Source organism: Mycobacterium sp. SMC-17, from assembly GCF_045310915.1.
GTDB lineage: Bacteria > Actinomycetota > Actinomycetes > Mycobacteriales > Mycobacteriaceae > Mycobacterium.
In genome coordinates this window covers 1-54,682 of record NZ_JBJIAK010000042.1, presented here as the reverse complement: position 1 = coordinate 54,682, position 54,682 = coordinate 1, and the positions used below count along the sequence as shown (strand labels likewise).

Genomic DNA, 54,682 nt, shown 5'->3' with positions numbered 1-54,682 from the left:
GGCACCGACACGGCCTGAACATCTCCGCCCACCTCAGCCCCGTCCCCGAATTCCCACCACCCCAGGGGACTTAGCCCCGCTGATGCCGAAACCGGTACACCGCAGGAGTCGTCGACGGGGCGATGGCGGCGGTTGCGCCGCCCAAAGTTGAAGACGGTATTGGCCACTGTCGCCGTCCTGGCAAGTGTCGCAGCACTGGCGGCGACCGGCTACATGCTCCACTACCACCGTCAGCTCGACAACGAGGTGCAGCGGAAGGCGGAATTCACTTCCGCCGCCTCGCAGGCGGTCGTCACGCTGATGTCGATCGACGGCACCAAGGCCGAGGACAACGTCCAGCAGATCCTCGCCAATTCCACCGGACAGTTTCGCGATGATTTCCAGGCCGATGCAAAGGATTTCGTCCAGGTCGCCCGCGAGTCAAAGGCGGCGACAAAGGCCACGGTGCGCAGCGCGGCCGTGGAATCGATGACGCCGAATTCTGCTGTGGTCCTCGTAACCGCCGCGACAACGGTGAGCAACACGGCGGGGACCAACCAACAACCACGCAACTGGCGCCTCAGTGTCACCATGTTCAGAGACGGAGCGCAGCTCAAGATGTCGAAAGTCGAGTTCGTGCCATGACCACAGAAGCGGCAGCACCCACCGCCGACGACACCACTCCCGAGGACGTCGAAAGTGATCAGCCCGACGAAGCATCCTCGGTCGCTGACGAGCAACACGTCGACGTATCGGGGGACCAAACCACGTCAAACCCGCGCCGTTCGAAGCCACTGACCCGCCGGCTTGCGGGCCGGTGGCGGTCCATCGCCGTCATGAGCCTCATGCTGGCGTGCGCCGGCACCGCGGGAGCGACGTACCTCACCACTTATCGCAATGACCGCGCCAGCGCCGAGGCCGAAACCCAGGTTGCCAAAGCCGCATCCGAAGGTGCCGTGGCGTTACTGTCCTATGCGCCGGCAAGTTTGGATCACGACCTGGCAGCCGCGCGCTCGCACCTCACCGGCGGGTTCCTGACGTACTACAGCCAGTTCGCCGACCAGTTCGTCGCGCCGGCCGCCAAACAGAAGGACATTCACGCTGTCGCGTCGGTCGTCCGTGCCGCCACAATCGACGCACACGCAGACAGCGCACACGTCCTGATCTTCCTGAACCAAACCACCACCAGTCGTGAAAATCCCGAACCGACGCAGTCGGCCAGCAGCGTGAAGGTCGGACTCACGAAAAACAATGGGGTCTGGCGTATTTCGTCATTTGATCCGATCTAGTCGTCATCGGCATGAGGGATAGCCGTTCAGAATGCGCACAGAACCGGGCGCACTGATCGAGAGTGCGCCCGGTTCGGTATCCAAACGCCACTAGCGACAAAGCAACTCGCCCAGCGCGCGGCTTGCCTGTCGACGGGCGGCATGCGCGATGTCGAACATGGGCATCGTCATGAAGCCATGTATGCCGCCCGCGAAGAACAACTGCTGAACGGTACCGCCGGCATCCCGCAGTGCATCTGCGTACGCCAGTCCCTCATCTTTGAGCGGATCGCAACCGGCGACCACCATGACGGCCGGAGGCAATCCTTCGAGACGACCGCACAGCGGGGATGCGTACGGATGGCCGCGATCACTTTGCTCGGGAACGTATTGATCCCAATACCATTGCAGCGCTTCACGCGGGTTGTAGTAGCCCGCTCCGAACCGACGGTAGGAGTCGGTGTCGAACTGCGCGGCGATCACCGGGTACAGCAGCATCTGCGCGGCGATGGACAGCTCGCCGCGATCACGCGCCATCAGTGCGACCACGGCAGCGAGATTTCCGCCCGCGCTGTCGCCTCCTATCGCAACTCGTTGGACATCGGCACCGAGGTCACCCGCGTGTTCGGACACCCAGCGGGTCACCGCATACACGTCCTCGGCAGCCGTAGGCCACCGGTGCTCTGGAGCCAATCGGTATGCGACCGAAACGATCACCGCCGGAATGAGATTCGCCAGATTCCTGCACAGTCCGTCGTGGCTGTCCAGATCGCAGAAGACGAAGCCGCCACCGTGCGCGTACACCAGAACCGGCAGCGGTCCGGACGCTTCCGGCCGGTAGATCCGGACATCCACATGACCACCGTCGACCGACACCCGGTCATCCCAGACGACGGCGACCGATTCGGGCTGCGGGTTCGGCACGAACCGCGCGCGAATCGCGGCCCTGGCCTCGGCGCCGGTCATCGTGGATACCTTGGGAAATCCCCCATCGAGAGCCTCGATCAGGTCCGCCACTTGTGGATCGAGGCTCATGCGGGCCGCATCGCAGACGCGCGCAGCTCCGCGTTGTGCGCGGTAAGACCGCCCCGCAGGGGGCGCACGAGCGTGGGCGTGGCATGCTCGCGGACGCTTTCGGCGTTGCGCCATACCGCCGTGGCGGTCATCCGCACGGGCGTCACCAACCGCCGGTCGAACGTCATCTTTGACATGGGGCCACACACGGACACCGCGGCCACGGCTTCGCCCACGGGTCCGATCGGTGCTGCGACGCAGCCGAACCCGCGAAGAGACTCTTCCCTCTCAGTGGCCACACCGTGGGCGCGGACCCTGTCCAGTTCGGCAGCGAGCTGGGCACTCGTGGCGACCGAGTACCGGGTTCGTCGTTTCGCGAGGTCAACGTCAGCAGAGTCGCGATAGGCCAGGATCGCCTTACCGACGGCGGTACATTGGGCGGGTTGGCGGCCGCCGACCCGTGTCGGGATCGCAGCTCGCACCTCGTCGCCGATCTTCTCCAGGTATACGACGTCAGAGCCGTCCAATATGGCGAGATGCACCACCAACCCGGTGGCCCGGTGCAGATCACGCAGGAGCGGAATGGCAGCCCGGTGGATTCGGTCCTGTTGCAGCGCAAGGTTTCCCAGCTCCACGAGACGCACGCCGAGCTCGTAATCGAACCCGTCACGACTCAGCCAGCGCAGGTTCACCAGGCGCTCGAGCATGCGGTGCGCGGACGAGCGGGGCAGCCCGGTGCGACGAACTATCTGCGCCAAGGTGAGACTTCCCGACCCATCGAACGCGTCCAACACCAGGGAAACCCGATCAATCACGTTGCTAGGCATCTCGGCAGCCATATCGACGGTCAGCGTCATCGAAACCCTCCAGGCTCATCGCTCGAATAGTCAAAATAGGAATAGCGAGTTTTTTACCATATGCTGTGGTCGCTGTCACATACCGATCTGTGGCCGCCGGCGACCTCGCCGCCGCGGCTGGTTCCGCTCACCGGTCGGCCACGTATCGCCGGATTCCCTGAACTCGGTAGAGCTGAATCGGAAGAACACATCAACGACCTCGGGAGCCCCATGCGCAAGCAACTGCTGCTGGCCATCGCCGCCGGCGCGCTCACCCTTGGCCCGCCGCCCGTGGCGACCGCTGACACCTCTGCCTCGTGCGAGGACGCCTACTGCACGCCCGGCATCTCCCCCGGGGTGGTGTTGGGAGCCCCCTGTGGCGACACGTCGCATTTCGTTTTCGGCACCACGTCATGGGGCCGACTCGTGTTCTGCGGCTCTCCGCGGCGATATGAACCGCGCTATTTTCGCTCGCCACCGATGCGGGGTATCAAGGTCGAGGGCTCACCCTGCCCTCAATTCGTCAACGACGTCGCCCAGGCGCCGGACGGGTTGTTCTTGAGCTGCGTTGCTGTCGACGGGGCCACCCGCTGGGTGCAAGGCGATCTTTGACCCGCGCAGGGCGACGCAACCTCCCGACACCGGAGCCGGTCTACCCCCGTTCGTGCGTCGGTGGCGACACGCCGTCCAGACCGGCTCCGAGCAGTGTGCGAACAAATAGGTCACCATCGAGGAGCCTGCTCGTCCGTGCGGTGATCTGCCACTTGCCCGCAATCCTGTTGAGTACGAAATGATTTGCGGTGGCACGCCAGACTCGGTAATGGTCGTCGCCGCTGGAGTCTGAACCGCTCTGGCGCAGCAGTACCAGCGATTCGCAGACGGCCACTGCGGCGTCGCCGTCCAAGGCGATCACAGCAGGTCCCAGGAAGTGACAACACCCCTGAGCGACGAGGTCCTGGTGTGACGGGGAGCTGACCATGTCATGTACCCCCTGACGGCCCGTCATCTGCCAGCCTTCTACGTCGTAGGTTCCGCCGACAGCCCACAGCCGCGCGGCTCGGTCGGCGTCGCCCGAATCGACTGAAGGACCGTACGTGGCAATGATTTTCGCGATCTCCAGCTGATCTTCGAGTTGCCGCAGACGTGACAAGACCTCGGCTTCGGTCATACTTCCTTCTCCAATTCATGCAAACGGACCAACTGATCGCAGTAGTGCGACGCACTGTTTGCCCGGACCACGCAGCTGATGGCCGTGGCCCCGGCGTCGCGCAGGACTTCCAATTGGGCGCGCGTGCCGGCCGGATCACCCTCTGGGTCAACCACAGTGGACAGCACCACCTCAAAACCCGGCTGACGTTCGACGATGGCCAACATGTCAGATACGTCATGCGGATCAAGCCCGAAAGGCATCCATCCGTCCGCATGACGTACTGCCCGTCGCAGTGACGCCGCACCGCGTCCGCCGACCCACAGTGGGACCTGCCGCTGTTCAGCGTGCGGCAGCACAGTCATGCCCTGGAAGTCATAAAACCGTCCATGGTATTGCGGTATCGCACTGGACAGCGATGCTCGAAGAGCGCAAATCGCGTCATCCGCGCGTGCGGCCCGCTGCGCCCACGACGCATCCAACAGCGCGAATTCCTCTTCCAGAGAGCCGATTCCGACTCCGAGTATCAGTCGCCCCGCGCTCACCCGATCGAGGGTGCCGTAGCGTTTCACGATCTCCAACGGATGGTGGTATCCGAGGACCAGCACCGCAGTGGCCATCCTGATTCGGCTGGTGTGCGCGGCAAGATAACCCAAGGTGGCCAGCGGATCCCAATACACCGCACCACGGTTGGCGACATCCGCAGACGGAACGGCAATGTGTTCCGAGCACGTCAGATACTCGAAACCCAATTCGTCAGCAGCGGAAGCAATCTGAACCAGATCCTCGATGCCGGCGGTGGATTCCCAGTCGCTGGCGATTCCGGGCTGCTGCACCACTACCGGCGTGGACAAACCCAACCGCACGTCAATGTGCCCCGGCAATCAGGGCTCTGATCGCCTCATGCGATTCCAGCACCACCCGCGATCTGTCCGGGGCACTGTTGGCTTCTGCGCGGCCCACGTTACCGCCCGCCACCCAGACCGGCCCATCGGCAAGGTGTGCGAGACCTTCTGCGGCGACGTCAGCGGGCTCGTTGACCAGGATGCCGGGCGCATCGAAATTGAGGCCGATTCGCTCCATCGCCGGCGTCCGCGTGACACCGAGCACCAATTCCAATACATCCACATTGTGTTCGCGCAGTTCCAGCCAGAGGCTCTCGGCGAAAATCCGGGAAAAAGCCTTGGCGCCAGCATAAATCGTGTGCCTCCACGCGCCCATGTAGCCGGCAAGCGATCCGACGAGCATGATGCCTCCGCGGCCACGAGCCGCCATCGGACGGCCGTAGTACTGGACCAATTCGAGCATGCGCGTGACATTGAGGTCGGTGACCTTTTGAAACTCGCGGAGGTCGGTCTCCAAGAACAGCTCGTTGCACGTGCTCGCGCCTGCGTTATAGATCAACAATCCCACTTCGAGGTCGGCGGTGCCCTCGCAAATCCGGGCAACCGATTGTGGATCGAGGAGGTCAGCGGACTCCACGCGAACCTCGACGCCGATTTCGCGGCAGCGTGCCGCGGTCTCCTCGAGCGGCCCCGGTTTGCGCGCGATCAGTACCAGGTTCAAACCCGCCCGCGCCAGCTGCACGGCGAATTCGGCTCCCACGCCCTCTGATCCACCGGCAATAACTGCCCACGGTCCGTACTTGGCAACATCGATCATCGTGAATCCTTTTGTCGGAGTTATCTTTGCGTGGCGCCCGCGTCAACGGGCAACGTGATCGCGGTGACGTAGCGAGCCTCGTCGGAGGCCAGGAACAGCGCCGCATTTGCGACGTCGATCGCTTCAACCCACGGGATGGACAGGAGGTTCATCCGTCGCGCGGCTTCGGCGAACTCGTCCCGCGTGGGAGGTCGGTCCAGGTCCGGACGGAAAGCAGTCCGGACGACGTCGTTCTGGATGAGCGGGGTATCGACGTTGGTGGGCAGAATGCAATTCACGCGGACGGCGTGCGGCGCCAGGTCGTGCGCGAAGCTGCGCATCAGTCCGATCACCCCGTGCTTGGCGGCGGTGTAGTGGCCTACCCCGATAAGGCCGCGCACGCCGGCGATTGAGCTCGTCAGCACCATGGCGCCGCCACCGCGTGCAATCAGGTGTTCGGCGCCGGCCCTGCAGGTGTGCCACACTCCGGTCAGATTGACGTCGAGCATGGTGCGCCAGGCGTTTTCACCGAGATCGATGGTCATCGCACGGGACGTGATTCCGGCCGTCGCGCAGACAATGTCGAGTCCACCGAACACATCGGCGCCCCGGTCGGTCGCGGCCTGCATCCCCTTGAGGTCGCGGACGTCGACGATCTCGGTGTGGATCCGGCCGCCGGCCCGTGCGACCAGCCTGGCCGTCTCCTCGAGGTCGGCCGGAGTGCTGAAGGGAACCGAGACGGTCTCGACAGGCCCGCACAGGTCGAGCCCGATGATGTCGGCGCCCTCCTGGGCGAACCGCACCGCTTGGGCGCGGCCGATTCCGCGCGCAGCACCCGTGATGACTGCGACTTTGCCTGCGAGCCGCAGCGCACTCATGCGCTTCTCCCCGTCACACTGCGTGCCCACAGGTCTCGGCGTCGTTTGAATCAGGCTTCGATCTCCTGCTCACACCTGCAACGGTAGGTACCGCCTCCAAGCCGAATCTTCGGCGATTCCCGGTGATCGGAAACCAATGCAGGGATCCCGCTCATCGGAGAGACCGGTTGGGTGCGTGCCTTTGTCGTCCCAGACTTTCAGCACATGAACGATGTCGAAGCCGGCACCGAAATCGTCAGCGCAGGCCGAGGTGTATTGCTAGCGGTAGCCGATGTCGTTGAGGAGACTCCCGACGCTCGGTCGTTGGTGTTCACGGTCCCCGAACAGCTGCGCGACCGCTTCACCTACCGTCCAGGGCAATTCCTGACCCTGCGCGTACCGAGCGATCAGACCGGCTCGGTGGCCCGGTGCTACTCGTTGGCGAGTTCCCCGCACACCGATTCCGAACTGAAGGTCACGATCAAGCGAACTGTGGGCGGATACGGGTCGAACTGGTTGTGCGACAACATTTCTGCTGGCGAAACCATCGAAGTGCTACCGCCGGCCGGAGTCTTCACACCGTCCTCGCTCGACACCGACTTTCTGTTGTGGGCCGCCGGAAGCGGTATCACCCCTGTGATGTCGATCCTCAAATCAGCGATGGCATCCGGTTCCGGACGAGTGGTGCTGTGCTACGCCAACCGTGACGAGCGTTCGGTGATCTTCGCGGCTGAGCTCCGCGAACTGGCTGCGCGTTACGCCGGTCGCTTGACGGTATTGCACTGGTTGGAGTCGGTGCAGGGGTTGCCGACTCGCGCGCAGCTGACCGGATTTGCGCGCACCGTCTTTTCCGGGTCCGCGACCTTCGAATCGTTCATCTGCGGTCCTGCCGCGTTCATGTCGGTCGTCAAGGAGGCCCTGAGCGAAGCCGGGGTGCCACGTGAGCGCATCCATCTCGAGGTGTTCCAGTCCCTCTCGAGCGACCCGTTTGCCAATGAGATGAGTTCCGCAGCAGATCATTCCGATAGCGGAGACGCTGCAACGGTACGGATCGACCTTGACGGCGCGAGCCACCGATTGCGATGGCCGCGTCGCGCAACACTGGTCGACACGATGATCGCGGCAGACCTCGACGTGCCCTACTCGTGCCGAGAAGGCCAGTGCGGATCGTGCGCGGCGACCGTGCTCGGTGGCCAAGTCGACATGGCAGCCTCCGAAGTACTGCAAGCAGAGGACCTCGCCGACGGTCTGATCTTGGCCTGCCAGGCCACACCAATATCAGACGAACTGCACATCAAGTTTTAGAAAAACCTCTGCTCCACAACATTTTCCGCTCACCGGGAACGGTTCTCACCAACGGAAATTCCACCGACGGACCATCAGTGGCAGCCATTGAAACGATAGGACGACAAGATGACCGACCGGGTAATCGACCGGGTGCGCGAGATCGCCGACCAACTGCGCGCCCAGGGCCCCGAGGCAGAACGGGCCGGGCAGCTCACCGACGAGACGGTCAAATTGATGAAGTTGGCGGGCAACATTCGACTGCTGCAGCCGAAGGCCCACGGCGGACTGCAAGTCCACCCGCGTGAATTCGCCGAGACCGTGATGGCCACCGCCGCACTGGATCCGTCCGCGGGTTGGATCAACGGCGTCGTCGGCGTCCATCCGTATCAGCTCGCTTACGCAGACCCACGAGTCGCGTCCGAAATCTGGGCTGACGATGTCGACACCTGGGTCGCCTCCCCTTACGCGCCACAGGGCGTCGCCACGCCAGTCGACGGTGGCTACATCTTCAACGGCCGCTGGCAGTTCAGCTCGGGCACCGACCATTGCGAGTGGATCATCCTGGGCGCCATGCTCGGTGACGCCGAGGGCAAGCCCGTCATGCCGCCGCAGATGCTGCACATGATCCTGCCCCGCAGCGACTACGAGATCGTCCAGGACTCCTGGAACGTGGTGGGCCTGCGCGGCACCGGCTCCAAGGACGTCATCGTCAAGGACGCCTTCGTCCCCACCTACCGCACCATGGACGCGATGAAGGTCATGGACGGCACCGCCCAACGCGAGGCCGGGATGACCGAGACGCTGTACCTGATGCCGTGGTCGACCATGTTCCCGCTGGGCATCTCGTCGGCCGTCATCGGCATCGCCGAAGGCGCCCTGGCCGCCGCACTCGATTACCAACGCGAGCGCGTGAACTCCAGCGGAGTCTCGATCAAAGATGACCCCTACGTCATGTATGCCATCGGTGAGGCCGCCGCCGACATCAACGCCGCCCGGCAGGAGCTGCTGGCCAATGTCGACCGGATGTACGACATGGTCGCCGCCGGCACGGAAGTGTCGTTCGAGGACCGCGCGGCCGGCAGGCGCACCCAGGTGCGAGCCGTATGGCGCGCCGTCTCGGCGGTCGATGAAGTATTCGCGCGATGCGGGGGCAACGCCGCGCGGATGGACAAGCCGCTGCAACGGTATTGGCGGGATGTGCACGTCGGCCAGGCGCACGCCATCCACGTACCGGGCACGGTCTACCACGCCTCGGCCCTGAGTTCCCTCGGCGTGGACCCGCAGGGCCCGCTGCGGGCGATGATCTGACAGGAGAACACCCGTGGGATTGATCAAGAGCCTCAGCTACTGGGGCTATCCGTGGGTCACCGATCTACCTAAGGCGATACGTCCGTAGCTTGTACGGTTTACTCGCGGGCCGCGCGCCGTAGCCACCGAGTAGCAGCTTCCGAATTACATCTGCACGAGGTCGAACGGATAGGTCAATGTGCCCGCGGGCGCTCCATCGCAGCCGGTGGCGAACGATGATGACAGTGTGCCGGACATGGTGTTCGGATCCCACGAATAGGTATCCCGGGTCGGTATCACAGGCCCGTAATAGACATCCCCGCAACGCAATCCATCCGGCACATCAACGGTGAGCGTCAGCCGTCCGTCGTGACGATGCGCGTCGCCCTGGTAGGGAAAGGCCTTCGCCACCGGTTGTGGAATCGCCTGAACGTGAACGCAGTCGCCCTGACAACTCGACAGCGCCCATAGCCAGGTGTGAAAGTCATGCCGGCCGGAGATTCTGACTTCGAAGTTCCCGTGGCGGATATCCGCGTGCGCCAGCGGCATCGCCGTCCATGCGGCGGCGACCAACGCCATGGCCGAGATGGTTGATTTCATACCTGCCCTTGCCGACGCGCCTGCCGGATCAGACGCCACCGGCAGCACCGGCCAGACGTGGCTGTGATCCCTTTACCAGCAAGAAGTTACGGGGCACCGGTCCCGGGATGGGACGAATATCCGCTGAGCGGGCACCCTTCGAACCCAAACCACAGTGTGTGACAGCGCGCACACCATATGGTAAAAATAGTCATAGTCCTTTTTTGACTATCGACCTCTGGGAGCGCCTCATGACAACGACCGTCGTGAACCGCGGCGAAACGCCGATCGCCGCCATTGACCGGATGTCCCTGGTGCTGGATGCCTTCGACGGCAAGACACCGCTGACGATGGTGCAGATCGTGCACCGCACCGGTCTTCCGCGTTCATCTGTGCACCGCATGCTCGAGCGACTCGTGCACCTGCGCTGGCTCCGACGGGAAGGTTTCGACTACGAACTCGGGACCCGCTTGGTCGAACTGGGGTCGCTGGCCCTGCATCAGGGCCGCATTCACCAGGCCGCGCTGCCCCTCCTGCGCAGTCTGCAGCGGGCCACGGGCTTGGTAGTACATCTGGCTGTCCTCGACGGCTCCGACGTCATCTGTCTCGAGAGAATCGGCGATCACCTGACTGATCTCGTCCACACCTCGGTCGGCAATCGCGTACCGGCGCACTGTACTGCGCTGGGAAAGGCCATCCTCGCCGAAAGCGACTGCACGGAAGTCGATTTCAGCAGCCGCCAAACTCGTTTCTCGATTACCGGCACCCAGCAAGTGGCGGTCGAACTGGCGAAGACCCGCGAACGTGGCGTGGCGTTCGACCGCGAGGAATCACTACTGGGGATCGGCTGCGTGGCGGCAGCCATCGGACTGCCCGGTCAGCCGCTCGCTGCGGTATCCGTGTGCGGGCCGATCGACCGGATCACGCTGGATCAGCGGCTGGCGGCGCCGGTTCGAATCACCGCGTCCCGCATCTGGCGCAACATGGAATTCGGCCCGCACCAAGGTGGTTCCCGGTCGCTGCAGGCAGTTCACCGCCGGTCGTCGGTGAGCCGCTGGGCGACTCCGTAGCGTTGTTCGGGGTCGAGGACGCAATGGGTGCGCCCGAACACGGTCACCATGCACTTGTTGTTGTGGGTGCAACGGCTGCGTGAATCCGGCTCCGTGACCATGGTGTTCACCCGGTCGGGTTCACGAAGCAGCGCCCGCCCCATGGCGAAGAAATCGAACCCTTCCCGCATGCCGGTCTCGATGTGTTCACGGTTGGTAATGCCACCCAACAGAACGAGTTTGGTGTTCTTCATCAGCGGGACGAATTGCCGAGCGGCGTCGAGCATGTACAAGTCCCGGTAGGGGTACCTGCCCATCGCTTGCTTGCCGAACAGTCGGATGGCGGGGCGCAGCGCGGCGGGCATCACTTTCGAAAACTCTTTGGCCGGCACATCGCCACGGAACAGATACATCGGTTTGTAGACCGAGGAACCTTGGGTCAGCTCGATGGCGTCAAGCGTGGCGTCGGCATCGAGGAGTTGTGCCGTGCGCAGTGCTTCGTCGATCCAGATGCTGCCGGGGAAACCGTCATCCATGTCCAGCTTGGCGATCACCGCGACCTGGCCGCCGATAACTGTCCGGACGTGTTCAGCGATCTCACGAACCAGTCGAGACCGGTTGTCGATCGACCCACCGTACCCATCTGTGCGGCGGTTGATGAGCGGACTCAGGAATGAGCTGGGCAGGTACAGGTGGCCGAAATGAAGCTCGACCGCGTCGAAACCGGCATCCACCGCGATGCGGGCGGCTGCCCCGAACTGCCGGATGACGGTCTGGATTTCCGCGACGCTGATCGCGCGGCAGTACGCGAAAGACGTCGGGTTGATGAACCTGCTCGGCGCCACCGCGGTAACACCGGTGAGCTTCTTGGGCGCCACCACCCCGGCGTGCCCCAGTTGAGCCGAAATTGCCGCTCCGCGAGTATGTACGGCGTCGGTCAACCGGCGCAGGCCCGGCAACGTAGCTGCACTCATGACGATCTGTCCCGGCGCGCTCGCGGCTTCGGCAGAGACGCAACAGTACGCGACGGTGGTCATCCCCACGCCGCCGTCGGCGAAGGCACGGTGAAAGGCGATCAAATCATCGGTGACCGCGCCGTCGGGCGAGCGCCCCTCCGAGGTCGCCGCCTTGATGATTCGGTTCCGCAGCACCACCGGTCCGAGCTGCGCAGGTTCAAAGGGATTGTCGCCCATGGGATCACCATTGCCGCCCATCACCGAGGAGCAAAGATCCGTTCCCGGTAACCGGGAAGAGGCGGACCGCGCAACGCCCTCTGCGCCTAGCCTCTACCCATGGACGAAGTGTTCGTCATCGACCGCGTGGTCACCGCACCCGGGTGTGCCCAGAAATTCATCGACGCCTATCTCGCCGGATACGCCCCCGGCGCCATCGAGCGCGGTATGACCATGTGGGACATTCTGGTCAGTCCACCGATCTGGTTCGACGACCGAACCAACGTCGTCACCATCACCTGGTCCCTGCCCAGCCCGCAGGCGTGGTGGCAGATGACATGGCAGGGTCGCGGCGATCCGACACTGGCACAGTGGTGGGACAGCGTGGCCGGCCTCATTGTCGAACGCAACCGCAGCGTGGCCGCGTCTCCCGAAAACGTGGCCCCCGCAGGTGATGTCGTTGCGCGGCAACCACAACCGGCAGCAGAGGGTGCCACCGTCGGCGTGACGCGCCTGATCGACGTCGACGAATCCGATCGGGTACGAATCCTGGAGAACTTGCGCGCGGCAGCCCACGACAGCGGCGCACTCGCGTATGTGGTGGAACCGACGCTGTCGGGCTCACGCAATGGTGGCGACATCCTGGTCCATCTACGCTTCGCAGACCAGGCTTCCTGGCGGCAAAGCACTTTCGACAACATTCTGGCCGATCCGGCGATCATGCACGTCAACGGCGCGACTTATCGCGGAACCCCGACACGCAGCGGTAGCGGCACCGTGTACCGCGCACTACTGCTGCGTGTCGACCCCGGCGTCGACGCCGACACCATTGCCGACTTCGAACGCGAATTGGCTTCGATGCCAAGATATGTTTCGACCATCGCGGCGTGGCAGCTCAGTCGTGTCGACACCGCTATCGGTACCAGCCCGTGGACGCACGTGTTCGAGCAGGAATTCACCGACGTCGACGGGCTGATGGGGCCGTACCTGATGCACCCTATCCATTGGGCGGTCGTCGACCGCTGGTTCGACCCGGAAACCACCGACGTGATCATCCGAGATCGTCTGTGCCACAGCTTCTGTGAGCTGACCACGCCGGTGCTGCGCTGACGGGGCCGCTAAACCCCGGCGGGCAGGATGTTCGGATTGGCCGATGCCGGCGGTTGCAGCGGCGGCAGAACCGCGCCGCCGTCCAGCGAGTGCACCGGCAATTGTTGGGACCATGGGTAGTGCAAGCTGAACGCCACCAGACCCGTCCGCTCCGCGGCGGGCGCGTGGCACATGGCCAGCACCGTCTCTGCCAGATATTCGACCGGCTCGGTGGGAAACGATTCGGGAATGAGCGCGGCGGCGCCAGGGGTACGCACCGCAGTGGACGGACCCACACAGTTGACGGCGATGTTCGCATCGACCAACTCGGCTGCCACCCCTTGGGTGAACCGGTGCAGAGCCGCCTTGCACGATGCGTAGATGACATCGCCGGCGGTCTTGTTGTAGTCCCGATACGGCCGCGCCGGGGCCACCCCGGTAACCGAGCCGATGTTGACGATCCAGCCCGCACCCTGGCTTCTCATGTGCGGCACAACGGCTTTCGTCAGGGCGAACGGGATGCGCAGGTAGTGGTCGATTGTCCGGTCGAAGGTTGCCATCGGCATGTCCTCGACCACGGCATAGTCGGCGAAACCGGCGTTGTTGACCAAGATGTCGATGCGCCCGGTCCGTTCCAGGACCGCCTCGACAAGGCCGCCACGCGCGTCGGGGTCTTCGAGATCCGCCGGCACGCCGAAGGCCGAACCGCCGGCGTCTTCGACGAGCCGCACGGTTTCCTGGATGCTGCCCGGGATCATCTCACTCACGCCGGCGCGCACCGACGCTGACGGACCATGCCCGCGCGCGGTGACCGCGACCGTGGCCCCTTCGGCCGCCAGCCGCTGTGCGATTGCCCGTCCGATCCCCCGGCTACTGCCCGTCACGAGTGCGGTCTTACCGGCCAAGAGCCTTGTCATTGCAGGATGAAGTCTTCCTCGATGGGTGCCCGGTGCTGACGCCACAAGTCGACCAGTCGATATGGTGTGGCCACCACGACGCGCCCTGAACCGGACCGGTAGTAGGTGTGGGCGTTGGGCGTATGGCACCACACGGTGCCGCGCATCGTCTCGTCGATGCCCTCGACGTACTCGTCGTACGCATTGCGCGTGACCTCCATGGTCGGCACGCCGCGCAGCGCCATCAGCTGCAGACACTCGATGATGTAGTGCGCCAGCACCTCCATCGAGAAGTTGGCGCCCGCGCCGTGGCCTGGGCTGTAATTCGGTGCTGACGTGATGAACAGGTTGGGGAAGCCCGGGACCGTGCCACCTCGGTAGGCACGCGGACTGTCGCCCCACTCAGCGGACAACGCCCGGCCGTCGCGACCGCGGATGTCGATCGTCGACAGGAAGTCCAGGTGGTAGCCGGTGGCGTAGATGATGACGTCGAGGTCGATCTGTCGGCCGTCGTGCGTGACAATCCCATCGGCGTTCACCGCGGCCGGCTCGCTGGCTTCGACGTCGACGTGATCACGGGTCAACGCGGCATAGTAGCCGCCGGGGTCGCGGATGATCCGCTTGCCGTACGGGGCGAAATCGGGCGTGACTTTGCGGGCCAATTCTGTTCCGGCGCCGAACATCTGGTTGATGTAGTCCGTGCACATCTGCAACAGCACGTCGTTGGCGGGCGAGATCGACAAATGGTTCTTGGACCACTCCGGGTCCTGCAGGATGACCGGGTAGTTGTTGTCGGCGGTGGCCCAGTACGACTTGACCCGGTTCCACATGGCGTAGAACGGCAGCACCCGCCCCAGGTAGCGGCGATGTTCCGGGACGTCGTCGGACAACCGCTTGCGGGGAGCGACCCAATGAGGCTGCCGCTGGAACACGGTGAGGTGTTCGACCTGGTCGACGCAGGCATCGACAATCTGCACCGCGGTGCAGCCGGCACCGATGATCGCCACCTTCTTGCCCGTCAGGTCCAGCGCGGGATCCCACTGCGCCGAGTGAATGCTGATGCCGCCGAAGCTCTCCCGGCCCTCGAGATCGGGAAAGCGGGGACGATTCAGGTAGCCGGCCGCGGTTACGACGAAACTGGCATGGTCAACCGTCGTGCTTCCGTCGGCGCCGCGCGAATGAATCTGCCACTGCTGACGACTTTCATCCCACCGCAACGCCTCCACCTCGGTGCCGAACCGGATGTGCTTGCGCAGCTCGTGCTTGTCCGCGAGCGCGACGAGATAAGCCTGGTACTCGGCGCCCTGCGGGTAATAGCTGGACCATTCCGGGTTCACTTCACGCGACAGCGAGTAGTAGGCCGACGGGGTGTCAACGCCGATGCCCGGGTACGTGGTGGTCAGCCACGTACCCCCGACTTCGCTGTTGCGGTCGAAAATCTGAAACTGGACGCCCTCCTCGGCAGCCGCCAGTGCTACCGCGATGCCGGCCAACCCGGCCCCGATGATGGCCATGGAAGTGGTCTGGGGAATCGGCACCGTGCGCGGCAGCGTAGGTTGCGACGGGCGGAAACCACCCTGCTCGATCAGCAGGTCGACGAATTCGTCATCTACCGGACCGCCCACCGCCAGCGGCAGCACCCGGGTGAACAGGTCGCGGTCTGCGCCGGCCGCGTCCTCGGGCCGGAAGTCGACGAGCGCAGTGCTGATCTCGCCGACCAGCGCGTGCATGGTTTCGGGATCGGTGGTCCCCGCCCGCTCAGGCGGGTCCTGCACGTGATCGATCTTGGGGGCGTACCGATCGACGACCGATGCATCGCCGGTCATCTGTGCGAGCACAGCGACGAGGACACCGGGATCTGCCTGCATCAGGTGTGCACGCAGGGCGTCAGGGTCAGCAGCGCTGGCTACAGGTGAGGACGATTCGGTCGCGGCGGTCATGCAATCGAGTATCGAAGGGACCGCCCTTTCGCCGCCGCTGCTTTGACCTCTGAGCGGGATACGATCCTGCGAGCAACTCGGTGCGCTACATACGTTTCACCGCATGGATTCTGATGACCTGGACACCGTTATCGCCCGGGCCCGCAGCCACAGCCTCGCCGACATTCCACGCCGGGCGGCGCGCAGACAGCCGAACAAGACAGCGATCGTCGACGGCGAGGTGTCGCTGAGTTTCGCCGAGTTCGACCACCTGGTCGACCGTGCCGCTGCGGCGTTGCGCGACAACGGTCTTCGGGTCGGAGACCGGCTTGCGTTGTTGTCACGGAACTGCTGGCAGTACGCGGTACTGACATTCGCCTCGGCCCGTGCCGGCGTGGTTCTGGTCCCGATCAATTTCATGCTCACCGCCGAAGAGATCACCTACATCCTGGCGCACAGCAATGCTGCCGGGCTCATCGTCGAAGCGGACCTGGCGCCGGTGGCGGCGGACGCGCTGCGCCGCGGCACCGCAGTGCACGTCACCGCAGCGCTGGCTCCGGCCGGGCAGCAGTGTCCCTCTGGATGGCCAGATTTCGCCGATTGGCTCGCCGCCACGAGCACTGCCCCGGACCATCTTCTCGGCGACGAACAGCTCGTCCGGGTGATGTACACGAGTGGCACCGAGTCGCGGCCGAAGGGGGTGATGCACAGCAGCCGCAGCTTGATGTGGCAGTACATCAGCACCATCGTCGCCGGCTCGATGTCTGGCGACGACGTCGTCATCCATTCCCTGCCGCTGTACCACTGCGCACAGCTCGACAACTTCCTGGCCACCGCAATCTATCTCGGCGCGACAAGCATCATCCTGCCCCGCCCCGAACCCGAACTGGTCCTGCGCACCATCGAGCGCCACCACGCCACCAGTTACTTCGCGCCGCCCACTGTGTGGATCAGCCTGCTGCGCAGCTCCGTCTTCGACCAGGTCGACCTGTCCAGCCTGTGCAAGGGGTACTACGGCGCCTCACCGATGCCCACCGAAATCCTGCACGAGTTGCGTCGCCGGTTGCCGGGTCTGCGCTTGTGGAACTTCTACGGCCAGACCGAGATGGCGCCCCTGGCCTCGGCGCTCGGACCGGAGGAACAGGACGCTCACGCCGGATCGGCAGGCCGACCGGTGGTCAATGTCGAAACCACCATCCTCGACGAGACGAACACTCCCGTACCACCGGGAACCGTCGGCGAGATCGCCCACCGCAGTGCACATTTGATGCTGGGCTACCTCGACGACGCGGACAAGACCGCGGAGGCGTTCGCCGGTGGTTGGTTCCATTCCGGTGATCTCGGCTTCTACGACGAGCACGGCCTCTTGCACGTGGTGGACCGCAAGAAGGACATGATCAAGACCGGCGGGGAGAATGTCGCCAGCCGCGAAGTGGAAGAAATCCTGTACCTGCACAACGGTATCGAGGAAGCCGCCGTCTTCGGGTTGACGCACCCGCTGTGGGTCGAAGCTGTCGTCGCCACCGTGGTCCCCCGCGCCGGGATGACGCTGACCGAAGACGAAGTCCTCACCCACTGCCGTGGTCATCTCGCAGGCTTCAAAACTCCCAAACGGGTTTTCTTCGTCGATTCCCTCCCGAAGAACCCCAGCGGCAAATTGCTCAAACGCCGACTGCGTGAAGAATTCAGCCCCGAATTCGCGCAAAACTGAAGGAACACAACATATGTACAAAGGCCGCATCGCGCGATTCGATGAGCCCGGCAAGCCATTTCAGATCGAGACCGTCACGCTGCCAGAGGTCGGACCGGGTGAAATCCTGGTCCGCGTGACCCGCGCCAACATCTGCGGGTCGGACGTACACGCCTGGCACGGCACGTTCGCAACCCGAGGTCTCGGTGGGCAACTGCCAACGGTGCTCGGGCACGAAATGGTTGGGGCTGTCGAGGCGCTGGGTGACGGTGTTTCGACCGACTCGAACGGCAAGCCGTTGCAGACCGGCACCCGAGTGGTGTTCCCCTACTTCTACAGCTGCCACAGCTGCCGCAATTGCCTTGCCGGGCGACGAAACGGCTGCCTGAAGCTGAAGATGGCCATGCTGGGCCGGGCCGACGAGCCACCATATTTCGTCGGCGGCTACGGCGATTACTACCTGCTGCCGGCCGGCGCCGTCGTCTACACGGTTCCGGACAGCGTCGCTGACGACATCGCGGCAGGCGCCAATTGTGCTCTGTCCCAGGTGATGTACGGGTTCGAACGCGTCGACCTGCAACTCGGTGAACACGTTGTCGTGCAAGGGGCCGGAGCTCTGGGCCTCTATGCGATCGCGGTCGCCAAAGCGCGCGGCGCCGCGAACGTGATCGCGATCGACGGCATCGCCGAACGGCTGGAGTTGGCGGCCGCCTTCGGTGCCGACACCGTGCTGGATCTGAACCAGGTCGCGACGCCCAGGGACCGAGCCAAAGCCGTTCGTGCGCTGACCGACGGACACGGTGCCGACGTCGTCGTCGAAGTCGTCGGGCACCCCTCGGCGATCGAAGAGGGCCTGCAGATGCTGGGACAGTTCGGCCGCTACGTCGAGATCGGCAACATCAACGCCGGCCAGACGTTCGCCTTCGACCCCTCGCGATTCGTCTTCAGCAACAAGACCATGGTCGGCGTTTCGCTGTACGACCCGGCAGTGCTGTCTCGCGCCCTGACCTTCCTGGACCGTCACCAACATGAACTGCCCTTCGACCGGCTCGCCGCAACGACGTACTCGCTCGACGACATCAATGACGCCTTCGCCGCGGCGGACGGCAAGCGCGACATCCGTGCCAGCATCACCCCGTAGTTCGCAAAGGACGAATATGCACACTCACCAACGTTCCGAGCTTTTCATCGACGGCCGCTGGGTGGCCCCGTCGGGCAGCGGTGTCATCGACGTCGTCGACCCGGCCACCGAAGTGGTGATCGGCCATGTCCCGGCCGGCGACGAAGCCGATGTCGACGCGGCGGTCGCCGCAGCACGCCGCGCCTTCGATCCGGCGATCACCGTCCCAGAGCGGCGGCAGCGGCTGCGCCGGGTGATCGATGCGATGGAGAAGCGCCTGCCGGACATCGCCAACCTCATCACCGCCGAGATGGGCGCCCCGGTACGAATCGCGCAGACGGTGCAAACGCAGGTACCGCTCGCCGTCGCCAACGGCTTTGCCGACGTCTTGGACACGTTCGATTTCGAAGAGCGCGTGGGCAATTCGCTGGTGCTGCGCGAGCCCTACGGGGTTGTCGGCGCCATCACCCCGTGGAACTATCCGCTGTACCAGGTGGTCGCCAAGGTGCTTCCGGCCATCGCCGCGGGCTGCACCGTCGTGCTCAAACCGAGCAACGAGGCACCGCTGTCGGTGTTCGCGTTCATCGAAGCCTGCGAGGAAGCGGGACTGCCGCCCGGGGTGGTCAACATCGTTTCCGGCCCTGGACGGGTGATCGGTGAGCGCCTCGCCAGTCACCCAGACGTCGACTTCGTGTCCTTCACCGGGTCCACCGGGGTGGGATCCCGTGTCGGCGAGCTGGCGGGCCAGTCAGTCAAGAAGGTGGCCCTCGAGCTCGGCGGAAAATCGGCAAACGTCATCCTCGATGGCGCCGACCTGGCCACCGCGGTCAAAGTCGGCGTCGGCAACGCGTTCCTCAACGGCGGCCAGACCTGCATGGCGTGGACGAGAATGCTTGTGCCGCAGAGGCGCTACCGTGAGGCACTAGAACTGATCGAATCGGCGGTGGGCCGCTACACCGTCGGCGATCCCTGGGACCCGGCCACCCGGATCGGCCCGTCCGCCTCACAATCCCAGTTCGACACGGTGCGCGGATTCATCGACCGCGCGCAGCGTGATGGCGCGCGTCTGCTCACCGGGGGCTCCGAGCGGATCCGTGACATCGGGTTCTTCCTGGCACCAACGGTATTCGCCGATGTCGACCCGGAATCTGAACTCGGACAGGAAGAAGTGTTCGGACCCGTACTTGCCGTCATCCCCTATACCGACGACGACGATGCCCTGCGCATCGCCAACGGCACACCCTACGGCCTGTCGGGGGCGGTGTGGGCCGCCGACGACGACACCGCGATCGCGTTCGCACGTCAGATTCAGACCGGACAGCTGGACATCAACGGCGGTCCTTACAACCCCACCGCGCCGTTCGGCGGCTACAAGAAATCGGGAATCGGCCGGGAGCTCGGGCGATTCGGCTTCGAGGAGTATCTGCAGACGAAGTCCCTTCAACTCAGGGCACGGCCGTGAAGGCACCCGTCGATGTCAGCACCAGCGGCTCGATCCAGCTCTGGACGATCGATCTCCCAGAGGCAGGCAACGCCATATCTTCCCCGGATGTGATCGCGGCGATCGAGGCCAACATCGATGCAGCCAACCGCGACAACGCAGTTCGGGCGATCATCCTCACGGGTCGCGGGAAGATCTTTTCGGCCGGCGGCAATGTCAAGGAGATGGCCGACCGCCGCGGCATGTTCGGCCTCGCCCCCATCGACCAGCGTCGTGCGTACATCGATGGCATCCAACGCATCCCACGTGCGATGAGCCGGCTCGAAGTCCCCATCATCGCCGCGGTCAACGGCGCCGCGATCGGCGCCGGCTGCGATCTGGCGATGATGTGTGACATCCGCATCGCCTCGGAGCGCGCGTCATTCGCGGAGAGCTTCGTGCAGCTCGGCTTGATTCCCGGCGACGGCGGATCCTGGTTTCTGCCGCGGGCCATCGGATACTCCCGCGCCGCCGAGCTCACCTTCACCGGTGACCGCATCGATGCCGCAACGGCGCTCGACTGGGGTTTGGTGAGCCGCGTTGTGGCCCATGAGGATCTGCTTGCGGAAGCGCACACCCTGGCCGAGCGCATCGCCGCCAATCCCCCGCACGCGCTGCGGATGGCCAAACGACTGCTTCAGGAATCCATCACCGGCACACTGGAATCGACCCTCAGCATGGCCGCAGCCATGCAACCGCTGGCCCACCATGACACAGCGCACCACGAGCGCATCGCGAAGTGGAAGACCTCATGACGCCGACCCTGAGACGTCTGGTGCCGCCGGCGAGCAGCTCGAACCCAGCTGCTGACGCGTTGCGCGGCCAGGTCCGGACGTTCCTCGCCGAACAACTGGCTGTGGGCGCCTTCACGCCGTCGGTCGACGCCTGGTTGTGCGGCTGGGACGAGACCTTCACCCGTTCGCTGGCACGACAAGGCTGGTTGGGTATGACGGTCCCCGAACACTATGGCGGGCACGGCCGTTCGTTTCACGACCGCTTCGTCGTCACCGAGGAACTACTGGCCGCCGGGGCGCCGGTGGCCGCCCATTGGATCGCCGACCGCCAGATCGTGCCGTCGCTTCTCAAGTACGGCACCGAAGAACAGAAGCACGAGTACCTGCCCCGCATCGTCCGCGGTGAGTGCTTCTTCGGCATCGGAATGAGCGAGCCCGACTCAGGATCGGATCTCGCGAGCGTGCGCACGCGAGCAGTCCGTGCCGACGGGGGCTGGGCGATCACCGGGACCAAGGTATGGACCTCGGGGGCGCACCGGGCCCACGCGTTCATCGTCTTGGCCCGCACCGCACCGGCGGACTCGGCACATCGGCACGCGGGGCTCAGCCAGTTCATCGTCGACTTCGCCACCGAGGGCGTAGACGTTCGGCCCATCATCTCCATGAACGGTGGGCACCACTTCAATGAGGTGATTCTCGATGAGGTGTTCGTGCCCGACTCCCGGGTCTTCGGAGAAATCGGGCAGGGTTGGAGCCAGGTGACCTCCGAGTTGAGCTTCGAGAGAAGTGGCCCGGAACGGTTCCTCTCGACGTTTCCACTCCTGGGCTTTGCACTCGAACAGGCTGCTCCACAAGATGTTTCGTGCGACGTCGAGATGGGCCGATTGGTGGCACGTATCGCCGGGCTGCATCACACATCGATGGCTGTGGCAGATGCCCTGCAACGCGGCGAGGCCGCCGATGTCTCCGCAGCCGTGGTCAAGGTCCTCGGCACCACCGTCGAGGGCGATATCGCCGACTACGCCGATCTGCGCACCGGTGATGAGAGCAGGGTCGACTCGTCGTGGGCCGATCTGGTGTTCCACGCGGTCGACCAGCGCCCCGGATTCACCCTGCGCGGCGGAACCAACGAGGTACTGCGCGGCGTCATCGCGCGGGGATTGGGGTTGCGATGAACGCAATCGGATCGATGACAAGCGCGCCGACAGTCGATCGCGATCTGGTCGACATGATGGACGCCGTCTTCGCCGACCACCGGCTGTCCCACGATCCTGGGCCGGCCGAGGCACGAGTCGACTTTGACCGCACATTGTGGCAACGGCTCGATGAGCTCGGGCTGGTGCGGCTGACCGGTTCGGAACAATCCGGCGGTAGCGGCGCGAGCTGGCGCGAATCGGCTGAATTACTCACCGCCGCAGTGCGGCACGGGGTACGGCTGCCGTTGGCCGAGCATGATCTCTTGGCGTGCTGGCTGCTGGAGGCCGTCGGCCACGAAGTCGACGACGCGCTCCGCACGATCCACGTGGTGCCGCAACCCGATGCACCTCGGGCGCCGACGCCCTGGGCCGGCTCCGCCGACCGGATCGTCACCGTGTGGCGGACCGGCGACGGCTATCGTGTCGCCGATGTCGACACCACGGAAATCACGATCGCCCCGGGACGCAACCTGATCGGCGAACCGCGCGACACCGTGAGAGTCGATGCGGCCGGGTGGCCCGGACAGGCGGTAGCGCCCGAGTTGGTCACCGAACTCGAGCGCAAGGCCGCGTTGGTGAGAGCCATTCAGGTTTGTGCCGCACTGGATTGCGCGATCGCGGCCTCGGTTGAGCACGTGATGTCGCGCATCCAGTTCGGCCGTCCCCTCGCCAAGTTCCAGGCGATCCAGAACCTGATCGCAGATGCCGCCGCCGAGGCGGCGGTTGCGCGCTCGGCTACCGAAGCGGCACTGCACACCGCACTCGAAACAGGATGGCTGACAGACCATCTCGACTTCCAGATCGCAGTCGCACGGTCCTGCGCTGGGCATGCGGCGTCGGCCGTGACACGTCATGCCCACCAGGTGCACGGTGCGATCGGGACGACACGCGAACACCGCCTGCACGAATGGACCCGCGCAGCCCTGGCGTGGCGCTCGGAGAACGGTTCTGTGCACTTCTGGGACCGGAAGGTCGCCGCCGCGGCGGCTGAAGCAGGCCGCACCGGCGTGTGGGCGTTGATCACTGGCACCGGGTAGCTTTCGGGATTATTCCGGTGACCGGTCACGGGCGCTGTGACGAGCAACTCCGGCGAGTTGACTGACCGGTATGAGCAACTCGATCAGCTTGCCTGAGGCCCAAGAATTCATCGCCGAGTTCTGGTTTCACTACGACCAGGGAAACTTCGCCGAAGTGGCGGCTCGGATCGGCGACGAGATGGAGTATCTGAGCCGTTCGGATTCCGGAAACTGCCCATTCGAGCATCTGCTGGCGGCCGAATTGCACGGCGGCGCAGAGACTCTCGCCTGGCTCACCGAGCACCGCAACGAGAACCCGTACCCGTGCCGCCACCACGCGACCAACGTCTTCCGGACCGGAACCGAGGGTGAGGTCACGACGGTGCGGTTCTATCTGTACGTCAACCAGATCACCAACAACGTCCCGTTCGGGGTGTCGAGCGGCGTGGTCGACGTCGGCATTCGGCGCGCGGGTGATGCGTTGGTGTTCACCTCGATGACGGTGGTGCTGGACGCCGAGAACTCGATCCCGCTCGCCGAGCACGCCGCGAAGGCCGCGGCCGCCAACGGGCAACCCGCGTGACCGCTGACGCGATCTTCGGTGGTGGCGTGGCCGTCATCACCGGCGCCGGCGCCGGCATCGGCGCCGGCCTGGCGCGTCACGCCAGTCAGCTCGGTATGACGGTGGTGTTGGCCGACATCGACGCCGCCGCCATTGCGGCTCTGCGTGACGAAATCCGCGTGGCCGGAGGAAACGCAGTCGACGCCGTCTGCGACGTTCGTGATGCCGCGGCGGTACAGCGGCTGGCGGACAGGGTATTCGACGAATTCGGTGCCGTGCGACTGCTGGTCAACAACGCGGGAGTCGAACAGTTCGGCTACCTGTGGGATACCCCATTGGCCAACTGGCAGCGGATCGTCGACGTCAACATCAACGGCGTATTCCATGGCATTCGCGCGTTTCTGCCACGAATGATGTCCACCGATGCGCCCGCGTGGGTGTGGAATCTGTCTTCGATCGGCGGGGTCGCCGTGGTTCCCCTGCAGGCGCCCTACATCATGAGCAAGCATGCCGTGCTGGCGCTGACCGAATGCCTGAATCTCGAGGTGCAGTCCGCAGGCCATGCTCGTCACATTCACGTCCAGGCCGTCCTGCCGGGAGCCGTCGTCTCCAACATCTTCGAATCCGCGGGCGGAGTCGACACCGGGAACACCGATGCCGCCGAGGGGCAGCGCGCGGCCATGCTCGATATCAAAGCAGCCGCAATGGACCCCCTCGCCGCCGCACAGGTGGTCTTCGATCAAGCCGCCGAAGGACGCTTCTATCTCATCACCCAACCGGACTATGTCGGTGCGGCGATGTCCGAACGTGCCCGCGTACTGACCAGCCAGCAGGCGCCACAACTGCGCGAGCATCGCCGGTTCGACCCCACCCACAACTGAGATGCCTACACCACAACTCGATCACGATGCCGCCGTCCGGGTCGCATCTTTCGGAGACATCGCACCGATGCGGACCCGCGGCCTGCCGGCCGTCCGCGCCGGTATCGAATCCGCGCCGCTCCCTGACATGCCGACCATGGCCAGCACACAGAACCTCACGGCCCCGGGGCCTGCCGGCCCGCTGGCGGTCCGCCTGTACCGGCCCAGCACGGATGAACGCCTCCCAGTCCTGGTCTACTTCCACGGCGGCGGGCTCGTCATGGGCTCCAACCACTCGTTCGAACCGTTGGCGAGAGAACTGGCCCACGCCACCGGAGTCGCCGTCGCAGCCGTCGAGTACCGCCTGGCACCGGAGTCACCACCACCCGCGCAGTTCGACGACGCCTACGCAGCGACGGAATGGATCGCCGCCAATGCGTCCGAACTCGACATCGACGCCGGACGGCTGGGGGTGGTCGGCGACAGTGCCGGTGGATCACTGGCTGCCGCAGTGGCTTTGGCGGCGCGTGACCACGCCGGGCCGCAGATAACCCTGCAGGTCCTGCTCTACCCCGGCCTGGATCGCGACATGGGCGCACCATCGATCACCGCGATGCCCGACGCACCGATGCTGCGCCACGACGACATCGTCTACATGCACGAACTGGTCGACCGTAGTGGCGATTGGCCGCATTCGCACTATCAGGTGCCGGCCTACGCAACCGATCTGAGCGGCCTGCCCCAGGCGATCGTGGTCACCGGCGAGTGCGACCCCATCCGGGACTGGGGTGAGCGCTACGCCAATCGGTTACGGGAGGCGGGAGTACAGACCACTCTCACGCGTTATCCCGGGATGTACCACGGGTTCTTGATGCGATCAGACGCGACCGCCCGCGGCCGGCTGGCCATGGCCGAAGTCGGTGCGCTGGTGCGCGCAAAGTTCGCCCATCCCGGTGCCACCGGCCGATCCACCAACGGATCCCTCATGCAAAGCGCTTCTGCCCCAACGTCGACAGTCGACACACTCACCACCGAAGGAGAACACCATGCTGACCGATGAGCGGCGACGCGAGCTGTCCGACGTCCTCCGTCCCGCCGCGCCACCGCGCGAGATCACCGATGTCTACACCCCCGACCAGCGGCGGCGACTGCTCGACATTGTGCACGACCAGGGCCCGTGGAAGCTGATCATCGCGCAGCACTTCGCCTCCGCGGACGAGCTGATGGCGACCATGAGCGGTTCGTTCCCAGAGGGGTTCACCCCGTCCCTGGATCTGTTTCTCACTCCGACGTTCCGCGGCTATCTCGCCAATTACGGTGCCGTCCTGTACCCCGAGCTGCACGACTGCTTCTACCACAGCGCCTTCCTCGAGCACGCCAAGAGCTACTGGAACGCGCAGTACGCGAAGCCACAGATAATGCTGTTCAACATCAATGGCCCATGCGCCAACCGCGATCCCGGTCATCTGGACTCCCCGAGCTTCCGTGGTGTGCGCTACGAGAACGCACCCACCTGGCTGTGCAGCGTGATGGGCAAATCAGGGCTGTTCACCGATTACCTGATCAAGATGGCCCAGGTCATCACCTGGTTCTCCCTCGATGAACAATCAGGATTCACGTACTGGCCCGACGGACCGCTCAAGGCGCCCGGACGGGTACTGCCGCCGATCAACAACCGGGGTGTGGTCGTGCAGAACGAGATGATGATGCATCGCGGCGAGGCCAACGGGCCTCTGGCACAGCAGGTTCCCGCCGGCCTGTCCTTCGACACCGTGTTCACCGGCGACCCGGCCGACCGGGATCAATGGTTGCTGAAGAACGGTGACGATGTCATCGGGAGTCACCACACCGACGAGCTGAGGTTCCTGGTGCACTGGTCCGCCGAAGTGTTCTCGGACTACGACGAACTGAAGAAGAACATGGATGGCTCCGACGACATCACGATCGAACGCGCCATCGGCATGATGGTCGATGACCTCAAAGGCAAGGGCATCAAACTCGACGTCCCCAGCGAGCCCCTCCACGACGCCGCGTTCATCGGCGCACTCAACGCGGCCTACGACTTGGGTGCCCCGACGACGTACCCGGAAGACGCGCCTGTCAGCGCGTTCCAACTCGCATAGACCGCGAAAGGCACTGGAAAATGGATCGTTTCACCGACCGTCGCGTCATCGTGACGGGGGCCGGGTCCGGCATCGGCGCGGCCACCACCGCACGGCTGCTCGATGAGGGCGCCACCGTGGTGGCCTACGACATCGCCGCCGACGGACTGGCGACCACTGCCGACGCTGCGGAAAACGCCGGCACCGCCAAGCGCCTGACCACCGCGACACTCGACATCTCGGACGAGAATGCAGTCATCGCCGCCGTCGACGGTGCGGTGGCTGAGTTGGGTGGCCTCGACGTACTCGTCAACGTCGCGGCGATACAGACCTGTTCGCATACCCACGAGACCACGTTGGCGGACTGGAACCGGACGCTCGCAGTCAATCTCACCGGTACCTTCCTGATGACACGTCAGGCACTCCCGGCCCTGCTGGAGTCGGGCCGTGGCGTGGTGGTGAACTTCACCTCCACCGCGGCGACTTTCGCCCACCCCTACATGGCGGCCTACGCCGCCAGCAAGGGCGCGGTCCTGAGCTTCACCCACTCACTGGCACTGGAGTACTCGAAACAGGGCCTGCGTGCGGTGAACGTCCAGCCAGGCGGTGTCTCTACCGCGTTGGCCAACACCACACTCGAGAAGATGCCCGAAGGCTACGACTTGGGATTGTGGGCCAAGCAGACGCCGCTACTGCACGGCCGGGACAACCCGATCCTCGGCGATCCGAGTGCTGTCGCCGCGGTGATCGCCATGGTGGCCTCCGACGACGGCGCATTCATCACCGGCACCGAAATCCGGGTCGACGGCGGCGCGCACGCGTAGTCCCCCGACTTTCCCTCGGGCACGATGCCTCGATGTCAAGAAAGCACGCCGGTTCCGCACGGGAAGCTGCGCAGGACCGGCGTGCCGCGGGGCCCTACCGGACGAGGCACCCATCAGTTTCCCGGTTCGGCGCCCGGCAAGGCCCCGACAACCATCCCCATCCCGGTCCGCAGCACCGATCGCAGGCGGTCGAAGTCACCGTGCTCGACCCACTGCACATAGGCATGCCGGCACGCCTGAATGATCAACTGCGCCGGTAACTCCCGCGTCATCGGATCATCGTCCAGGCCGATCCGGGTGTCGAGAAACTCGGTGATCGGCCCGACAAGTTCTTGACCCCAGTCCAACCAACGCAGCCGATACTGGGGTGCACCGACCACCAGTGCCATGAACGTGCGGTCGAACTCCACCTGTCCACGTTTGGGCACCTCGGTACTGAATGCGTCCACGAGGATGTCCACGACATCACCGTCTGGCGGAGCGGCCGACAATACCTCGACGCTGAGCCTGCCGAACTGACGGAACAGCGGCATGACGACGTCTTCTTTGACCGGAAAATGCCGATGAAAAGTCCGCGGCGCGATACCGACGGCCTGGCAGATGCGCTCGACCGTCGCCGACGTCGATCCCTCCGCGAGGAAGATGTCACGCGCGGCAATGGCGATATCCAGTCGGAGCTCCTCGGCACGGCGCTCCGTCAGCGTCGCCGTCCTACCCTCAGCCCGCATGCATCCTCCTGGTTTCGGCGTTGCGGCTCATAGTATTTCGTCTCCCTTGCAATGCGGCGCCGGCACGGCAATCCGTATCCCGATGACAGGGAATCCGGTAGTGACGTACGTCTCCCGAACACTACCGTTGAACCTGTCAGATTCTGACATGCATGCTGAATCTGACAGCGGGATGCCCGCCGCGTTGCCAGCCGCGAAACAGTGGTCGCTACCCGTCCCGCGCCTATTGATGCTCACCCGGCACAGCCCACCGAGGAGGAAACATGACCCCCGAATCTGAAGAAATCACCACGGAGACCAAGGAATTGAATTACGACGACTACACCCACGACTTCATGGGCAAGGTCGGCAACATCCAGGACTTCTCCCGCGACTTTCTGGTCGGCCTGGCACGCGTGTTCGAGGATGTTCTGAACTTCATGCCGTATGCGCACGTGAAGATCTATTCGGAGAAGGTCGGCATCAATGCCGCGATGGATGTGACCGCCCAGGTCTCCCGGGCCGGCATGCGTCAGGTCATGCCCATGGGACGCTTCATCGCTCCGCCCGGTTGGGACTGGAAAGACGCGCAATACCAAGCGATTCCGTTCGACGTACAGACCGAGGATCTCACGAAGCCGGCTCTGATCCGCCTGATCAAGACCTACTGGGACCAGTACCTCAAGGGGCACAACTACCTCATCGACCAATGGACGAAGATCATTCCCGAAGAGGAGGTATGGCTGGGGCTGCCCGACATGTACCAGCTCATCATCGACTACCAGTACCCGAAACTGGCGAAGGTCCTCAAGATCGAGCCGGTGCATGTGGTGGACTTCCTGAAACTGGCGGTGTTGAGCATCGACGGCACCCTGGGCTACGGGGGCGAATACATCGTCTACAACCCGGACCACGTCGTGTTGAACATGCGCCGTTGCGAGGTGCTGCAGAAGTACACCGACGAGGGCCTGTACCCGCCAGCGCGCGCCTGGATGAATTGCACTTTCGAGCAACGCATTTCGGCACCGTTCTTTCCTGGCTGCAAACTGGCCATCAACCTGCCACCCAAGGACTTCAAATTCGCCCAAGGTGAGCCGTTCTGCGTGTGGACCTACACCCGTGGTGAAGAGAACCACGCGGCCGCGGCGGCTGCGCCGGATCCACGGGCCACCGCGATGGAGCGGCTCCCTCTCATGGACGTGACGGTGTCCAGCTAGAAACCGTGGGGCTGCGCCGTGACTGACGGCGCAGCCCATTTCATCAGTCTGAGAAGCTGCCGTCGACGACCGGAAGCGTCCCCGCGCGTACGGCATCATCGATCGCTCCGCTGAGCGCCGAGCACGCCAGGAACAGGCTGCGATCTCCATACGCCGCCAATTGTTGTACCGTGCAGCGCTCCTCACAACGGCCGAGAGCGGTACCGGTCCACTGCACGCTGGTCTGACTCCAGCTGCTCTTGCGGACCAGTACGGCAGCTCCGCACCGCAGGCAATCCACCGGCACCATCGGCATGTCGTCGAGCCGGTTGTCGTGCGGTGCCGTCATCACCCGATAGGACTGGACGCCGCGGCCCGGGCAGCAAGATTCGCCTCGACCTCTTTCATCCACGCTTCCCGGGGCCGCGTCGTGTCCAGCTCGAATTCGAACCGGTCAACCATGTCCCGCGTGACATCGGCGACGTCGACATAGAACTGCTCGTACCAACGGCGCAACTGGTACACCGGCCCGTCTTCTTCGACGAGAAGCGGATTGTCGATGCGAGTCTTGCTGCGCCAGATCTCCACGTCCTGCTCGAAGCCCATCTTGACGAAATCGCCCAGTGCGATGGCTGTTTCGACGGCGAGCTCGTCGGGCATGGACGGATTCTTCTCCACAACGATGCCGTATTGCAGCGCGAAGGAGTTCTCGTCGATCGGATAGTGGCAGTTGATCAACACAGTGTGCTGATCGAAACCCTCGTAGTGGTAGGTCAGCTCATCGATCATGAATGACGGTCCGTGGTAGGCGGCCAGGGATGTCGTCCCCAGAATCGTCGCGCCCTCCTCGGGATCGCCAAGATCCGGCCGTCCCGCGCTTTTCATGTATTGGGTCGCGACGTGACCTTCGAAGATGTTCTTGAAGTGGGTGGGCAGCGAGCCATGGATGTAGAAGAAGTGCGCCATGTCGACCACGTTGTCGATGATCTCGCGGCAGTTGGTGTGCACCACCGTGGTGTACCAGTGCCAGTCGGTCCAACCATCGCTGGTGGCGCCTTCGATGCGAGGGATGGTCACATCCTGTGGTGGCTCATTGTGCTCGGGATCATTCCACACGAACAGCATGCCGTCTTGCTGCAATGTGGGCCAAGCCGCGGTGCGGGCCAGCCGCGGTGTGCGCTTGGCGTACGGAACCAGCTTGCATCGGCCGTCCCCACCCCAGCGCCAATCGTGGAAGGGGCACGCGATCTCGTTTCCCTTGACCGTGCCCTGGGACAGGTCGCCACCCATGTGCCGGCAGTATCCGTCCAGGACGCTGATGGCGCCGTCCTCGCCGCTGAACACCACCAGCTTCTGCCCGAAAGCGTTGATCTGGTGCGGTTTTCCGTCCGCGAAATCACGGATGAGACCCAGGCAGTGCCAGCCTCTGGCAAACCTGGTCGGCACCGAACCAGCTTCGATCAACCGGATGTCGTCGGCTTCGGATTGGGCTGTCATTGTTCGGTCCGTCCTTCAATCTGAAATCGCCATCCTGACAACATCATTGAACTGTGCGCGCCGCTTGCCGCGAGATCGGCGTTCCCGCTGACAGGAATTTCCCGGCGAGAAATGTGTCTCTGCGGTTTTAATGTCATTGATCGTGACCGCCTCGACGCACACCACGATCCCCGCTGGTCTGACCATCGCTGATACCGAAGTCGACCTTCTCGTCGTCGGGACCGGCACCGGCCTGGGCGCCGCACTGGCCGCACGTGAACAGGGCTTGTCGGTACTCGTGATCGAAAAGTCCTCCTACGTCGGTGGTTCAACGGCCCGTTCCGGCGGCGCCCTGTGGCTGCCCGCGAGCCCCGTCATCGAAGAGTGCGGCGGCGTCGATACCGCACAGCGGGCGAGCACCTATCTCGATGCGGTCGTTGGTGATTCAGCTCCGCAGGACCGTTCGACCGCTTATCTGCGCAACCTGCCGGCGACGGTCGACATGCTGCGCCGGACCACTCCGATGAAGCTGTTCTGGGCGAAGGACTACTCCGACTACCACCCCGAGGCACCCGGCGGTTCAGCCGCCGGCCGCACCTGCGAATGCCGCCCGTTGAATACCTCGATTCTCGGTGAGTACCTGGCTGACCTGCGTCCCGGAGTGATGGAGGTCAGCATTCCAATGCCGACGACGGGCGCCGACTACCGCTGGTTGAACCTGATGAGCCGGATGCCGCGCAAGGGGTTGCCCACGGTCGTCAAGCGCCTCGCGCAGGGACTCGGCGGACTCGCACTGGGTCGCCGCTACGCCGCCGGCGGGCAGGGCCTGGCCGCCGGCCTGTTCGCCGGCGCGATTCGCGCCGACATTCCCATCTGGCTGGACACCTCGCTGACCGGCCTCGTCACCGATGACGATGGTCGGGTGACCGCCGCGACCGTCGTCCATGCGGATTCCGTATTCACGATCACCGCCCGGCATGGCGTGGTGCTCGCCGCGGGCGGATTCGACCACGACATGGACATGCGGTGGAAGTTCCAGTCCGAATCCCTCGGACGCAATCTCAGCTTGGGAGCACGATCCAACACAGGCGACGCCATCCGGATAGGCCAGGAGGTCGGCGCCGGTATCGCCTCAATGGATCAATCGTGGTGGTTCCCCGCAGTGGCACCGCTGCCCGGCGCGGCCCCTGCGGTCATGCTGGCCGAACGCTCGCTGCCCGGATCATTCATCGTCGATCAGACGGGCCGCCGTTTCGCCAATGAATCGGCGGACTACATGAGCTTCGGTCAGCGGGTACTGGAACTTGAAGCTGCCGGCACCCCGGTTGAGTCGATGTGGATCGTTTTCGATCAGCAGTACCGCAACAGCTACGTATTCGCAGCGGAGCTGTTTCCCCGGATGCCGATACCCCGACGCTGGTATGACGCCGGAATCGCTTTTCGGGCAGACAATCTCACCGATCTCGCCGCACAGATCAACGTTCCGGCGGGTACCTTCCGTGCGACAGTGGACCGGTTCAACGAGAACGCGTTCACGGGTGAGGACCCGGATTTCGGGCGCGGCCGGAGCGCCTACGACCGCTACTACGGTGACCCGACGATCACGCCGAACCCCAATCTGCGTCCGCTGCTGAGTGGTCCGTTCTATGCCGTGAAAATGGTGCTCAGCGATCTCGGTACCTGTGGTGGTCTGCTCGCCGACGGTCATGCGCGCGTACTGCGGGAGGACGGCACGGTCATCGACGGTCTGTACGCGATCGGGAACACCGCCGCCAACGCCTTCGGCCGCACGTATCCGGGTGCCGGCGCCACCATCGCACAAGGTCTGGTTTTCGGCCACATTGCCGCTCAGCACGCTGCGCAGAACAGACTGGCCGCACAGGCTCGGTGAGACGCCCCGACGTCAGTCGGCGGCGTCTTCGGCAGCCGCCCTACGTTCGACCTCGTACCAGAAGGAGAGATCGGGCCAGGCGATGGCGCCGCCCTTGCTCGTGTTCGGCAGGGTTGCCTCCGCCTCGTCCAAATCCTTGATGAGGTTCAGGGCAAGGTCCCGTTCAGACGTGTAATACCGGTCGGCCCAGGTCAAGGCCAGTTTGGCGTAACCCCATGTGGGATCAGCGCCGGACCACTTGGCTTCCCTGGCGGCTTCACGCTGCAACTGGTCGATTTGAGCAACGTGTTCGTGCAAGAGCTTCTTGAGCGCGGCCGGATCGCTCAAATGGCCCAACATCACCCGCAGAATCGCTGGATGCTTCAGCGTAGGCAGCTCGATCGGTGCTTCCTTGGCCCACCGGGAAACCGCATCCAATCCTTTGTCGGTAATTTTGTAGAGTCGCCGGTAACGAGCGCCCTTTCCCTCCACGCGCGAACTCAGCAGCCCGAGCTTTTCCAGCTTCTTCAGCTCTGCGTAAATCTGGCTGTAGGCGGGGCTTCCGAAAAAGAAGCGCATGCTCCAGTGGATCCACTTGCGGATGTCATAGCCCGACAGCTCGCGCTCGTACGACAGCATCCCCAGCAAGGCCCAGTTGATCGCGGGCAGCGAAGGTATGTCTGACGTCTCGGGTTCTCCCACACTCTCAGGTTAACAATCGGGCCTCTGAAGACGTCGCACCTCGACCGCCAACCGGGATTTTGCCTTGCTCGACGACGCCACGCCGACCGACAGTGATTGCCAGGTCATCAGTAGACAAGGAGCGACATGGGACTCGGGAACCAAGGGGTGCACGCAGCCTTCGCGGCACGCGGTGCGCGGAGGGAACCGGCGAGCGGGCCCCGCATGAGGGAGACGAACGCACCTCAGGTCCCCGAAGCGCTCTACGCGTCCCTCACAGACTCGGTCCGTCGACTCGTCGACTTCACGATTCGCAGCGAATGTGACGCCGCGACCATCGAATCAGTCCGCGCCAAAATCGACGCTGCCACAGACGAACTCGGCCGTGCGCTGATGCCGGGCTCATTCGGTGTCCAACAGGAGGTCAGCGGGTCGTCCATCGCTTGGGGCAACGCGGTCATCGGATTGCGTAACGCGCTCGCTCCCCCGCTCGACGTTCATCACGACGATGACGGAACGGCTTGGGCCGAAACCACATTGGGTGCGGCGTACGAAGGACCCAGTGGCCAGGTTCATGGGGGTATCTGCGCTTTGCTGCTCGACCATGTCTTGGGTGCGACAGCACACAAACCCGGCCAACCCGCAGTCACGGGAACGCTGACGATCCGCTACGAGAAGGGCACCGCGCTGGGACCTGTCCGGATCGCAGCCCATATCGACCGCATCGAGGGTGTGAAAACCTTTGCCGTGGGCCATATCGCTACGTCTGACGGCGTGACGGTGCGTGCAGAAGGGGTTTTCATCCATCCCCGTAGGTCCACCACGTGAGACGGCACGGTCAGCTACGTCGGCGTCAACGTGAACGGCAGCCAGTAGGTCCCGGCCCCGTCACCCGGACAGCCCGGTGCGGCCACGGTGAACGTCCGCTCCCCGGAGAAACTGCCGTCGCCGTCGGGTTTCAGGAAATCGGACCGGAATGCCGTCACCGCAGCACCATTCGGGCCGCAGTGGAACGGATAGTCTCCCGATGACTCCCAGCGGTCGCCCGTCCAGCGGTAGTCGAACAGCACCGGTGCGTTCGGATTCTCTTTGAGCTCAGTCATTCTCAGCCAGTGCGCAATACAACCACCGGCGTCGCACACGGTCCGGAACAGGGCCGCCTGGGTCGACGGGTCCGAGGTGTCGGGACGGCCGTTGAACGTCTGCCGCGAATGATCGAGAAACGTGTCGTAGCTCCCGTACAGCGGGACCGGTTCCGCACGATCAGCGTGCGCCAGCGGAGCCGTCACCAGCAGTACCGATGCGGGCAATGCACAGATTTTCGGCAGCATGACTTTGAATAGCACACTGCCCGGAGCTTCGGGGGCGATCTAACATCGCAATTGCCAACGGTCAACCGTGTTGCGCACTGTGTAGGTGTGCCAGGAATCTCCGTGCAGCAACAAGGTGACCTCGCTGGGACCTGATGGTGGGTAACCGATACCGGAAGCGTTGCAACAAGAGGCGTCGATGTCGTTACCCACGAACACGCTGACGCCGATCACACCCGATGGGCCGACGAGCAATTGACGGTCGGGGTTACTGCGATCACCGATGGCCAGCAGTCCGCTGGCGATGTTGAGGTGGCCATCAAAGGCCCGGACGCCCAATCCGCCAGTGTCCGAGCCGGAGAGCACGCGAACCCGAAGCTGCCGTCCGACGGCGTCGCACTCGTCGGCGCTCATGGTCTGTACCCGCAGTGCCTGTTGCACCGGCGCAGGTTCAGGGTCGATGCCGGACTGGATGTAGATGCCAGTAATCCCTTGCGCCCCAGCATCTTCAATTACCACGATGCCGCGGTCGGGTGCGATCATCATGTCGCACAGCAGCTTGTTCGTTGCCGTTCGTGCCGCCATGTCTCCTCTTTCCGTGGCCAAAAACTGTTTCAATCCACCCACGGATCGTCCGCGAAGTACTGTCCCGGATCATTTGGATTTCTCCGGTCAGCCGGCTCTCCCGGCTTGCGGGCGGCAGCCGTGATCGCGGTCCAGAACAGTGCCGGCACTGATGCGAAACATCGGATAATCCTCGGTACGTCACGAAACACATTGACCCCCTGTGCTCCTCGGGTGATATCGGCAGCGTCGGTCCCCGTCGCGCCCGGCGGTCCGTTACACACTGGTCGAAATCGACAGTGCGGCCGCAAATTCGAGAAGTCGTCCCATTTCTTCCTGACCATCGTCTGCGTTCTTGTCGAAGAGGTAGCACTCGACGTAGTGCTGGCTGTCCTCAGGAGTGGTTCGGGTTGTGCTGTTGACTATCGGCGTATACAGGCGGAGGCGCACCGACACCAGCTCGTGAGAACCGTCAGGTAGCACGTCGTAATCGGTGTGCAAAGCCTGATCACTGAGCCGCGACAGCAGAACGGTCCGCACCGAGGACTGGAACATCGGGTGCGGCAATCGATCATCGTGACCGGCGCATTCAGTGTCCGAGCCGTGCCACAGGATCAGCCGCCGGCCGTCAGTGATCGCAACCTCCTGCCACGTCGGGCGCTCCGTGAGCACGAATGAGTAGGCGCCGTCGAAGTCGAGGAAAGGGCGCAGATTGTTCAGCGCTGCTTCGGGATTGCGAATGCCGAGCATGACCGCCTGCTGAAGATGCCTGTGTGATGCCCAGTCAGCCATGCGCGGCCAGCACCCTTCCGAATTGAATCAACCGTTCCATCTGTGCTCGCCCGCCGTCGGTGACAGACTTGCTGAACACCAGTTCCTCGCTGAACGCCTCGGTTCTCGCTGGGGTCTTGGCCAGCGTGTAATCGGCCGTCGTGGTCACGAGCCGCAGTTCGACACTGTGCAGTGACCGTCCACCGCGGTGATCGACGCGATACCCGACCTTGAGATTGCGGTCGGTCAACGCAGACAACGGAATCGAGCGCAGCGTGGACGTCAGCAAGGGTTCGCCGGGCTCAGGATCGTCGTCGTCGGTGAGTTCGTCGTCACCCATCCACAGCAGTAACGTCCGACCGTCGGTCACCGCGACCTCTTGGTACAACGATTCGCGCGAATCCTTTTCTTCGAGTGTGCGTTCCATGACGAATGCCTTGATCGCGGCCGGGTCCATTACCCGGTACAGCGCCTCCAACGCGATCGCGGGATCGCGCAGATATGCCTCCGCCGCTTGCGCCAAGTCGGAGTAGGGCGCCCAGTCCTGGTGAGTATCCGGCCCGCCGGGTCGGCCGGGTGATAGTTCGGTCATCGACATCAGTTCCCGGATGGGGACAACACCCGCAGTGCGGGTACCACCTTCATCGGTGAGAGACCACCCATGACCACATCCCCTGTCCAGCAGACCGACCCGTTGGACCCGTCGCCGATGACGAGCCTGTGCAAGGTGTAGTCGGGAATCAGAGGCAGAACCGAACGGTGATCTAGCTCACAACGCGCGAAGCCAACGAATCCCACCGGGGCTCCCCGAGCGGCTCGTCGGCATCCGGCCATAAGGAAGGCAGCTCGAAGGGCAGACAGAAGCCGAAACGGCGTAAGAGCAAGTCGCACCATAACCATCCGTAGGGCAAACGAGAGCGGCGATCGTTCCCCGGTCGGCGGTAGCATCGCCGACCGGGGAAACTCACGACGACGGGGAAATGAGATGAGTACCGATCAACGTCCGGCAGTCCCGAAGGCGCGGCCGCCGGTTGCCCATACTGTGTGGAGCCCGGTGACCACGGATCAGTTGCCCGAACGTCCGGATTTCCGCAGGATCATCATCCGAGATACCGGCGACGCCTCGTCGGCCGCTGACTGGCAGCTGTTGGCGCAGTACATGTCCCGGCACCCGCATCTGGGGTTATTCGTCAATATCTTCGGCGAAGGCTTGCGTGACCTGGATTTTCTCGCCGAGTTCGGATGGCTCACCGATCTGACGGTGGAGTGCATGTCGCTCCAGTCGGTGGAGGGCTTGCGACATCTACGACAGTTGGAATCGCTGGACCTGGGACCGACGAAGCGGCGGGTATCGCTGGAGGTGCTGACCGAACTACCTGCGCTTCGGAGTGTGTCGATCACTGATCACTCACGGGAGCTTGATGTCCTCGGCCAGATTCCTGGTCTGCGCTCAGCGAGCTTGACCAGCGCCAAGCGCGACGACCTTGAATTCCTCACCGGGTCAACACAGTTAAGATTGGTGTACTTCACCATGGGGCGGCTCAACGACCTGTCTGCCCTGACCCGGCTGCCGCATCTCATCTCGCTGGACATGTATCGCACGAAGGTCACCGACTTGACCCCGATCGGGGGCTGCACGTCCCTGGTGACCCTGTGGCTGGAAAGCCTGCCCGTTGGGGCACTGCCCGATCTGGGCGCACTCAATGATCTGATGGTCGTGGAAGTCGCCAAACTCAAAGGCCTCGATGACCTCACCCCGATCGCACACGCCCCTGCCCTGCGGTACCTGCGGGTACAAAGCGACGCCCTGCAACCCGACGATTTCACCGTGTTGGCGGGGCACCCCACTTTGGAGGTGATCGATGCGGATCTGCGCACCGACAAGCTCGGCTACCAGGTCAACCAGATGCTCCAGCTGGACCGCGACGACGTGAACCCGTACTACCAGAGAGCGTTCAAGCGCGAACTCGCCGCCCGCATCAGCGGCGAACCGTAAACCCACACAACGAGAATCAGAGGTTTCACAGGTGAACCCATTCTTCCTCGACGACGAAGACCCTGCATCCGTCGCGCTGCTGCTGAGCACGGGTGATCTGACCGTCGACGCGGCCGTGGAAGAGCACGGCCATACACCCAACGGCGACTTCTGGACTGGAGTGGCCGAATACCTGATCAGCAGCCACCGCCCAGATCTGTCAGATGCGTTCGAATTCGACCCAGAGGCAGGAACATTCGCCGCCTACGGTGACCGTGACCAGCTGCTGGCACTGGCCGACCTGATGCGTCCCGCGGTGACCGACTCCGATGCCATCGCCGCGCTCATCACCACCGCCACGGCAGCAGGGTACGAATTCGATGACTAGCAACCGGATGGATCGCCCTACCCCTAGGCCGCAGCGCCACCCTCAGCGGCGGCCAGAACTGTCTGGCGCGCATCGCGCGCGGCGAATGAAACGATCTCGGCCCACCCGCCGTTGCTGATCTCTCCCGGACAGCGGCGGCAATGCGCGAACTGCTCTGCGCGAAATTGGCTGTTCTGGTTGCCAACTCGGTGACTGTGGCCGCAGACCGTGACACCCTCGTCAACGGCGACGGCCCCACTGAGGCTGTGCTGGGCCGGCTGTGCCCCACATGCTGGTACGCCACCCGCGCCGCGCTGGCCCAGCGTGTTATTGACGACGGATTCACCGGGCTGCTTGGGCAGGACCTGCTCGACCCTTCCTCCGTCGCGATCGTCTACACCTGCGGGCTCCTTGACTCCTAGCCGTGGACAGGAGTGACTGTTGATAGATCGGCAAAACGCACAGCACGAGCGAATGGCGCAGCCTGGAAAACCATTACCGGCGAACGGCATTCGCACTGCCTGCCGAAGACGATGATCCTGACCACCCCTGGCCTCCCTAAGCGGTTGAAACTAAGCGGATGGAATCCCGGCGAATCGGTTGCCTTGAACCCGTCGTGGTAACGAAGGAGCCGGCCGGATGAGCAGTTCGCCAATCAGTAATCCGCCTGCAGCTCAGTCGATCTCAGGAAGCGGCACTCCGACCACAAGCTCCGCATACTGGCGCATCAGCCGCAGCGCCGTCGGCCGGCTCAGGTCCGGATCGCGTGCGGCGATCCGGTAGCCGAAGTAGTCCTCCATCGACATCAAGGTCATGGCGATATCGCGCGCCGGGTGCAGCAACCGGAACACGCCGCTCTCCTGGCCGCCCGACAGCAGATCGGCGTACAGGCCGACCTGCCGGTGATAAATGCCCTGCACGTCGCTGCGCTGGTCAAGCTCGAAGCCGGCCGACAGCACGGCCCGCCAGATCGCACGCCACTCGGCGTCCTCGGGCCCGGTGGGCAGGCCGGCAGCCATCGTCATCACCAGCTGCTCGCGGGCGTCGGCCGATGACCGCTGCAACTCAAGCCGCGCATCGTAGAACCGCACGTCGGAACGCAGCGCCAGCTCGGAGAGCAACTGCGTCATGTCCTTGAAGTAGTACCGCACCGCGTTGGTGGTGAGCCCCAGTTCCTCGGCGACGTCGGCCAGCTTGAGGGTGGCCAAGTCGTGTCGCTCGATCAGTGCGATCGCGGCGTCCATGATCTCGCGACGCCGCTCCTCCTGCTTGTTGGGCCGGGCCATGGCACCAATCTTGCCCGTTCTCTTGCGAGACGTGGCACGCGGGCGCATAGTTCTTTTCCAATCTGGAAAAAAACTCGGGAGAAGCAATGCGTGCCAGAGATCTCGGCGTGGTCATCGGGGAGCACCCCACTGGCCCGGCCAACGCCATCACCGACGTCGAGGGCGTGCGGGTCGGGCACACCACGCTGCAGGACGGCGGCGTCAACACCGGCGTCACGGTCGTCGTTCCGCATGACGGCATCTGGACCGAGCCGGTGTTCGCCGGTTCACACCGCCTCAACGGCAGCGGCGAACTCACCGGGCTGGAGTGGATCCGCGAATCCGGCGAGCTCACGAGCGCGATCGGACTGACCAACACCCACAGCGTCGGCGTCGTGCGCGACGAACTGGTGGCCGCCCAGGTCCGCGCCCGCGGCGCCGGCCTCTACTGGTCACTGCCAGTCGTGGGCGAAACATACGATGGACTCCTCAACGACATCAACGGCTTTCACGTCCGTCCCGAGCACGCCCGCCAAGCGCTCGAGGCGGCGTCCACGGCACCGCCCGCCGAGGGCAACGTGGGCGGCGGCACCGGGATGATCTGTCACGGCTTCAAAGGTGGCATCGGTACCGCATCGCGCCGCACCGAGACAGCCGTCGGGCAGTACACCGTCGGCGTACTCGTCCAGGCCAATCACGGCCGGCGGGAACGACTCCGGATCAACGGCGTGCCGGTCGGCGAACTCATCGGACCCAGCCAGGTGCCGCTGCCGGACCTGCCCAAGCAGTACGCCCCGGGATCGGGCTCGATCATCGTCATCATCGCCACCGATGCCCCGCTACTCCCCCATCAGTGCACCCGACTGGCGCAGCGCTCGGCGCTGGCGGTGGGCCGTCTCGGCGGCACCGGCGAGCAGTACAGCGGTGACCTGATGCTCGCATTCTCGACAGGTAACCGCGGCATCCCACCATATGCATGGGATGAGGACGCCTCCACCGCACACCCGGAAGTGGCCCTGCGGATGGTCGCACCGCAACTGATGACCCGGCTGTTCGACCTCACCATCGAGGCGACTGAGGAGGCGATCGTCAACGCGATGGTCGCCGCCACCACCCTGACCGGACACAACGGTTTCACTGCCCACGCCATCGACCACGATCTGCTGCGCCACGCGTTGGACCCCAATACCCCTGCACCCGAGGAGATTTCATGACCACTGCATCGGCCGAGACGCAGGGGCGGCGGCTTTCCGGGCGCCTGGGCCCCGTCGGCATCGTCTTCATGGTGGTCGCGGCTGCCGCCCCGCTGACCGTGATCGGCGGCAACATGCCGTTGGCTATGGGCCTGGGCAACGGCGCCGGCGCCCCGGTGGGATTCGTGATCGCCGCCCTGGTGCTACTGGTCTTCAGCGTCGGCTTCGTGACCATGACGCCACACGTTCCCGAGGCCGGGGCGTTCTTCTCCTATGTGACCGTCGGCCTGGGCGAGCGCATGGGCAAGGGCATCGCGGTCGTCGCACTGATCGCCTACACCGCCATCCAGATCGGCATCTACGGCTACATCGGATGGGCGATCTCCGACACCGTCGCCCACTACCACGGCCCGGTAATCCCTTGGCCCGTCTACTCATTCATCGTGCCGGCAATCGTCGCAGTGCTCGGCTACCGGCACATCGAGCTGAGCGCCAAGGTCCTGGGCGTGGCGTTGGCCCTTGAGATCGGCATCGTCGTCGTGCTGGACGCGGTGATGGTCGCCAAACCCGGCCCGGCCGGTGTCACCTTCACCTCCTTCGCACCCGCCACCTTCACTCAGGGCACCATTGGCATCGCCATTCTGTTCGCCCTCACCGGGTTCATCGGGTTCGAGGCCACCGCCGTGTTCCGCGATGAAGCCCGTGATCCCGAGCAGACCATCCCGCGCGCCACCTACGCCGCGGTGATCATTATCGGCGCGTTCTACGCCATCACGGTGTGGGCGTTCGTGGTGGCCGTCGGTCCGGATCAGGTCGCGACTGTGGCGCGGAAAACCCTTGCCGGCGAGGGCAATATGCTGCTGGACACCACTGGCGACATGCTGGGCATCGTGGGCCGCGACATCGTCAACGTCCTCCTGCTGAGCAGCCTTTTCGCCTGCGTGCTGTCCTTCCACAACGTGATCGCGCGCTATCAGTTCGTGTTGGCCGGCAAGGGCCTGCTGCCCGCTCGGCTGGCCACGGTGCACGACGACCACGAATCACCGTCGTTCTCTTCGCTGGTGCAAACCGCCACCGCCGCAATGATTGTCGCCGTACTGGCGATCCTCGGCATCGATCCGCTGGTCGGGGTGTTCGGCTCGATGGCCGGGGTCGCAACGGTCGGCATGGTCCTACTGATGCTGACCACTTCGGTGGCAGTGCTGGTGTTCTTCCTGCGTAACCGAGAGCTGGGGATGGACGGGTTGTGGACGACGCGCATCGCTCCGGCGTTGGCCGTGCTCGGTCTGCTGGGCAGCCTGTGGCTGGTGCTGTCGAACTTCACGCTCGTCACCGGTGGCAGCGCGACGCTCAGCACGGTTCTGGCCGCGATCCCGTTCCTCGGGCTCGTCGTCGGATTTGCGGCCTGGCGTCCGTCGCGGGCGCTGTCGACCAACTAGGCGGCAGCACCGCTCGGCATCACCAAGGCACCCGGATCGAGCCGATCACGCCGACGGCGCACGGTCCGGACCCCGGCCACCGCCGGACCGTTGATCAGAAGACGCGGATCCAGTCGATCAGCATCTCGGCGGGGTAATTGCCGCCGGCAGGCTCGCGACCGCCGGACCCACCGATGGCCAGGTTGAACACCGGGGCCAAGGTGTACCCCGGATCGTTGAAGGGCCAGTCGTCCAACGAATTGGCCGGCACCGCGAAGAACGGCTCTTGCCCCGGCGCGTAGTCCTTCCAGAAGTACATTCCGGTCGGCTGCCAGGTCATCCGCCAGGTATGCCACCCGCTGTCGATCGGATGCGGGTCGGTGGCGAACGACGTGCCGTCCAACCGGGCGTGCACCGTCGTCCCCGATGGCCAGTCCCGGTTGCCGTACCACTCGACCAGGTCGACCTCGCCGCCGCGGACCGGATCGTCATTGAGCAGCCAGAAGGCCGGCCAGGCGCCGTCCGTGAGGCAGTTCAGTTTGATCCGCGCCTCCCAGGTGGTGCCGACCCCTCCGCGCCAGTTGCCGACGACCTTGGCGCTCGCGTAACGCTCCCGGATGTTCGCGCCGGGACCACGGGTGGCCCGGATGACGAGGTTGCCCTTGCCGTCCTGGAACACGTGCTCCTGATCGGTCACGTACCGGCCCATGTTGTACGGCTGGTCCCATTCGACGGGGTTTCGGATGACCTCGCGCTCAGGCACGATGAACCACCACGCCGGGTCCGGCGGGGCACCCGCGGGGCCGTTGAATTCGTCCCGGAACAGCATTGCCGGGCCTGCCGCTGAGCCGGCAGGCGCAGCAGGCGCGGCCCCCGGGCCAGTCCCCGGACCTGGGGCAACGGGCAACGGGTCGGCGTCAGCCCTCGGGGATCCCAGCACGGTGGTAACCGCGCCGAGGCCAACCATCATCATGATCTTGCGACGATCCATATCCGGCACATCAGCAATCGTAGGCGACGCACCGTCGCGACACGGCTAACCAAGTAGCCTGGTTGCGGAAGTGTTCGAGCTCGTCGCCGTGGCGGATGCCCAACGGCCATTCGCTCGCGCCAGCCCGAGAGCACGCGGATGACGAGGTTCAGAACCGCACTCGGCAACACCGTGATCAGGTCCCATGCTGATTCAAAGGCGCTGGCGCCCAAGAGCTTCCGGCGAGACCGTCAAGCCCCGCTGATCACTCCATGCGTGACAATGGTCGCCGTCTCGTCGACCCACAGCTCGTCGAGTTCACTCTCGGGATGCAGCAACATCCGCAGCATCGTTGCGCCACCGATGATCTCGATGAGCCGTTCAGGCTTGACGTCGGCCTGGACCTCGCCGCGCTCGATGCCATGCTCGAGCCGCACCCGCACCACGTCGAACAGCCCATGGAAGCGTGCGACGACCCGCGCGTTGAGCTCCTCGTCGGCGCTCATGTCCGCCATGAGTCCCGGAAGCGCAGCCCGCACGGCCGGGCTGGTGAACACGTCGCGCGCTGCGGCGATCATGGCGCGGATGTCGCCGACGATGTCCCCTTCCGGGGTCGACAGCGCGGTCGGCGTCGTGGGGAACGCCGCTTCATGCACCAACTCGGCCTTGCTCGACCAGCGGCGGTACAGCGCCGTCTTCGTCGTTCCCGCACGTTCGGCGATGGCCGCCATCGTCAGATTGGCGTAGCCGACTTCGGGCAGCAGTTCGGCGGCAGCGGTCAACACCGCGGCGTCGATCCGGGGATCGCGTGGCCGACCGGCGCCAGAGGGCTTGTCAACCGCTTGCAGGTCTGATTTCATAACGCTACGCATCGTATCGTAATTATCTCGGGAAGGAAGGTTCAGTGCCGAACCAACCGGCGGACAGCTCCGTCACGGTCGAGACGAACGTCGACCATATTCAGCGCTCCAGCCGTGACGTGACAACAGTTCCGGACATCCTGTCACAGTGGCTGTCCACCGTGATGGAAGGCGGCATCAAGCCCGAGATCACCGTCGAGAGCGGCGTCGACTCGAACGGAATGTCTTCCGAGACAATCATCATCACCGGCCGGTGGACCGAGGGCGGCACGCCGGTGGAGCAGAAGTGGGTCGTCCGGGTCGCGCCGACCACCGAGGACGTCCCCGTCTTCTCGTCCTACCGACTGGACCACCAGTTCGACGTCATGCGCCTGGCCGCCGAACTCACCGACGTCCCGGTCCCCCGCGTCCGCTGGCTGGAGAACACCGGCGAGGTGCTCGGCTCGCCGTTCTTCCTGATGGACTGCGTCGACGGCGTGGTGCCGCCGGACGTCATGCCGTATACATTCGGCGGCAACTGGTTCGCCGACGCCACCCCGGAGCAGCAACGCACGCTGCAGGACAGCACCGTGGAGGCCATCGCCAAGCTGCACTCGATCCCCGACGCGGAAAAGACCTTCGGCTTTCTCCAGGAAATCGACCCGCCGGGCGACACTGCGCTGCGCCGGCACTTCGGCTGGCTCAAGGAGTGGTACCAGTTCGCAGCGTCGGGCCTGGGCCGCTCACCGCTGGTCGAGCGTGCCCTCGTCTGGCTGGAGGAGAACTTCCCCGAGGACGTCGCGGCATCCGAATCGGTTCTCGTGTGGGGTGATTCGCGCATCGGCAACGTGATGTACCAGGACTTCCGCCCCTCCGCGGTCCTGGACTGGGAGATGGCCACTGTCGGCCCGCGTGAGTTCGACGTCTCGTGGATCATCTTCGCGCACAAGGTGTTCCAAGAGCTCGGTGGCCTGGCCGGGCTGCCCGGCCTGCCGGATGTGCTGCGCGAAGAGGACGTTCGCGCAACCTACAAGAACTTCACCGGCGTCGAGGTCGGTGACCTGCGCTGGTTCTACATCTACTCCGGCGTCGTGTGGTGTTGCGTGTTCATGCGCACCGGCGCCCGCCGCGTGCACTTCGGCGAGATGGAACAGCCCGACGACCTCGAGTCGCTCTTCTACCACAAGTCGCTGCTGGAGAAGCTCCTGGAAGGAACAGCCTGATGCTCGGCCCCATGGACGAATACCCGATCCACCAGGTCCCGCAGCCCATCGCGTGGCCCGGGTCCAGCGACCGGAACTTCTACGACCGCTGCTACTTCAACGCCCACGACCGCACCGGCGACATCTTCGTCATCACCGGCATGGGCTACTACCCCAACCTCGGGGTGAAGGACGCCTACTTCCTGGTGCGCCGCGGTGATACCCAGACCGCCGTGCACCTTTCCGATGCCATCGACCAGGACCGACTGAATCAGCACGTCGTCGGCTACCGCATCGAGGTCACCGACCCACTGCACCAGGTGCGCATCGTGCTCGACGAGACCGAGGGCATCGCCGCCGACCTGACATGGAACGGCCTGTTCGACGTCGTGCAGGAGCAGCCGCACATCATGCGCCAGGGCAACCGCGTCACGCTGAACGCGCAGCGCTTCGCGCAATTGGGTTCCTGGAGCGGCACCCTCGCCATCGACGGCGAGGACATCAAGGTCAGCCCGGACACGTGGATCGGTTCGCGTGACCGGTCCTGGGGCATCCGTCCCGTCGGCGAGGCCGAGCCCGCCGGCCGGCCGGCAGACCCGCCTTTCGAGGGCATGTGGTGGCTGTACGTACCGCTGGCGTTCGAGGAATTCTCGCTCGTGATGATCATCCAAGAGGCCCCCGACGGCTTCCGGTCACTCAACGACTGCAGCCGCGTCTGGAAGGACGGCCGCGTCGAGCAGCTCGGCTGGCCGCGCGTGAAGATCCACTACGTCTCCGGTACCCGCATTCCCACCGGGGCCACCATCGAGGCGACGGCGCTGGACGGCACGCCCGTCCGCTTCGATGTGGAATCCAAGCTGCCCGTGCCGATCCACGTGGGCGGCGGCTACGGCGGTGACGCCGACTGGCTGCACGGCACGTGGAAGGGCGAGAAGTTCACCGAGCGCCTCACCTACGACATGACCGATCCGGCGATCATCGCTCGCTCCGGCTTCGGCGTCATCGACCACGTCGGACGTGCGGTGTGTCATGAGGGCAACAAGCCGCCTGCCGAAGGCTGGGGCCTGTTCGAGCACGGCGCGCTCGGCCGCCACGATCCGTCGGGCTTCCCGGACTGGCTGACGATGGCCCCCTAGTTTTGCTCTTCAGGAGCAAACAGGAATGTTCCCCGATACAACGGCGTATCGGGGAACATTTGTCTTTGGTGGCGCTAGCCGACCCACCACAGCGATGCAGCGAGCAGAACTTCGACAAAGCCGTAGAACCAATTGGGGTAGAACGATGTTCGGTCACCGGCGACCGCGGACACGATGCGCCCGAATGCCATCCCGAGCAACGCCACGCTCACGGTGACCACGATGCCGGTACGGACCTGCTCGGGAGCTGCGATGGCGTATCCGAGGATCGCCGCGATGGCCAACCCGAAACCGCCGTAGACCGCCCGTACCTCTGCCCGAGATGCGGGGCCGCCCAACGTGATTCCGAAGGGCCGCAACATCTCCGCCGGGGCGGTCAGGGCCCGCAGGCCCATGCCCGCAAAGAACACCGCGTTGACGCCGACGACGACGTTCGACGCCACTGACACCGTTACCTCCCGACGACGACGGACCGGCAATCAGCATGACCTATGTGGGCCATGTCGTCACGCGAAACGACTCAGAGTCGCCACATTTCGCGCTCGGTGGCGGCCTGCTCGAATGCCTTGTGACGGAAAGTCTCCGGCTGGCGGACTTTCGCAGCGAGATGCAACCGGGTCACGAACGCGGTGGTCTTGTCCGACCACCAGTGCATCGCGGCCGCGGCGGGGTGGAAGCCAACTGACGCAGAGTTGGTGGCCATCGCGGTGTCCCTTCACGAACTCCGACAATGCTTTTGGGATCGCACAACCTCGGCGACGGGCACCGTCGGCACTAGTGAACAGGTTCAGCGACAGAGGTACCCGATCTATTCCCTGCGGCAGGCCGTTGTTCGCTGTCGGCTTACTCCAGCCCGGCGGTGCCGTCCGCGCCGACGGTGACCTTTGCACCCGCGAGGTCCTCGCGGATGCTGGCCTCGGCCTGCGACGGGTCGGTGATCACGGCGAGCGCCCGGCTGCCGCTGGGTGTCCGGACAGCCACGAAGGCCTTTTCGGGAACGCCCTCGCGGGTGACCGGCGTGGTCCAGGTTTCCACGGTGCCGGTTCCGGACCATTCATCCTCGGCCACCACGGTCGGTTCGGCGTCGACCTCGGATTGCACATCTTCCCAACGGAATTCATGTGCCGGCGGCTCGGTGCTGTAGACGCCGAAACTGTGCTTGGTCAGGTAACCACCATTGGCGGTGATGAGCCCGATCTGGCCAGGATTGGCCACCAGCCGCTCCGCCATGGCGGCGATCGAATGCGACACATAGTTGTTCCACGGCCCACCGGCGAAGGTCAGGCCACCGGTCACCGTCAACGGACGCGCCGGATCATCGAGGGCCAGTCCCAATTCACGGGCGGCGACCTGCACCGCCGACGGGAAGCAGGAATACACGTCGACCGCATCGATGTCATCGATGCCGAGCCCGGTGAGCTCCAGCACCCGACGGCCCGCGATGCGGATCGCCGGCGACCCGGAGAAGCTCGCCCGCTCCCCGATCAGATAGGTGTCGTGGGCGTCGGTGCCGGCGTGCGGGAAAACCCACCGGTCCCTGGGAATCTGCAATTCTTCGGCCTTGCCCACCGAGGTCAGGATCAGCGCCGCACCCTGGTCGACCATGTTGTTGGAGTTCATCAGCTTGGTGTACGGCCAGCTGATCATCCGGTTGTCCGGACCGGGCTGCCAGATCTGCTCGGCAGACACCGCGTCCCGACTCCAGGCGTGCGGATTGCCTTCTGCCACTTGACTGAACCGTGCCCACAGCTCGCCGATCCGGCGCCGATGCTCCTCGATCCCCTCCCCCGCCGCGATCCGCAACGCCTGCTCGAACATCGGGTACACGTGCGACGGCGCCACCAGCCCGATCCGCAGTTCTGCGGGCCCGGCCATGGTGAATTCGGGGTCACTGGGTGCGAGTGGCACCGACTCGTCCTGCTCGGTGCCGGTGAGTCGTTCGCCGCGCGCCTTCAACCGTATTCGGGTACGCCAGGTTTCCCCGCCGGCGATCAGCACCACGTCGTTGCGGCCCTGCTGAATGTCCAGGCACGCCTGGTTCACCAGCGACTGCGGCACGTTGCCACCGATCGGGGTGTACCGGGTGACGGCGTCGGCCGCACCGATGCGCTGCGCCAGCAGCAAGCCGGGGTCCCGGTACCGCACCGACAGCAGGTTGACGATCCGGACGGCGTCGACCGCCTCGAGGACGTGGGCGTCAGCGGCTGCCCGGGCCGCGGCCTCCATCAGGTCGACAGGCTCGCCCGCCGGGTTCTCGTCGTACTGGTTGACCTGGCCGTAGCCGACGAGCACCGGGGTTCTGGGATCAAGTGACACTGACGTTTCCTCTTCTGGCGCCGGACCTGCTCCGGAATACCTCCACCTTGGCGGCATGCGGGCGGCACTGTAAACGACCAGCGCGGAAATCCGCACATGAGCGTTCGCGACATCTGCCCGCCCTCAAGACTCGCAGATGTCGCATGAGGAAACGTATAGGTGTCGCACAATGCGATTTACAGGCGGGCGCCGACAGCATTGCATGGAGCCGAGACGGTGCATGGACCTGCAGAAGGGTGAACACATGACGATGAGCGTGGCCGAACGAGCCGAACTCGCTGCGGCCGTCAAGGACCTGCTCAGTGAACATTGCACCGAAGCCGACGTCCGCCGCGTGATGAGCACAGACACCGGATTCGATCGCGACCTCTGGAACAAGCTGGCCGCCCAGGGTGTGGCGGGCCTGCTCGTAGAGCCGGACCACGGGGGCGTCGGCCTGGGCGCACAGGAGCTCGAGGCGGTCGCCGAGGTCACGGGTGCAGCGTTGCTACCCGCCCCGTTCCTGTCGAGTGCGGTCTTCGCCACGGCCTTGATCCAGGCCGCCGGCACCGACAACGACAAGGCACGGCTCTTGCCGGGGTTGGCCGAAGGTTCCTCGATCGCAACCGTGGCAGCCACCGGGCCCCGTGGTACGTGGGCACCAGATGGTGTTGCGATTCAGGGAGACCGGCACGGCGACGGGTACCAACTCACAGGCTCGGCGCACTACGTGCTCGACGGGCAGATCGCCGATGTCGTCCTCGCCGTCGCGAAGACCGGCGAGGGCATCGCGATCTTCGAGGTCGCCCCGAACGCACCCGGCTTCGACCGCACCGCCGCAACGGTTTTCGACCCCACAGTCCGGCTGTCGACGTATACGTTCGACCAGACCCCGGCCCGTCGCATCGGCACCGGCGGCTGGGCGGCTGTCGAAAATGCGTTGTCCCTCACGGTGATCGCCCTCGCAGGTGAGCAGGTCGGCGGGGCCCGCCACCTGTTCGATCTCACCGTCGAATACCTCAAGACCCGGATCCAATTCGGGCGGCCCATCGGCAGCTTCCAGGCGATCAAGCACATGGCGGCCGACCTGCTGCTGGAAGTCGAATCCGCCACTTCGGCGGCACAGCATGCCGCTGCGCAATTCGATGCCGACCCGGTGGGCGCCGACGGTCCCGTCGCCCTGGCCGGATTCGCCTGTGCGGAGGCCTATCACACCACCGCCATGCAATCGATCCAGATGCACGGCGGCATCGGCTTCACCTGGGAGCACCCCGCGCATCTGTTCCTGCGCCGGGCACGCACCGGCCGTCAACTGTTCGGCAGTTCACGTGACCATCGTGAGCGCTACCTGGCATCCAAGGGGGCCTGAGATGACGACCACCGCAGACGAGCTGCGCACCGAGGTTCGTGACTGGCTCGCGCAGAACTGGACCACGTTGCCTCCGTCGGACGATCCCTGGGTGAGCTCACCCGAGGAAATCGCCTGGCGTGAAAAGGTTCTCGACGCAGGCTACGCCGTGCCCACCTATCCACCCGATTGGTTCGGCCGCGGCTACCCGAGCAAGCTCGCCGCGGTGATCCAGCAGGAGTTTCGCGCCGTCAAGGCCCCCGGCGCCTGCCAGGACAAGCACAATATTCCCGCCAACACCTTGTTCGCGTTCGGCTCGGACGAGCTGAAACATGAACTGCTACGGGACTTTCTGACCGGCGCAGCCCGTACCTGTCTGCTCTACAGCGAGCCCGGCGCCGGATCGGACCTGGCTGGGGTGAGCACCACAGCGGTGCGCGACGGCGACCGCTGGGTGGTCAACGGCCAAAAGGTGTGGACCTCCGGAGCGGCGACGTCCGAATACGGTCTGCTGATCGCACGCACCGACTGGGATGCGCCCAAACACAAGGGCATGAGCTACTTCATCATCCCGATGCGGCAGCCCGGCATCGAGGTGCGGCCTCTGGTCCAGATCACCGGTGAGGCGCATTTCAACGAGGTGTTCATCTCCGATGCCACCGTGCCGCATGCGAATCTCATCGGCGGAGAAGGGAACGGCTGGCGCGTCCTGCAGACCGCCCTGGCGTACGAACGCTCCATCATGGGCGACGGCGGCCGCGGCTCACGCAACAAGTCCAAGGCCGACAGCCTCGTGGAACTGGCTCGCGCGCACGGCCGCCTCGACGACGCCGCCCTGCGCGAGCGCCTCGCGGACGTGCTGGCGTTGCGGGAACTCAACCGGCTCAACAACCTTCGCGCCAAGGCGTCCACCAGTCAAGGCACGTCGAGTTCGATCATGTCGCTGGGCAAGCTCGCGATGTCGCGAATCCTGCACTCGGAGGCCGCGCTGAAGACCGAGATCATCGGTACCGAATCACTGTTGGCGGGTCCCGACAACCCCGAGGCCGACGACGTGAACTTCCTGTCCCTCAACGCGTTCTTCACCTCCATCGGCGGCGGCACCGACCAGATTCAGCGCACCATCATCGGCGAACGCGTGCTGGGGCTGGCGAAGGAACCCGAGACCGACCGTGACATCCCGTTCCGCCAGGCGCGACGCAGTTGACGACCATGGCCTACGACCCGCCGCTGTCGGGCATCGAGATACTCGATCTGACAGCCGGACCCATCACAGCCGTCGGCCGGCTTCTGGCCGATCTCGGTGCCCACGTCACGTCGGTGCACCTGGCCGGTGTGACCGCGACCGACACCACCGGACCACGCATCGACGGAGTGCCCATCGGCACCGCCATCAACCGACACGGGATCCCTTCGGTCGAGATCGATCCGTCGACCCCGGCCGGGCGGCAGGCGTGGGCCGACTTGGTGGCGACCGCCGACATCCTCATCGAGAACACGCGTCCGGGATCGGCGGCCGAGGAATCCTTGGCGGTCAACCAGATTCACGCTGATCATCCGGCACTGGTCATCCTGTCCATCAGTGACTTCGGTCGTGATACGCGATATCACGACTGGCAGGCCACCACTCCGGTGCTGCACGCGTTGACCAGCGAGCTGTCCCGCTCTGGCATCCCGGGACAGCCACCGCTGGTGCCACCGAGCGCGGACCTGCCGTACCACGTCGCCGCGGCCCAGGCCGCGTTCTTCGCCCTCTGTGTGTTCCTGGATCGGCTGCGCACGGGCACAGGCGATCTCATCGATTTCTCGGTGCTCGAAGGTGCGATGCAGACCCTCGATCCGCCATTCGGCACGGCAGGCAGCGCGGCGGCCGGCGTACCCATCAGCGAACAGCAGCGCGACTGGATCGCCGAGCAGCAGCGCTATCCGATCTTCAAATGCAAGGACGGCCACGTCCGCATGTGTGTGTTGGCAAAACGCCAGTGGCAGGGCATGTTCGAGTGGATGGGGCGCCCGGCGGAATTCGCCGACCCCAAGTTCAACAGCCTCCGTGAGCGTTTCGCGTCCGCCACCCTCTTCGGCGCCATCGAGCAGTTCTGTGCCGACAAGACCCGCGCGGAGCTCGAACTGGCCGGACAACGGCACGGCGTGCCGACGGCCGCGGTGCTGAGCCTGGCCGAGGCGCTGTCCACCGAACAGGTGGCCGCGCGCGGTTTCTTCCGCGAGACGGAGCTCTCCCCCGGTCTGACCGCACCCGTGCCGGTCGGTGTCGTCGAGATCGACGGGCACCGGGCGAGCAGCCTGAACATCAAGGCACCGAGTGAGCGACGACTCCGCGACGCCCCCACGCTCACCGCGCGCCCCCGCAGCGGCCTCGGACTGCCCCTGGAGGGGCTGCGCGTGCTGGACCTCGGCGTCATCGTCGTCGGCAGCGACACCGGCCGCCTGTTCGCCGACCTCGGCGCCGACGTCGTCAAGATCGAGAACTCCGCCTTCCCTGACGGGCTCCGCATCAGCCTCACCCGGATGACGCAGGCCTACGCCGCCGGTCACCGCAACAAGCGGTCGATCGGGATCGACCTCCGGTCCGCGGAAGGCCGCGCGCTGGCACACCAACTGGTAGAGCAGTCCGACGTCGTGCTGAGCAACTTCAAACCCGGTGTGGCAGCAGCGCTCGGCATGGATCACGCGACACTGCAGCAGGTGAACCCGGGCATCGTCGTCGTCGACAGCTCGGCGTACGGAGCCACCGGGCCATGGGCGAAACGACTCGGCTACGGGCCGTTGGTCCGCGCCGCGGCGGGCTTCACCGAGCTGTGGACCTACCCAGATGACCCAGATGCGTTCTGCGACACCGTCACGGTGTACCCCGACCACGTGGCGGCGCGGATCGGGGCATTGAGTGCCGTCGCGCTCCTGCTGCGCCGCGAACGCAGCGGTGGCGGCGGATCGGCGAGTATCGCCCAAGCCGAGGTGATGCTCAGTCACCTGGCCGACGACATCGCCGGGGAGGTGCTCACCCGGCGCGGTCATGCTCGCGACGACCAGCCGGCTCATGACGCACCGTGGGGCCTGTTTCCCGGCGCTGGTGATGACACGTGGATCGCGGTCACCGTCCGCGACGACGCCGACTGGTCAGCGCTGTGCGCGGCGATCGACCGGCCCGATCTCGCTGCCGATGCGGAGCTGGGTTCGCGATCCGGGCGGGATCGTCAGCGCGGGCGGCTCGACGAGGCGCTCAGCGCCTGGACATCCCGGCATAAACCGGCAGAGGCCATGGCGCGGTTGCAGGCGGCGGGCGTCCCGGCCGGGGCTGTCCTGCATGCGGTGGAGGTCCCCGCCTGGGACTACTACGTCGAGCGACGGGCTTTCCGGGAGGAACTACATCCGCACGGGACCGCACCGTTCATGATGGAGAACGTGCAAATCCACGCTGACCTGATCCCCGATCCCCCGCTGGGGCAAGCGCCACTGCTCGGCGAGCAGACCCGTGAGATCGCGGCCGAACTGCTCGGCCTGGACGATCAGACAATCGATGATCTGATTGCCCGCGCCGTCCTCGAAGTACCTGCGGCAGCAGCACATTCGGGACGGTAACCACCCCGTCCCATGGAAATCGATTTCACCCGCCTTCGCTACTTCGTCGCGGTCGCCGAAGAGCTGCACTTCAAGCGCGCCGCCGATCGGCTGATGATCACGCCGCCGCCGCTGAGCAAGCAGATCAAGTTACTCGAGCGCGAAGTGGGTGGGGAACTCTTCGAGCGCACCTACCACGACGTCCGCCTGACACCGCTGGGTATGCAGCTGCTGGAGCCGGCGCGCGACATCCTGCGGCGGGTGGAGGAACTGAAGGCCACCGCGTCACGAATCACGCAGGCGAGCAACCCCGTTCGCATCGATGCGACCGCCTACGCGCCATCGGATTTCCTGGCGAGATTCGAGCAAGCGGTGGCAGGCCTCGCGATACCCGCCGAGTTCAGCGTGCCCGGGTCGGCGGCCGAGGTCATCGCCAAACTCGTTTCCGGGCACACGGATCTCGGTCTGATCCACCTGCCGGCCGCCGACAAGCGCATCCGGCACCGGGTCGTGGCCACCTATCCGGGCGCGGCGGCGGTGCGGTTCGACGACCCACTCGCCGCCAACGACACCATCGCCATCGAAGACCTGCGGGACCGCGATGTCGTGATCGACTTCGCCCGGCCCAATCCCGTGGTGCTGGCGCAGATGACGCGGGGCCTCAACGAACGCGGCGTCACGCGCATCGTGCGCGCCGTCAGTCAGCTGGGCGGTGAGCTGGAGATGGCCAGCCATGTGTTCAACCGGTATCTCGTCGCACTGGTCAGCTACGCGCCCGCCTCGACGCTGGGCCGAATCTTCTCGCCGCCCGAATTCAAGCTGATCCCGATCGATGAAAGCACCTGGATAGCGTCCCGGGGAGTGGTGGACTTCGGATCTGGCGTGGTTCACGCGTTGTGATCAACGAGTCATGGTGAAC

General features: G+C 64.8%; 56 protein-coding genes. 31 read left to right on the top strand and 25 right to left on the bottom strand.

Features of this window, described 5'->3' with window-relative positions:
- Window positions 1-159 precede the first annotated feature (159 nt).
- Window positions 160-624 carry a hypothetical protein gene (locus tag ACJH7A_RS22845; protein ID WP_406802758.1) on the top strand — a complete coding sequence of 155 codons (465 nt, stop codon included), beginning with the start codon at window positions 160-162 and terminating at the stop codon, window positions 622-624.
- Between the two features lie 191 nt (window positions 625-815).
- On the top strand, window positions 816-1,268 hold the full coding sequence (locus tag ACJH7A_RS22840; protein WP_244872830.1) for a twin-arginine translocation pathway signal: 453 nt from the start codon (window positions 816-818) through the stop codon (window positions 1,266-1,268).
- A gap of 90 nt (window positions 1,269-1,358) precedes the next feature.
- On the opposite strand, the gene ACJH7A_RS22835 is transcribed toward ACJH7A_RS22840, so the two are convergent.
- Both ACJH7A_RS22835 and ACJH7A_RS22830 read right to left on the bottom strand, forming a co-directional pair.
- Window positions 1,359-2,282, bottom strand: coding sequence for an alpha/beta hydrolase (locus tag ACJH7A_RS22835; protein WP_346416841.1), 924 nt, complete (start codon window positions 2,280-2,282; stop codon window positions 1,359-1,361).
- Window positions 2,279-3,118, bottom strand: a complete 840-nt coding sequence (locus tag ACJH7A_RS22830; protein ID WP_212806426.1) for an IclR family transcriptional regulator — start codon at window positions 3,116-3,118, stop codon at window positions 2,279-2,281. The genes ACJH7A_RS22835 and ACJH7A_RS22830 overlap by 4 nt, the downstream gene beginning before the upstream one ends.
- Window positions 3,119-3,328: 210 nt before the next feature.
- On the opposite strand from ACJH7A_RS22830, the gene ACJH7A_RS22825 reads away from it, so the two are divergent.
- Window positions 3,329-3,709 carry a hypothetical protein gene (locus ACJH7A_RS22825; RefSeq protein ID WP_406802757.1) on the top strand — a complete coding sequence of 127 codons (381 nt, stop codon included), beginning with the start codon at window positions 3,329-3,331 and terminating at the stop codon, window positions 3,707-3,709.
- Between the two features lie 40 nt (window positions 3,710-3,749).
- Here ACJH7A_RS22825 and ACJH7A_RS22820 read toward each other — a convergent pair whose 3' ends face one another.
- The 4 genes from ACJH7A_RS22820 to ACJH7A_RS22805 are packed head-to-tail and all read right to left on the bottom strand — an operon-like array spanning window position 3,750 to window position 6,763.
- A complete protein-coding gene (locus ACJH7A_RS22820; protein WP_406802756.1) occupies window positions 3,750-4,265 on the bottom strand; it encodes a nuclear transport factor 2 family protein in 516 nt (171 codons plus the stop codon).
- On the bottom strand, window positions 4,262-5,110 hold the full coding sequence (locus ACJH7A_RS22815) for an LLM class F420-dependent oxidoreductase (protein ID WP_318984228.1): 849 nt from the start codon (window positions 5,108-5,110) through the stop codon (window positions 4,262-4,264). Before ACJH7A_RS22815 ends, ACJH7A_RS22820 begins: the two co-directional genes overlap by 4 nt.
- A 1-nt stretch (window position 5,111) precedes the next feature.
- Window positions 5,112-5,906, bottom strand: coding sequence for an SDR family NAD(P)-dependent oxidoreductase (locus ACJH7A_RS22810; protein ID WP_406802755.1), 795 nt, complete (start codon window positions 5,904-5,906; stop codon window positions 5,112-5,114).
- Between the two features lie 20 nt (window positions 5,907-5,926).
- A complete protein-coding gene (locus ACJH7A_RS22805; protein WP_406802754.1) occupies window positions 5,927-6,763 on the bottom strand; it encodes a mycofactocin-coupled SDR family oxidoreductase in 837 nt (278 codons plus the stop codon).
- Between the two features lie 204 nt (window positions 6,764-6,967).
- On the opposite strand from ACJH7A_RS22805, the gene ACJH7A_RS22800 reads away from it, so the two are divergent.
- Entirely contained in the window at window positions 6,968-8,047 is a 1,080-nt protein-coding gene (locus tag ACJH7A_RS22800) for a ferredoxin--NADP reductase (protein ID WP_212806431.1), read from the top strand.
- 108 nt (window positions 8,048-8,155) lie between these two features.
- Window positions 8,156-9,337, top strand: coding sequence for an acyl-CoA dehydrogenase family protein (locus tag ACJH7A_RS22795; protein WP_212806432.1), 1,182 nt, complete (start codon window positions 8,156-8,158; stop codon window positions 9,335-9,337).
- A gap of 144 nt (window positions 9,338-9,481) precedes the next feature.
- Here the strand turns inward: ACJH7A_RS22795 and ACJH7A_RS22790 are convergent, their stop codons facing one another.
- Complete coding sequence (locus ACJH7A_RS22790; protein WP_371824471.1) at window positions 9,482-9,895, bottom strand: hypothetical protein; 414 nt, start codon at window positions 9,893-9,895, stop codon at window positions 9,482-9,484.
- A gap of 251 nt (window positions 9,896-10,146) precedes the next feature.
- On the opposite strand from ACJH7A_RS22790, the gene ACJH7A_RS22785 reads away from it, so the two are divergent.
- A complete protein-coding gene (locus ACJH7A_RS22785) occupies window positions 10,147-10,965 on the top strand; it encodes an IclR family transcriptional regulator (protein ID WP_212814723.1) in 819 nt (272 codons plus the stop codon).
- On the opposite strand, the gene ACJH7A_RS22780 is transcribed toward ACJH7A_RS22785, so the two are convergent.
- The gene (locus ACJH7A_RS22780) at window positions 10,926-12,137 is read right to left on the bottom strand and encodes an NADH:flavin oxidoreductase (RefSeq protein ID WP_212806434.1); all 1,212 of its coding nucleotides are present in this window, start codon (window positions 12,135-12,137) and stop codon (window positions 10,926-10,928) included. The genes ACJH7A_RS22785 and ACJH7A_RS22780 overlap by 40 nt on opposite strands.
- A 483-nt stretch (window positions 12,138-12,620) precedes the next feature.
- On the opposite strand from ACJH7A_RS22780, the gene ACJH7A_RS22775 reads away from it, so the two are divergent.
- Window positions 12,621-13,226 (top strand): Dabb family protein, encoded by a 606-nt coding sequence (locus ACJH7A_RS22775; RefSeq protein ID WP_346416875.1) that lies wholly within the window; start codon window positions 12,621-12,623, stop codon window positions 13,224-13,226.
- An 8-nt stretch (window positions 13,227-13,234) separates the two neighbouring features.
- Here the strand turns inward: ACJH7A_RS22775 and ACJH7A_RS22770 are convergent, their stop codons facing one another.
- Together ACJH7A_RS22770 and ACJH7A_RS22765 are read right to left on the bottom strand one after the other, a co-directional pair.
- Complete coding sequence (locus ACJH7A_RS22770) at window positions 13,235-14,122, bottom strand: SDR family NAD(P)-dependent oxidoreductase (RefSeq protein ID WP_212806435.1); 888 nt, start codon at window positions 14,120-14,122, stop codon at window positions 13,235-13,237.
- Window positions 14,119-16,041 carry an NAD(P)/FAD-dependent oxidoreductase gene (locus tag ACJH7A_RS22765; protein WP_212806436.1) on the bottom strand — a complete coding sequence of 641 codons (1,923 nt, stop codon included), beginning with the start codon at window positions 16,039-16,041 and terminating at the stop codon, window positions 14,119-14,121. The genes ACJH7A_RS22770 and ACJH7A_RS22765 overlap by 4 nt, the downstream gene beginning before the upstream one ends.
- A 103-nt stretch (window positions 16,042-16,144) precedes the next feature.
- Between ACJH7A_RS22765 and ACJH7A_RS22760 the strand changes: the two genes are divergently transcribed.
- The 11 genes from ACJH7A_RS22760 to ACJH7A_RS22710 all read left to right on the top strand — a co-directional run bounded on the left by ACJH7A_RS22760 (window position 16,145) and on the right by ACJH7A_RS22710 (window position 27,604).
- A complete protein-coding gene (locus tag ACJH7A_RS22760) occupies window positions 16,145-17,731 on the top strand; it encodes an acyl-CoA synthetase (protein ID WP_212806437.1) in 1,587 nt (528 codons plus the stop codon).
- A 13-nt stretch (window positions 17,732-17,744) separates the two neighbouring features.
- Window positions 17,745-18,851, top strand: coding sequence for a zinc-binding dehydrogenase (locus ACJH7A_RS22755; protein WP_212806438.1), 1,107 nt, complete (start codon window positions 17,745-17,747; stop codon window positions 18,849-18,851).
- Window positions 18,852-18,867: 16 nt separating this feature from the next.
- Window positions 18,868-20,292, top strand: a complete 1,425-nt coding sequence (locus ACJH7A_RS22750; protein ID WP_212806439.1) for an aldehyde dehydrogenase family protein — start codon at window positions 18,868-18,870, stop codon at window positions 20,290-20,292.
- A complete protein-coding gene (locus ACJH7A_RS22745; protein ID WP_212806440.1) occupies window positions 20,289-21,065 on the top strand; it encodes a crotonase/enoyl-CoA hydratase family protein in 777 nt (258 codons plus the stop codon). Before ACJH7A_RS22750 ends, ACJH7A_RS22745 begins: the two co-directional genes overlap by 4 nt.
- Window positions 21,062-22,219 (top strand): acyl-CoA dehydrogenase family protein, encoded by a 1,158-nt coding sequence (locus ACJH7A_RS22740; protein WP_212806441.1) that lies wholly within the window; start codon window positions 21,062-21,064, stop codon window positions 22,217-22,219. Before ACJH7A_RS22745 ends, ACJH7A_RS22740 begins: the two co-directional genes overlap by 4 nt.
- A 14-nt stretch (window positions 22,220-22,233) precedes the next feature.
- Window positions 22,234-23,277: an acyl-CoA dehydrogenase family protein gene (locus ACJH7A_RS22735; protein ID WP_212806442.1), complete on the top strand. Its 1,044-nt coding sequence runs from the start codon at window positions 22,234-22,236 to the stop codon at window positions 23,275-23,277.
- Between the two features lie 70 nt (window positions 23,278-23,347).
- Window positions 23,348-23,839 carry a polyketide cyclase gene (locus ACJH7A_RS22730; RefSeq protein ID WP_212806443.1) on the top strand — a complete coding sequence of 164 codons (492 nt, stop codon included), beginning with the start codon at window positions 23,348-23,350 and terminating at the stop codon, window positions 23,837-23,839.
- On the top strand, window positions 23,836-24,699 hold the full coding sequence (locus tag ACJH7A_RS22725; RefSeq protein ID WP_212806444.1) for an SDR family NAD(P)-dependent oxidoreductase: 864 nt from the start codon (window positions 23,836-23,838) through the stop codon (window positions 24,697-24,699). Before ACJH7A_RS22730 ends, ACJH7A_RS22725 begins: the two co-directional genes overlap by 4 nt.
- A 1-nt stretch (window position 24,700) precedes the next feature.
- Window positions 24,701-25,738: an alpha/beta hydrolase gene (locus tag ACJH7A_RS22720; protein ID WP_212806445.1), complete on the top strand. Its 1,038-nt coding sequence runs from the start codon at window positions 24,701-24,703 to the stop codon at window positions 25,736-25,738.
- Entirely contained in the window at window positions 25,725-26,801 is a 1,077-nt protein-coding gene (locus ACJH7A_RS22715; RefSeq protein ID WP_212806446.1) for a hypothetical protein, read from the top strand. The genes ACJH7A_RS22720 and ACJH7A_RS22715 overlap by 14 nt, the downstream gene beginning before the upstream one ends.
- A gap of 20 nt (window positions 26,802-26,821) precedes the next feature.
- Window positions 26,822-27,604 (top strand): SDR family NAD(P)-dependent oxidoreductase, encoded by a 783-nt coding sequence (locus ACJH7A_RS22710; protein WP_212806447.1) that lies wholly within the window; start codon window positions 26,822-26,824, stop codon window positions 27,602-27,604.
- Between the two features lie 113 nt (window positions 27,605-27,717).
- On the opposite strand, the gene ACJH7A_RS22705 is transcribed toward ACJH7A_RS22710, so the two are convergent.
- Window positions 27,718-28,332, bottom strand: coding sequence for a TetR/AcrR family transcriptional regulator (locus ACJH7A_RS22705; protein WP_212806448.1), 615 nt, complete (start codon window positions 28,330-28,332; stop codon window positions 27,718-27,720).
- A gap of 263 nt (window positions 28,333-28,595) precedes the next feature.
- Here ACJH7A_RS22705 and ACJH7A_RS22700 point away from each other — a divergent pair, with 263 nt between their 5' ends.
- Complete coding sequence (locus tag ACJH7A_RS22700; RefSeq protein ID WP_053855897.1) at window positions 28,596-29,528, top strand: hypothetical protein; 933 nt, start codon at window positions 28,596-28,598, stop codon at window positions 29,526-29,528.
- 43 nt (window positions 29,529-29,571) lie between these two features.
- Here the strand turns inward: ACJH7A_RS22700 and ACJH7A_RS22695 are convergent, their stop codons facing one another.
- Both ACJH7A_RS22695 and ACJH7A_RS22690 read right to left on the bottom strand, forming a co-directional pair.
- Complete coding sequence (locus ACJH7A_RS22695; RefSeq protein WP_406802752.1) at window positions 29,572-29,856, bottom strand: ferredoxin; 285 nt, start codon at window positions 29,854-29,856, stop codon at window positions 29,572-29,574.
- The gene (locus tag ACJH7A_RS22690) at window positions 29,856-31,004 is read right to left on the bottom strand and encodes a Rieske 2Fe-2S domain-containing protein (RefSeq protein WP_406802751.1); all 1,149 of its coding nucleotides are present in this window, start codon (window positions 31,002-31,004) and stop codon (window positions 29,856-29,858) included. Before ACJH7A_RS22690 ends, ACJH7A_RS22695 begins: the two co-directional genes overlap by 1 nt.
- 142 nt (window positions 31,005-31,146) lie before the next feature.
- On the opposite strand from ACJH7A_RS22690, the gene ACJH7A_RS22685 reads away from it, so the two are divergent.
- Window positions 31,147-32,874 (top strand): 3-ketosteroid-delta-1-dehydrogenase, encoded by a 1,728-nt coding sequence (locus ACJH7A_RS22685; protein WP_406802750.1) that lies wholly within the window; start codon window positions 31,147-31,149, stop codon window positions 32,872-32,874.
- Window positions 32,875-32,886: 12 nt separating this feature from the next.
- Here ACJH7A_RS22685 and ACJH7A_RS22680 read toward each other — a convergent pair whose 3' ends face one another.
- Window positions 32,887-33,555: a helix-turn-helix transcriptional regulator gene (locus ACJH7A_RS22680; RefSeq protein ID WP_406802749.1), complete on the bottom strand. Its 669-nt coding sequence runs from the start codon at window positions 33,553-33,555 to the stop codon at window positions 32,887-32,889.
- Window positions 33,556-33,759: 204 nt separating this feature from the next.
- Between ACJH7A_RS22680 and ACJH7A_RS22675 the strand changes: the two genes are divergently transcribed.
- Window positions 33,760-34,362 carry a PaaI family thioesterase gene (locus tag ACJH7A_RS22675; protein ID WP_020102778.1) on the top strand — a complete coding sequence of 201 codons (603 nt, stop codon included), beginning with the start codon at window positions 33,760-33,762 and terminating at the stop codon, window positions 34,360-34,362.
- A 14-nt stretch (window positions 34,363-34,376) separates the two neighbouring features.
- Here ACJH7A_RS22675 and ACJH7A_RS22670 read toward each other — a convergent pair whose 3' ends face one another.
- The 4 genes from ACJH7A_RS22670 to ACJH7A_RS22655 form a co-directional block, all read right to left on the bottom strand.
- Window positions 34,377-34,865, bottom strand: coding sequence for a hypothetical protein (locus tag ACJH7A_RS22670; RefSeq protein ID WP_212806453.1), 489 nt, complete (start codon window positions 34,863-34,865; stop codon window positions 34,377-34,379).
- Between the two features lie 39 nt (window positions 34,866-34,904).
- Window positions 34,905-35,471 (bottom strand): hypothetical protein, encoded by a 567-nt coding sequence (locus ACJH7A_RS22665; protein ID WP_406802748.1) that lies wholly within the window; start codon window positions 35,469-35,471, stop codon window positions 34,905-34,907.
- A 213-nt stretch (window positions 35,472-35,684) separates the two neighbouring features.
- The gene (locus tag ACJH7A_RS22660; protein ID WP_212806455.1) at window positions 35,685-36,200 is read right to left on the bottom strand and encodes a hypothetical protein; all 516 of its coding nucleotides are present in this window, start codon (window positions 36,198-36,200) and stop codon (window positions 35,685-35,687) included.
- Window positions 36,193-36,771: a hypothetical protein gene (locus ACJH7A_RS22655; RefSeq protein ID WP_212806456.1), complete on the bottom strand. Its 579-nt coding sequence runs from the start codon at window positions 36,769-36,771 to the stop codon at window positions 36,193-36,195. Before ACJH7A_RS22655 ends, ACJH7A_RS22660 begins: the two co-directional genes overlap by 8 nt.
- 462 nt (window positions 36,772-37,233) lie before the next feature.
- On the opposite strand from ACJH7A_RS22655, the gene ACJH7A_RS22650 reads away from it, so the two are divergent.
- From ACJH7A_RS22650 to ACJH7A_RS22640, 3 genes are all read left to right on the top strand, one after another.
- Window positions 37,234-38,175: a hypothetical protein gene (locus tag ACJH7A_RS22650; RefSeq protein WP_212806457.1), complete on the top strand. Its 942-nt coding sequence runs from the start codon at window positions 37,234-37,236 to the stop codon at window positions 38,173-38,175.
- 31 nt (window positions 38,176-38,206) lie between these two features.
- On the top strand, window positions 38,207-38,542 hold the full coding sequence (locus tag ACJH7A_RS22645; protein WP_212806458.1) for an Imm51 family immunity protein: 336 nt from the start codon (window positions 38,207-38,209) through the stop codon (window positions 38,540-38,542).
- Between the two features lie 140 nt (window positions 38,543-38,682).
- Window positions 38,683-38,943, top strand: coding sequence for a hypothetical protein (locus tag ACJH7A_RS22640; protein WP_406774189.1), 261 nt, complete (start codon window positions 38,683-38,685; stop codon window positions 38,941-38,943).
- Between the two features lie 252 nt (window positions 38,944-39,195).
- On the opposite strand, the gene ACJH7A_RS22635 is transcribed toward ACJH7A_RS22640, so the two are convergent.
- A complete protein-coding gene (locus ACJH7A_RS22635) occupies window positions 39,196-39,807 on the bottom strand; it encodes a TetR/AcrR family transcriptional regulator (RefSeq protein ID WP_212806460.1) in 612 nt (203 codons plus the stop codon).
- A gap of 86 nt (window positions 39,808-39,893) precedes the next feature.
- Between ACJH7A_RS22635 and ACJH7A_RS22630 the strand changes: the two genes are divergently transcribed.
- Together ACJH7A_RS22630 and ACJH7A_RS22625 are read left to right on the top strand one after the other, a co-directional pair.
- The gene (locus tag ACJH7A_RS22630) at window positions 39,894-41,000 is read left to right on the top strand and encodes a P1 family peptidase (RefSeq protein ID WP_212806461.1); all 1,107 of its coding nucleotides are present in this window, start codon (window positions 39,894-39,896) and stop codon (window positions 40,998-41,000) included.
- A complete protein-coding gene (locus ACJH7A_RS22625; protein WP_346416844.1) occupies window positions 40,997-42,418 on the top strand; it encodes an APC family permease in 1,422 nt (473 codons plus the stop codon). The genes ACJH7A_RS22630 and ACJH7A_RS22625 overlap by 4 nt, the downstream gene beginning before the upstream one ends.
- A 94-nt stretch (window positions 42,419-42,512) precedes the next feature.
- On the opposite strand, the gene ACJH7A_RS22620 is transcribed toward ACJH7A_RS22625, so the two are convergent.
- Window positions 42,513-43,388, bottom strand: a complete 876-nt coding sequence (locus tag ACJH7A_RS22620; protein WP_346416876.1) for a glycoside hydrolase family 16 protein — start codon at window positions 43,386-43,388, stop codon at window positions 42,513-42,515.
- 230 nt (window positions 43,389-43,618) lie between these two features.
- Window positions 43,619-44,227 (bottom strand): TetR/AcrR family transcriptional regulator, encoded by a 609-nt coding sequence (locus ACJH7A_RS22615; RefSeq protein ID WP_212806463.1) that lies wholly within the window; start codon window positions 44,225-44,227, stop codon window positions 43,619-43,621.
- A gap of 44 nt (window positions 44,228-44,271) precedes the next feature.
- Here ACJH7A_RS22615 and ACJH7A_RS22610 point away from each other — a divergent pair, with 44 nt between their 5' ends.
- Entirely contained in the window at window positions 44,272-45,429 is a 1,158-nt protein-coding gene (locus ACJH7A_RS22610; RefSeq protein WP_212806464.1) for a phosphotransferase family protein, read from the top strand.
- A 671-nt stretch (window positions 45,430-46,100) separates the two neighbouring features.
- Here the strand turns inward: ACJH7A_RS22610 and ACJH7A_RS22605 are convergent.
- The 4 genes from ACJH7A_RS22605 to ACJH7A_RS22590 form a co-directional block, all read right to left on the bottom strand.
- Window positions 46,101-46,439 carry a DUF1589 domain-containing protein gene (locus ACJH7A_RS22605; protein ID WP_406783845.1) on the bottom strand — a complete coding sequence of 113 codons (339 nt, stop codon included), beginning with the start codon at window positions 46,437-46,439 and terminating at the stop codon, window positions 46,101-46,103.
- 179 nt (window positions 46,440-46,618) lie between these two features.
- Window positions 46,619-46,987: a DUF4345 domain-containing protein gene (locus tag ACJH7A_RS22600; protein WP_346416877.1), complete on the bottom strand. Its 369-nt coding sequence runs from the start codon at window positions 46,985-46,987 to the stop codon at window positions 46,619-46,621.
- Window positions 46,988-47,064: 77 nt separating this feature from the next.
- Window positions 47,065-47,247 (bottom strand): hypothetical protein, encoded by a 183-nt coding sequence (locus ACJH7A_RS22595; protein ID WP_212806465.1) that lies wholly within the window; start codon window positions 47,245-47,247, stop codon window positions 47,065-47,067.
- A 140-nt stretch (window positions 47,248-47,387) separates the two neighbouring features.
- Window positions 47,388-48,860: an acetyl-CoA acetyltransferase gene (locus ACJH7A_RS22590; RefSeq protein WP_346416845.1), complete on the bottom strand. Its 1,473-nt coding sequence runs from the start codon at window positions 48,858-48,860 to the stop codon at window positions 47,388-47,390.
- A gap of 244 nt (window positions 48,861-49,104) precedes the next feature.
- Between ACJH7A_RS22590 and ACJH7A_RS22585 the strand changes: the two genes are divergently transcribed.
- From ACJH7A_RS22585 to ACJH7A_RS22570, 4 genes are read left to right on the top strand one after another with little or no spacing between them, the layout of a single operon-like run.
- Window positions 49,105-50,208: an acyl-CoA dehydrogenase family protein gene (locus ACJH7A_RS22585; RefSeq protein WP_346416846.1), complete on the top strand. Its 1,104-nt coding sequence runs from the start codon at window positions 49,105-49,107 to the stop codon at window positions 50,206-50,208.
- A gap of 1 nt (window position 50,209) precedes the next feature.
- Window positions 50,210-51,394: an acyl-CoA dehydrogenase family protein gene (locus ACJH7A_RS22580; RefSeq protein ID WP_346416847.1), complete on the top strand. Its 1,185-nt coding sequence runs from the start codon at window positions 50,210-50,212 to the stop codon at window positions 51,392-51,394.
- Between the two features lie 5 nt (window positions 51,395-51,399).
- Window positions 51,400-53,784 (top strand): CoA transferase, encoded by a 2,385-nt coding sequence (locus ACJH7A_RS22575; RefSeq protein WP_346416848.1) that lies wholly within the window; start codon window positions 51,400-51,402, stop codon window positions 53,782-53,784.
- Window positions 53,785-53,796: 12 nt separating this feature from the next.
- Entirely contained in the window at window positions 53,797-54,663 is an 867-nt protein-coding gene (locus ACJH7A_RS22570; RefSeq protein ID WP_406802747.1) for a LysR family transcriptional regulator, read from the top strand.
- Window positions 54,664-54,682: the final 19 nt, after the last annotated feature.

Coding starts and splice junctions, on each gene's coding strand:
- ACJH7A_RS22840 (WP_244872830.1), top strand. CDS start 816: ATGAGCCTCATGCTGGCGTGCGCCGGCACCGCGGGAGCGACGTACCTC.
- ACJH7A_RS22835 (WP_346416841.1), bottom strand. CDS start 2,282: ATGAGCCTCGATCCACAAGTGGCGGACCTGATCGAGGCTCTCGATGGG.
- ACJH7A_RS22830 (WP_212806426.1), bottom strand. CDS start 3,118: ATGACGCTGACCGTCGATATGGCTGCCGAGATGCCTAGCAACGTGATT.
- ACJH7A_RS22825 (WP_406802757.1), top strand. CDS start 3,329: ATGCGCAAGCAACTGCTGCTGGCCATCGCCGCCGGCGCGCTCACCCTT.
- ACJH7A_RS22820 (WP_406802756.1), bottom strand. CDS start 4,265: ATGACCGAAGCCGAGGTCTTGTCACGTCTGCGGCAACTCGAAGATCAG.
- ACJH7A_RS22810 (WP_406802755.1), bottom strand. CDS start 5,906: ATGATCGATGTTGCCAAGTACGGACCGTGGGCAGTTATTGCCGGTGGA.
- ACJH7A_RS22805 (WP_406802754.1), bottom strand. CDS start 6,763: ATGAGTGCGCTGCGGCTCGCAGGCAAAGTCGCAGTCATCACGGGTGCT.
- ACJH7A_RS22800 (WP_212806431.1), top strand. CDS start 6,968: ATGAACGATGTCGAAGCCGGCACCGAAATCGTCAGCGCAGGCCGAGGT.
- ACJH7A_RS22795 (WP_212806432.1), top strand. CDS start 8,156: ATGACCGACCGGGTAATCGACCGGGTGCGCGAGATCGCCGACCAACTG.
- ACJH7A_RS22790 (WP_371824471.1), bottom strand. CDS start 9,895: ATGGCGTTGGTCGCCGCCGCATGGACGGCGATGCCGCTGGCGCACGCG.
- ACJH7A_RS22785 (WP_212814723.1), top strand. CDS start 10,147: ATGACAACGACCGTCGTGAACCGCGGCGAAACGCCGATCGCCGCCATT.
- ACJH7A_RS22780 (WP_212806434.1), bottom strand. CDS start 12,137: ATGGGCGACAATCCCTTTGAACCTGCGCAGCTCGGACCGGTGGTGCTG.
- ACJH7A_RS22770 (WP_212806435.1), bottom strand. CDS start 14,122: ATGACAAGGCTCTTGGCCGGTAAGACCGCACTCGTGACGGGCAGTAGC.
- ACJH7A_RS22765 (WP_212806436.1), bottom strand. CDS start 16,041: ATGACCGCCGCGACCGAATCGTCCTCACCTGTAGCCAGCGCTGCTGAC.
- ACJH7A_RS22760 (WP_212806437.1), top strand. CDS start 16,145: ATGGATTCTGATGACCTGGACACCGTTATCGCCCGGGCCCGCAGCCAC.
- ACJH7A_RS22755 (WP_212806438.1), top strand. CDS start 17,745: ATGTACAAAGGCCGCATCGCGCGATTCGATGAGCCCGGCAAGCCATTT.
- ACJH7A_RS22750 (WP_212806439.1), top strand. CDS start 18,868: ATGCACACTCACCAACGTTCCGAGCTTTTCATCGACGGCCGCTGGGTG.
- ACJH7A_RS22740 (WP_212806441.1), top strand. CDS start 21,062: ATGACGCCGACCCTGAGACGTCTGGTGCCGCCGGCGAGCAGCTCGAAC.
- ACJH7A_RS22735 (WP_212806442.1), top strand. CDS start 22,234: ATGACAAGCGCGCCGACAGTCGATCGCGATCTGGTCGACATGATGGAC.
- ACJH7A_RS22730 (WP_212806443.1), top strand. CDS start 23,348: ATGAGCAACTCGATCAGCTTGCCTGAGGCCCAAGAATTCATCGCCGAG.
- ACJH7A_RS22720 (WP_212806445.1), top strand. CDS start 24,701: ATGCCTACACCACAACTCGATCACGATGCCGCCGTCCGGGTCGCATCT.
- ACJH7A_RS22715 (WP_212806446.1), top strand. CDS start 25,725: ATGCTGACCGATGAGCGGCGACGCGAGCTGTCCGACGTCCTCCGTCCC.
- ACJH7A_RS22710 (WP_212806447.1), top strand. CDS start 26,822: ATGGATCGTTTCACCGACCGTCGCGTCATCGTGACGGGGGCCGGGTCC.
- ACJH7A_RS22705 (WP_212806448.1), bottom strand. CDS start 28,332: ATGCGGGCTGAGGGTAGGACGGCGACGCTGACGGAGCGCCGTGCCGAG.
- ACJH7A_RS22700 (WP_053855897.1), top strand. CDS start 28,596: ATGACCCCCGAATCTGAAGAAATCACCACGGAGACCAAGGAATTGAAT.
- ACJH7A_RS22695 (WP_406802752.1), bottom strand. CDS start 29,856: ATGACGGCACCGCACGACAACCGGCTCGACGACATGCCGATGGTGCCG.
- ACJH7A_RS22690 (WP_406802751.1), bottom strand. CDS start 31,004: ATGACAGCCCAATCCGAAGCCGACGACATCCGGTTGATCGAAGCTGGT.
- ACJH7A_RS22675 (WP_020102778.1), top strand. CDS start 33,760: ATGAGGGAGACGAACGCACCTCAGGTCCCCGAAGCGCTCTACGCGTCC.
- ACJH7A_RS22670 (WP_212806453.1), bottom strand. CDS start 34,865: ATGCTGCCGAAAATCTGTGCATTGCCCGCATCGGTACTGCTGGTGACG.
- ACJH7A_RS22660 (WP_212806455.1), bottom strand. CDS start 36,200: ATGGCTGACTGGGCATCACACAGGCATCTTCAGCAGGCGGTCATGCTC.
- ACJH7A_RS22655 (WP_212806456.1), bottom strand. CDS start 36,771: ATGACCGAACTATCACCCGGCCGACCCGGCGGGCCGGATACTCACCAG.
- ACJH7A_RS22640 (WP_406774189.1), top strand. CDS start 38,683: ATGCGCGAACTGCTCTGCGCGAAATTGGCTGTTCTGGTTGCCAACTCG.
- ACJH7A_RS22635 (WP_212806460.1), bottom strand. CDS start 39,807: ATGGCCCGGCCCAACAAGCAGGAGGAGCGGCGTCGCGAGATCATGGAC.
- ACJH7A_RS22630 (WP_212806461.1), top strand. CDS start 39,894: ATGCGTGCCAGAGATCTCGGCGTGGTCATCGGGGAGCACCCCACTGGC.
- ACJH7A_RS22625 (WP_346416844.1), top strand. CDS start 40,997: ATGACCACTGCATCGGCCGAGACGCAGGGGCGGCGGCTTTCCGGGCGC.
- ACJH7A_RS22620 (WP_346416876.1), bottom strand. CDS start 43,388: ATGGATCGTCGCAAGATCATGATGATGGTTGGCCTCGGCGCGGTTACC.
- ACJH7A_RS22615 (WP_212806463.1), bottom strand. CDS start 44,227: ATGAAATCAGACCTGCAAGCGGTTGACAAGCCCTCTGGCGCCGGTCGG.
- ACJH7A_RS22605 (WP_406783845.1), bottom strand. CDS start 46,439: ATGACACACCGCACGTCCGACGTGGTCGATGACGCCGAAGCCGGAGCG.
- ACJH7A_RS22595 (WP_212806465.1), bottom strand. CDS start 47,247: ATGGCCACCAACTCTGCGTCAGTTGGCTTCCACCCCGCCGCGGCCGCG.
- ACJH7A_RS22585 (WP_346416846.1), top strand. CDS start 49,105: ATGACGATGAGCGTGGCCGAACGAGCCGAACTCGCTGCGGCCGTCAAG.
- ACJH7A_RS22580 (WP_346416847.1), top strand. CDS start 50,210: ATGACGACCACCGCAGACGAGCTGCGCACCGAGGTTCGTGACTGGCTC.
- ACJH7A_RS22575 (WP_346416848.1), top strand. CDS start 51,400: ATGGCCTACGACCCGCCGCTGTCGGGCATCGAGATACTCGATCTGACA.
- ACJH7A_RS22570 (WP_406802747.1), top strand. CDS start 53,797: ATGGAAATCGATTTCACCCGCCTTCGCTACTTCGTCGCGGTCGCCGAA.